The following is a 56,876-nucleotide window of genomic DNA, read 5'->3' on the forward strand; positions in this document are numbered from 1 at the left end:
TTAGCCGAGTCGCTCAATAATCGTGGCGTTCGCCATGCCGCCGCCTTCGCACATGGTGAGCAGGCCGTAGCGGCCGTTGGTGCGCTCGAGCTCGTTGAGCAGCGTCGCCAGGAGCTTGGTGCCGGAGCAGCCGAGCGGGTGACCCAGCGCAATGGCGCCGCCGTTGGGGTTGACCTTGGCCGGGTCGACGGTCGGGAACTCCTTGAACCAGGCGAGGGGCACCGAGGCGAACGCCTCGTTGATCTCGAACAGGTCGATGTCCTCGATCTTGAGGCCGGAGCGGGCGATGACCTTCTCGGTGGCCGGGATCGGGCCGGTGAGCATCGTGATCGGGTCGACGCCGGCGAGGGCGAAGGTGTGGAAGCGGGCGCGCGCCTTGAGACCGAGCGCCGCGGCCTTCTCTTCGCTCATGATCAGCGCGGCCGACGCGCCGTCGGCGATCTGCGAGCTGTTACCGGCCGTGATCTTGCCGTCGGGCTTGAACGCCGGCTTGAGGGCGGCGAGCGACTCGGCGGTGGTGCCGGGGCGGATGCCCTCGTCGCGGGTGTGGAGTTCGCCGAGGTCGTTGACCTTTCCGCTGTCGCGGTCGAGCACCTTGGCCTGTACCGGGATGATCTCGTTGTCGAAGCGGCCCTCGTTGGCGGCGCGCTCGGCGCGCTGCTGGCTTTCGGCACCGAAGGCGTCGAGCTCTTCGCGGGAGATGCCCCACTTGTCGGCGATCATGTCGGCGCCGATGCCCTGGGGCACGAGGCCGCCGGCCGGCGCGTAGCGGGCCATGACGGAGGGGCCGAAGGGGATCGAGCCGGGGGTGATCGACGCGCCCATCGGGGTGGTCGACATGACCTCGACGCCGGCGGCGACGGCGATGTCATAGGCGCCGGAGATGACGCCCTGGGCGGCGAAGTGGGCCGCTTGCTGCGACGAACCGCACTGGCGGTCGACGGAGGTGGCGGGCACCGACTCGGGCCAGCCGGCGCCGAGCACGGCGTTGCGGCCGATGTTGAGGCCCTGGCTGCCGACCTGCATGACGCAACCCATGATCACGTCGTCGACCAGGCCCGGGTCGAGGTTGTTGCGCTCGGCGAGCGCCTTGAGCACTTCGGCGGCGAGGTCGGTGGGGTGCCACCCGGACAGACGTCCATTTCGCTTGCCGCCCGCGGTGCGGACGGCGTCGACGATAACGGCGTTGGGCATTGAAGCCTCCTAGAACGTGTTTCTCAGAACTTGACTGAGCGGTCAAGTCTCGCGGTTTGACCGCCGCGATAGCAACCCGGGCCAGACCCCCGGTAATTCCCATATTGTCCGGCGCCGTGGACGTTCTCGCTATGCACACCGCCGCCGACCCGGACAAGACCGCCGTCATCGACGGCGAGCGGGTCATGAACCGGCGGGAGTTCAACACGCTGGTCAACCAGTACGCCGACGTGCTGCTCGGCGCTGGCGTGCGCGCCGGCGAGAAGGTGCTGTGGGTCGGGCAGAACTCCCTCGAGGTCGTCGCCATCAATCACGCGGCCCGCAAAGTGGGCGCGGTGTGCGTGCCGATGAACTACCGGCTGGCGCCCGACGAGGCGCAGTACGTCATCGACAACTGCGACGCCGTCGTCGTGCTGTTCGACATCGAGCAGACGGACCAGCTGGCCACGATCGTCGAGGACTGCAACCGCGTGCGCGCCTGGTACTGCTTCCGCTCTCAGGGCCAGGCACCGGCGTGGTCGCAGGACTTCGACGCGCTGGCCGCCGCGGCGTCGACGGATGAGCCGGTGCCGGTCGGCGAAGACGAGACGGCGGGCACGACGATGATCTATACGTCGGGCACGACCGGCAAGCCGAAGGGCACGGTGCGGCGCACCGAGGCGAGCAAGCACACCGGCGACCTCATCGGGATGCTCGGCTGGGGTCCTGACGACGTGTACCTCTCGACCGGTCCGCTGTACCACTCGGCACCGCTGGGCTTCATGATGGTGGTGCAGCAACTCGGCGGCTCGGTCGTCGTGCAGCGCCATTTCGACCCTGAGGAATGGCTGGCGCTCGTCGAAAAGCACAAGGTGACGACGACGTTCTCGGCGCCGACGCCGGTGCGCCGCGCCGTGGACCTGCCGCTCGAGACGATCAAGCAGTACGACTGCTCCTCGATGCGGGTGCTGCTGGCCAACGCCGCGCCGTGGGCCTTCGAGCTGAAGAAGAAGTACATCGAGCGCATCGACGACAAGTCGCTGTTCGAGATCTACGGCTCGACGGAACTGGGCGTCAACACGATCCTGCTGCCCGACGAGCAAATGCGAAAGCCCGGTTCGTGCGGCCGGCCGGCGCCGGGTGTCGACATCAAGCTGTTCGACGACGACGGCAACGAGGTGACCGAGCCGATGGTGCCCGGCGAACTCTTCGTGCTCAGCGACGCCACCTTCGCCACCTATTACAAGGACCCGGACAAGTACGAGAAGGGCAAGCGGCCCGACGGCTACATGTCCGTCGGCGACATCGCCTACCGCGACGACGAAGGCTTCTATTACATCTGCGACCGCAAGAACGACATGATCATCTCGGGCGGCGTGAACATCTATCCCGCCGAGATCGAAGCGGTCCTCATCGCCCACCCGGACATCGCGGATGCCGCGGTGTTCGGCATCCCCGACGACGAGTGGGGCGAAGCGGTGCACTGCGTCGTCACTACCTACGACGGCAGCGACGTCGACCAAGCGGAACTCGAGGCGTTCTGCCGCGAGCACCTCGCGGGCTACAAGGTGCCGCGCTCGCACGCGTCGATGAAAGAGATCCCGCGCAGCGCGTCGGGCAAGATCCTCAAGCGCGAACTGCGCGAGCCGTACTGGGAGGGCCGGTCATCGCGCGTGGGGTAGTCGGCGGTCCCGCCGACGACGACCCGGGATGGCCGAGCGGGCGGAGCCTCGTCGCGCTGCTCGTACCGTCAGTCGCGCAACGACGCGCACGCGGCTCGGCGGACGGTCTCGTCGTTATGCGCCAGGTCTTTCTGTCGTTCGTCACCGCGGTCCTGTTGTTTCAGGTCGTCCTGGTTGTGATCGGAACGACGCCCGACGTCGCGCCTCGCCCGGGGCTGGCGGTCGCCTTCTTGGGCCTCGGCGTGCTCATGGTCTTCGTGGTCTCACCGACCGTGCAACGCGGTGCGGCGCTCGACGGCACGAATGCATCCACGCTGGCGGCGTCGTATCGGACGCGGTTCTTCTTGCGTCTGGCCTTCGCCGAGGCCGCAGCGCTGCTCGGCTTCGTGGCGTTCTTCGTTGCCAACGTTTGGTGGGTGTATCCCGCGTCGCTCGTATCGACGTTCATCGGGTTCGCCCGGTTGGCGCCGACGAAGGCGCACCTGGCGGCGGACCAGCGCGAGCTGCAGGCACGCGGCTGCACGCTGACAGTCACGCGCGCCCTGCGGGGTCTCAACCCGTGATTGAGGTCTTCGCCGACGTCTGGTGCCCGTTTGCCTATGTCGGTCTGCAGATCGTGCGGGCGCGGCGCGACGAGTTCGCTCCGGACGTGGCGATTCACGTGCGGGCGTGGCCCCTCGAGTTGGTCAACGGCGCGCCAATGGACGTGGGCAAGACGACGCGCAACGTCGCGGCGTTGCGTCAGCAACTCGACGTCGGTCTGTTCGCAGGCTTCGACCCCGCGCACTTCCCTACGACGACGCTGCCCGCGCTCGCGGCGGCCGCGGCGGCGACGCGAGCCGGACACGGTGAAGCGGCCAGCTTCCGCCTGCGGGAGGCCCTGTGGGAGGAAGGTCGCGACATCGGCGACGAAGCGCAAGCCGCGATGCTCGCCGCCGAGTTCGGCGCCGAGATCACCGCCGCCGATCGCCAGTCAGTGCTCGACGACTGGCACGAGGGTCAACAGCGCGGCGTGCAGGGGTCGCCGCACTTCTTCTGCGGCGGCAACGACGTGTTCTGCCCCAGCCTGGCGCTGGCGCGCGACGACGACGGTGTGCTGCACGTGGCGCCCGACCCGTCGCGGCTCGAAGCGTTCCTCAGTTCCTGTTGGTCCTGAGACGCGACGGTGCGCCGGGCCCGTACTGGCACCCGGCGCACCACGCTTGTGTCGCGTTGGTTAGACGCTACGACTTCGGAAAATGCTGTAGCCGCCGGGACCGACCAGGCAGGCCACGATGAACAGGATGATGCCGAAGAGGATCTGACCCTGGATCACCTGCACGACACCGGCGATTGCGATTGCCACAGCGATGAGCCACAGAAGCATTGCGGTTCTCCTTCGAACTTGGTGTGAGTAAGTGATTGCCCTCGCGCTTCGTGGTTAACCGCGCCTGATGCGCAAGACTCCGCCCATGGGCAAGGACATGGATCGGTGGTTGGGCGACGGCGGCATGCCCGTCATCGCCGCGATCGGCGGCAGCATCGACGAATACGGCGAAGGTTGGTGCGCCGGCACGTGGACCCCGACGAAGATGGCGTGCAACCCCCACGACGGCGTGCAAGCGGGCGTGTACGCGGTGATGCTCGACGCCGCGATGAACTTCGCCATCAACGCGTCGCTCGAGGGCAAGGACCGCACGCGCGCGACGCTCGAGATGAAGACCGACTGCATGAAAGGCGCGGTCCTCGGCGAGAAGCTCACCGTGCGCGGTTCGCTCGACCGGATGACGAAGGTGATCGCGTTCTCTTCGGCCGAGATCCGCAACGAGAAGGACGAACTGATCTGCCGGTCGACGGGCACGTTCATGATCCATCGCGCCGATGGGTGAAGTAACCCCGTTCGCGGTCGACATCGCCGCCGAACAGATCGAGGACCTGCAACAGCGCCTGCGCAACACGCGCTTTCCCGAACCCGAAACGGTCGACGACTGGGAACAGGGCGTGCCGCTGCAGTACGTGCAGGACCTGTGCACCTACTGGGCCGACACATACGACTGGCCCGCACGCCAAGCGCAGCTCAACCGCTTCCCCCAGTTCACGACGCAACTCGACGACCTCGATATTCACTTCATCCACGCGCGCTCGCCGCATGACGGCGCGCTGCCGCTGGTGATGACGCACGGCTGGCCGGGTTCGATCGTCGAGTTCATGAAGGTGATCGAGCCGCTGACGAACCCCGACGACCCGGCCGACGCGTTCCACGTGGTGTGCCCGTCGCTGCCGGGCTACGGCTGGTCGGACAAGCCGTCGACCACCGGTTGGAACACGCAGCACATCTCCAGGGCGTGGACCGAGTTGATGGCGCGCCTGGGCTACGACCGCTACGTCGCCCAGGGCGGCGACTGGGGCTCGGCGGTCACGCTCGGCATCGGCGCGATCGACAAGGAGCACTGCGCCGCGGTGCACACCAACATGATCATCGCCCCGCCGTCCAAGGAGATGCGCGAGGACTTGACCGAGGCCGAGCAGCAGGCGCTGGCCGACTACGCCTACCACCAGCGCTGGGGCATGGGGTACTCGACGCAGCAGTCGACGCGTCCCCAGACGCTCGGGTATTCGTTGGTCGACTCGCCGGCGGGACAGCTGGCGTGGATCGTCGAGAAGTTCTGGCAGTGGACCGACTGCGACGGCCATCCCGAGAACGTGCTGACGCGCGACGAGATGCTCGACAACGTGATGCTGTACTGGCTGCCCGGCACGGGGGCGTCGAGTGGGCGGCTGTACTGGGAAAGCTTCAACAACCGCACGTTCGAGCCGGTCCAGGTGCCGGTGTGCGTGTCGGTGTTCCCCAAGGAGATCTTCCGCGCCTCGCGGCGGTTCGCCGAGCCGCTCTACGACATCCGCTACTGGAACGAGCTCGACAAGGGCGGTCACTTCGCCGCCTTCGAGCAGCCGGATCTGTTCGTCGACGAACTGCGCACCGCGTTCCGCCAGTTCCGCTAGGCGACCCCGTTACACCCCGTCGATAGGGTCGGGGGCATGGAATCTTCTTTGAACGAGAAGATCGTGAGCAGAGTCCAAGCGCTGCTCGCCAAGGCAGAGTCGACTACGTACCCCGAGGAAGCCGAGGCGCTCGTCGCCAAAGCGCAGGAGTTGATGGCGCGTTACGCCATCGGGGACGCGGTGGCCCAGCAGCGTCGCGCGTCCGGTGCGCGCCCCGCGATGCGCACGCTCAAGGTCGAGGCGCCGTATGCCCGCGCCAAGATCTCGCTGCTCACCCAGATCGGCCACGCCAACGTCGTGCAGGTGGTGTTCAACGGCATGTTCGAGGCGACCCTGTTCGGCTTCGACGCCGACCTCGAGGTGGTCGAGCTGTTGTTCGCGTCGCTGCTGGTGCAGGCGACCTCCGCGATGCTGCGCGTGCCGCGCGAGAACACCGGCGGCCAGGTCAAGGCGTTCCGCCACGCCTTCCTGATCGCATACGCGCGGCGCATCGGTGAGCGCCTGCGCGAGGCGCGCGCCGCCGCGCAAGGCGAGGCCGAGTCCGATCTCGGGGTCGCCTTGGTGCCGCTGTTCGAAGCGCGCCGCGCCGCCATCGACGCGCGCGTGCACGAGGAGTTCCCGCACCTGTCGACGCAGCGGACGTCGGTCAGCCATTACGGCGGGTACGGCGCCGGCCGTGCGGCGGCCGATCGCGCCAACATCGGCACCAAGGGATTGCGTGGGACCGGCCGAGCTCTCGCGCGCTGAGGCGCGGCGCATCACGCTCGCCGCGCAGGGCCTAGCCAAGCCGCGCCCGAAGAAGGCCACGGCCAAGCACCTCCTGGGCGTGGTCGACACCCTCGGCGGCGTGCAGGTCGACACCGTCAACGTGATGGCGCGCGCCCACCTCATGACGCTGTTCTCGCGCGTCGGTCCCTTCGACGAGCACGTGCTGCACCAGCTGTGGCAACCGGGCGGTGGGTTGATCGAGTACTGGATGCACGGCACGTCGCTCATGCGGTACGACACCTGGCCGCTGTTCGCCTGGCGCATGCGTTCTGACCGCAAGCGCCACGTCGTCGATCAAGCCGGCGACGCCGAGGCGCTCAAGCATCTGCAGCGCGAGGTCGACCTGCGGGGCGAGGTCACCGCCGGCGAACTCGAGATCCGCACCAAGCCGAAAGAACCGTGGTGGGACTGGACGATCACCAAGTCGCGCCTCGAGTATCTGGTGCAGACGGGCACGATCGCGCCGGGGCGCAAACCGAACTTCGAGCGCACCTACCTGTCGCTGTTCGAGGCGCTGCCCGACGACATCGTGGCCGCCCGCGACGCCATCGACACCGACGAGGCGCGGCGGCGCAGCATCTTGCTGGCGGCACGCGCCCTCGGGGTGGCGCGGCAGAAAGACCTCACCTTCTACGTGTGGATGCAGGCGGCCCAGGCCCGACCCGTCATCGGGCAGCTCGTGGCCGACGGCGAACTGATCGAGGTGCAGGTCGAGGGGTTGAAGGGGCCGTGGTACCTCCATCCCGCCGCGGCCACGCCGCGCAACGTGAGCGCCGCCGCCCTCGTCAACCCGTTCGACCCCGTGATGTGGCGCCGCGACCGCCTCGTCGACCTGTTCGGCTTCGACTACGTGCTCGAGATCTTCGTGCCCGAAGCCAAGCGCGTGTTCGGCTACTACGTCCTGCCGTTCCTGCTCGGCGAGGACTTCGTCGCCCGCGTCGATCTCAAGGCCGATCGCAAGGCCAAAGCGTTGCTGGTGCAGGCGAGCTACGCCGAATTCGGCATCGATCTCGACGAAGTCGTACCGGCGTTGGCGCACGAATTGCGGGAAATCGCCCGCTGGCAGGGCCTGGACGATGTGGTCGTAAAGGAGAAAGGGGACTTGGCAAAACGTTTAGCCGTGGGTATCTGACCTAGCGTGGACTCCGATGGGTGAACTTGCATCGCGCCTGGCGGGTCACGCCACGGCGACGGCGCTGCTCGAGGGCGGCAACCGCGTTACGTACGGCGAACTAAGCGAACGGGTCCTACGGACCGCGGCGGGGTTGCGAGCCCGGGGCCTCGGCGCTGGTGTCCGCATCGCCGTGATCGCGAATTCCTGCAGCGACGGCGTCGTCGCCTACCTCGGCGTGCAGGCCGCCGGCATGGTGCCGGTGATGCTCGGCATGCAGTCGCCCCTGGCCGAACACGAGCGCCGCTTCGGTGAGATCGAGCCGGCGCTGGTCATGGTGGCGTCGGATCGTGAGTGCGAAGTCCCCGCCGGCCACGCCATCGTGCGCCCCGCGCTCTCGCCGGCGAGCGATTACCCGACGGTCGACTCTGATCCGTCCGGCGTCGCCGCCGTCGCCCTCGACGACCCCGCGGTGGTGCTCTATACGAGCGGCGTGTCCGGGCTGCCCAAGCCGGTCGTGCTCACCTATGGCAACCTGGCCGCGACCCGCGACGGCCTCGTGCACGCTCCCGGGGCCGGTCTCGACGCCAGCACCGTCGCCTACGCCGGCTTGCCGATCGCGCACGTGTTCGGTCTCAACAGCATCGTGGGCACCGTCCTCAGCGTCGGCGGCAAACTCGTGCTCAACAACGGCTTCGATCCCCACGAGGTGGCCGAACTGATCGCTCGCCACCGCGTGACCGCCGTCAGCGCGGTGCCGCTCATGTGGAAGGGCCTCGCGGCGGCCGGCGACCGCGAGCTGATGTCGACGGTCACCCGCGCCACCTACTCCGCCGCGCCGATGCCACCCGCGATTCGCGACGCCGTCGAGCACATGCTCGGCCTGCGCATCGCCGGTGGGTTCGGGCTGACGGAGACCGCCGGCACGATCTGCCACGACGACCCGACTGATCCGCACCCCGGCACCGTCGGCCGGCCGCTGGGCGACACGCAGATCCGCGTCGTCGACGACGGCGACGACGCCCTGCTGGGCGACACCGGTGAGATCTGGGTGCGCGGGTCGTCGGTGGCCAAGGAGTACCTCGACGGGACGCGGCTCGACCGCGCCCGCGGCGGCTGGTTCCGCACCGGCGACGTGGGCATGTTCGACGACGAAGGCCGCCTCGACATCGTCGACCGCAAGAAGGACGTCATCAACGTCAACGGGTTCAACGTGTCGCCGGCCGAAGTGGAACTGGCGCTCGACCTGCACCCCGGCGTGAGCACCTCAGTCGTCGTCGGCGAGGTCGAAGACGACCGCGAAGTCGTGGTCGCCCACGTCGTGCCCCAACCCGGGACGACGCCGACCGAGGCCGAACTCGTGGCCCACTGCCGCAAGCAGCTCTCACGGCACAAGGTCCCCAAGCACGTCTTCCTGCACCGCGAGCTCCCCGTCACCGAGTCCGGCAAAGCCGTCCGCCGACTCATTTCAGGGTCGGCCTAGCCGAATCGGTACGCGGATTGCGAGAGGGTTAGGCGATCTGGTCGGGGCGGAGCATGTATTCGTCCACATACGTCTGACCGGAGAGCTGGCTGATCTCGTACATGAGGTCGTCGGTCATCTGACGGGGGGCGAGGGTCTGGTCGGGGCGGGACGAGTAGCGGTCGACGCGGATCGGCTTGCCGATGCGCACGGTGACGTCCTTGAAGAAGCGCATGACGGTGATGGGGTCGTTCGGCTTCTGCATCTCGTCAGTGCCGATCAGCCCGACGGGGATCAGCGGGGCGCCGGTGCGCAGCGCCAAACGCGCCGCACCCGTCTTGCCCTTGTGCAGGAACCCGTCGCGGCTGCGGGTGCCTTCGGGGAAGATCCCGAACAAGTCGCCCTGCTCGAGCACGGCGGTGGCGGCCTCGAGCGCCGCGCTCCCGGAATCGGAGTCCGAGCGGTCGACGGGGATGTTGCCGAGGGCGAGGAACAAGAACCGCGTCGTCCAGTCCTTCACGTACTCGTCTTTGCCGATGAAACGGGTCATCCGCGGCAGCACGCCGAGCAGCACCGTCGAGTCGTGTACGGACAAGTGGTTGGGGCAGATGATCGCCGGGCCGGTCGCCGGGATGTTCTTCAAGCCCTCGACCGTCAGCTTCTGACCGAAGCGCAGCACCGCGTTCGTGGCGGTTTTGACCGCGTTGAACAGCAGCCGGTTCGGACTCGGCGGCGCAGGCGAGCTGGCGATGGCGGTCATCTTGGCACCTAACTCCGCAGCGAGATCAGTGCTTTGCTGGCCAGCTCCAGCAGGTCCGCGCGCCCGGGCGACAACGCCAGCTGGCGCAGGGCGTAGCGCACCGCCGACATGGTGGCGCCGGCGATGACTTCGGGGCGCGGGTCGCTCGCCGGGTCGACGCCCATGCGCTCGGCGACGGCGAGGGTCACGGCTTGTTCGAGCCCGCGCTGCACGACGGCGCGGCTGTAGGCCGACACCGACGGATAGCGCGCCGCCAGCTGCGCCTGCAGCAGCGTGCGCTCGGGGTCGCCGGCGGCGGCGAGCTGGGCGAGTTCGTGCAGCGCGTGGCCGACGGCCGTGAGCGGCGCCTCGCGCTTGGGACGGGCGCGGATGGCGTCGCCGAAGGCGGCGGCGACTTCTTCGCTGTCGCCGTAGAGCACGGCCTCCTTCGAAGCGAAGTGGCGGAAGAAGGTGCGCTGGGAGACGTCGGCCGCCTCGGCGATGTCGGCGGTGGTCGTCTCGTCGAAGCCCCGCTCGGAGAACAGCCGGGTGGCGGCTGCCACCAACTCGTCGCGGGTGTGCTGCTTCTTGCGGGCCCGGCGCCCCACTTCTTCGACCCCGGCGGGGAGAGTCAACGTCACAAACCCATCATATGACAACGACAGACAAATGTCATCCGCAAACTTATGTCAGCGATTGACATTTCGTGGCGGCACCCGTACCGTCGCGTGCTGTGACCGCTGCCGCCATCTTCGACCTCGACCGCACGATTCTCAAGGCGTCTTCGGCGCCGGTGATCCAGCGCCACCTCAAAGACGCCGGTCTCGCCAACCGTGCCTTCCCCGGCGAGCGCCTTTTCCAGTCGGCCTTCGAGCTCTTCGGCGAGAGCGCGTTGTCGATGCGGGTCGCCCGGACCCAGTCGGGCTGCAAGCCGGGCTGGCGAGTGGACGAGGTGGCCGCCGTCGCCGAGAAGATCGCCGACGAGCTGATGGATCACGTGCTGCCCTTCGTGCGCCCGCTGATCAAGTCGCATCGCGACGCCGGCCGCACGGTCGTGCTGGCCACGGCGTCGAACCTGGCCACGATCGAAGCGCTGGCGAACCGGCTCGAGTTCGACCACGTCGTGGCCACCAAGTGGGAGATCGACGGCGACGTCTACACCGGCGCCATCGACGGCGTTCGTCTGCACGCCGGCGAGAAGAAGGCGGCGGTGCTGGCGTGGGCCGAGGCCAACGACGTCGATCTCGCCGAGAGCTACGCCTACTCCGACTCGCGCAGCGACGCCGACCTGCTGGCGCAGTTCGGCCACCCGGTCGCCGTCAACCCCGACCCGGCGCTGCTGGCGTTGGCGACGCTGCGGCGCTGGCCCATCCGGTTCCTCGACAAGCCCGAGGGCGTGATGAAGCTCGCCGGGCGCGAGATGCAGGGCTGGCTGCGGCCCTTCGGCAACGAGCGACTCGACGCGCTCGCCACGATTCGCATCGAGGGCGTCGAGAACATCCCGGCCACCGGCGGCGCCATCCTGGTGTTCAACCACCGCTCGTATTACGACTCGACCGCCGTCGCCTACGTGATCGCCAAGTCGGGCCGCGACGCCCGCTTCCTCGGCAAGAAGGAAGTCTTCGACGTGCCACTGTTCGGCACGATCGCCACCAGCATGGGCGGCATCCGCGTCGACCGCGGCACGGGCTCGAACGAGCCGCTCGAGCGCGCCGCGGCGGCGTTGCGCGGCGGCGACGTCATCGCCATGGCGCCGCAGGGCACGATCCCGCGCGGTCCCGCCTTCTTCGACCCCGAACTCAAGGGCCGGTGGGGCGCGGCGCGCCTGGCCCAGATGACGGGCGTGCCCGTGATTCCCGTCGCCCTGTGGGGCACCGAAAAGGTGTGGCCCCGCAGCTCGCAGATCCCCCGCGTGGTCGCGCCGGGGCGCACCAAGCCCGTCGTCACCGCCACGGTGGGCACACCGTTCCGGGTGACCTCCGACGACCTCGACGTCGCCACCAAGCAGATCATGGACGCCATCGTCGAGCTGCTGCCCGCCGAGGCCCGTCAGCCCTACACGCCCACAGAAGCCGAACTGCGGGCGACCTACCCTTCGGGATACAGGGGAGACCCCTCGAAGGAAGCCGACCGTCGCCCCGGCAGCGACACCTGATCGGAGAGTTCGATGGCAGACCAGAAGCCCATGGACCGCAAGCGCGACTTCGCCTTCGAACGGCGGATGACCGACCAAGAAGCGCTGATGTGGAACATCGAGAAGGACCCGTGGATGAACCCCAACGGGTCCGCGCTCACGATCCTCGACCAGCCCGTCGACTTCGACCTCATGGTGCGCAAGATCCGCTACGGCCTGTCGCGCATCCCGCGCCTGCGTGAGCGTCCCGTGCCCGGCCTCGGCCGCTTGTCGCCGCCGGTGTGGGCGACCGACCCCGACTTCGATCTCGGCTACCACATCCGCCACGTCGCGCTACCGGCGCCGGGCTCGATGCGCCAGCTGCTCGACCTCACGATGCGCCTGCACGAAGAGCCCTTCGATCGCACGCGCCCGCTGTGGATGTTCTATTTGATCGAGGGCCTCGAAGACGGCCGCTCCGCGCTGCTGACCAAGCAGCACCACTCGGTCGCCGACGGCATCGGCGCGCTGCGGATGGCCGAGGTGTACACGGACCTCGAACGCCACGCCCCCGAGCCGCCCGAGGTCGACGTCGAGGCGATCTTCGCCGAGGCCGTCGCCGCCGAGCAGGGGGAGCTGCTCGAAGCCGGCGCCGACATGGGCACCAACATCGTCGACACCGCGGCGCGCTCGGTCGGCCACACGCTGCGGCGCCAGGGCGGCATCGTGTCGCGCGTCGCCGGCAGCGCGGTCAACCTCGTCACCCATCCGGCCGAGTTGGGCAGCGCGGTCGGCAACGTGGTGGGCGAAGTGCGCTCGGCGCTCGAGACGGCCGGTGGCGGTCGCACGGTCGACGCCCACGCCCCGCTGTGGACGCAGCGGTCGCGCCGGCGTCACTTCGAGGTGTTGAGCGTCAACCTGGAGGAGGCCAAGGCGGCGGCCAAGGCGCTCGGCGGGTCGGTCAACGACCTGTTCGTCGCCGGCGCGGCGATGGGCGCGCTGGCGTACCACGCCGAGCGCGACACGCCCGTCGAGGCGATCAACCTGACCTTCGTCGTCAGCACCCGCACCGACAAGTCGATGGGCGGCAACTCGTTCACGCCCGTCCCGCTGCAGGTGCCCGGCGCGGCCCTGCCCGTCGCCGACCGCTTCGCCCAGGTGCGCGACCTGATGGCGCAGCGCAAGGAAGCCGTGAGCGGTCGGGGCGCGATGAGCGCCATCGCCGGGCTCGCCAACCTGCTGCCCACGTCGATGACGACGCGGGTCGCCCGCGATCAGGCAGCCAAGATCGACCTCGCTACGTCGAACCTGCGCGGCGCGCCGATCGAGACGTACATGGCCGGCGCCAAGGTGCTGGCGATGTACCCGCTCGGTCCCGTCGCCGGCACGGCGGCCAACATCACGACGATCTCGTCCAACGGCTGGCTGCACATGGGCCTCGTCGTGGATCCGGCGGCGGTGACCGATCCGGCGGGCCTGCGCCGCAACATCGACGAGGCCTACACCGCGCTACTCGAAGCCGGCGGCGTCGTCCGCGACTAAGGCGTTACGGAGCGCGATCTCGCACCACACACGCTTGCCTGACGGTCGGGACTCGACACCCCACGCCGAGGCGACGGCGTCGACGACGTGAAGGCCGCGGCCCCCGAAGTCGTCGGCCGCGGCGTCGCGCATCTCGGGGTGGGTGTGCGAACCGTCGTCGACTTCGATGCGCACGCCGTCGCCGAGATAACGCACCGTCGCGGTCTGGGGTTCGCGGGAGTGACGCACGGCGTTGGTCGCCAACTCCGACGCCGCCAGCTTCACGTCGTTCTCGTCGACGCGATCGGTCAACCGCCAGCTGGCGATGAGGCGGTCGAGGAGCGAGCGCACGTCGCGCGCGCTGCTGGCGTCGCGCAGCGCCAACCGAGCCAGACGCGGCGGGCGCGGTGGTTCGGCCCACAGCTCCGGCTGGGCGTCGCCGAGGGGGTAGCCGGGCAGGTCGAGATCGTCGACCGCGATGCCGATAGCGTCGGCGACGCGCTGGCGCGGATCGGCACCGAGGTCCTCCGGTATCGCCAGCACGACGGACGGCACGGTGGCGCACGCCGCGCGCAGTCCTTCGACGTCGCCGGCGCGGGCGAGCAAGGCGTCGAGGAAGCCGTCGGTCGTCGTGTCGTCGTCATCGGGGTGCGCCAGCACCAACGCATCGCCCGGCCCGAGCCCGACGCGGTCGTCGCCGAGCGGATGCGCGTCGTCGTACGGGTGCCCGCGCACGTCGACCCAGCCGGCACGGCGCACGACGATCGGCCGCCGCACGTCGGCGTTCGCCAGCGTGACCCACGCGCCGCAGGTGTCGAGTTCGACCTTCGCCAGCGTCAGATCACGCGCGTCGTCGAATCCCGCGATGACTTCGGACGGCATCGTGGTTCCGGACGCGGTCGGCTGGCTGGGCAGCGCGCCGAACGCCAGCCACCACAGGTTCGGCTCGGCCTGCCGAATGTGGAGACACGGTTCGCCGGCGGCGCTGACCGCCAACTGCATCCCGGGTATCGACATCCGAGGCCGAGACTACGGCACGATCAGGTGCGTGTCCCCGAACTCGTGCCACAGGTAGCCCTCGGCGAGCGACGCCGCGTAGGACGCTTCGAGCAGTTCGCGGCCGGCGATCGCTTCGAGCATGAGCAGATGTGACGCCTCGGGCTCGTGCCACCCGGTGAGCAGGCCGTCGACGACGCGCACGCCGCGTTCGGGCGTGATCACGAGATCGGTCCAGCCGTCGAAGGCAGCATCACCGGCGGTCTCGAGGGCGCGCACGACGGTGGTGCCGACGGCGATGACGCGCCCGCCTTGCTCATGCGCCAGTCGCACCAGCGCCGCCGTCGTCGGCGGCACGCGCACGTATTCGGGATACGGCGTCTCGTCGGCTTCGAGCGACGCCACGCCGGTGTGCAGCACGAGTGGCGCCACCATCACGCCCTTGGCGACGAGACGCGTAATCAGTTGCGGCGTGAACGGGCGACCCGCGCTCGGCATCTCCGCGCTGCCGGGCTCCGTGGCGTAGACGTTCTGGTACATCGCGATGGGCCACGGGCGGTCGATGTAGCGGTACCGGATCGGCCGGCCGTGCGCCGCCACCCACTCCAGCGCGGGCACGGGCAGGGCCAGTCGCGCGACGAACAGCCGGTCGCTGCCGTGATAGTTCGCCACGACGTCGAGCGACGCGCCTTCGCCGAGCTCGACGTGCGTCGGCGCCTGCTCGCCCCAGCGCTCGGCGCCCCGGCGGAACTCGACAACCCAGTCGCCCGTCGGCAGCCGCGTCGACAGGTGCACGACGACGCGCTCGCCGAGCGGGCTGAGACCGTCGAGTTCGGCGGCGATCACACCCGAGGTGTTCACCACGACGAGGTCGCCGGGCGACAGGAAGTCGGGGAGTTCACGAAACCGCGTGTGCACGAGTTCGCCCGTACTGCGGTGGGCGACCAGCATCCGCACGCCGTCGCGCGACAGCCGACGCGCTTCGGGCGGTTCGTGGGCTTCGAGCGCGGGCGGCAGGTCGAAGGCCAGCCGCGCCGTAGCGGTCGCCATCACGCCACTTCCACGAGGGCGCCGGCCTGCACGAACCCACTCGCCGGGCGGGTGTGCAGCATCCGCACGAATGCCGGCACCGCAACCGCGTCGGGCAGCGGCCGGTCGGAGATGTCCTCGCCGGGGAACGCGTCCTGGTGCATCTGCGTGCGCATGTCGCCCGGGTCGAAGCTCCACACGCGCACCGTCGGCTCCTCGGCGGCGAGGACGTTTCCGATCTGTTCGAGCGCCGCCTTCGACGCCCCGTACAGGCCCCACGTCTCGTAGGGCCGGCGCGCCGCGTCGGAGGTGATGTTGACGATCGCCGGCGCGGCGGCCCGGCGCAGTAGCGGCAGCGCCACCTGGATCAGGGCGAGCGGCGCGCCGGCGTTGGTGCGGAAGACCTCGCCGATCTGGTCGACGGGGAACTCCGCCAGCGTGGGCATGGGGGACGGGCCGAGGGTGCTGGCGTTGTTGACGAGCAGGTCGAGGCCGCCGGTGCGGGCCGCCGCGGCCACGAGCTGGTCGCGATGCACCGCGTCGGTGACGTCGCCGGGGACCGGCACCACGTTCGGGCCGAGTTGGGCGGCGGTGGCGAGGACTTCGTCGATGTTGCGGCCGTCGATGAGGACGGTCCAGCCGTCGTGGACGAGCTCGGCGGCGAGCGCCCGGCCCAGTCCTCGTGAGCCGCCGGTGATGATCGCAGTAGTCATAGCCGCAAGATAGAAGCTAAAGTGAACTTTAAGTCAAGGAGTTCGGATGGATTTGTCGATTGGGGAAGTCGCCGACCGAGCCGGCATCGCCACCTCGGCGCTGCGCTTCTACGAGCAGGAAGGCCTCATCCACGCCGACCGCAGCGACGGTGGCCAGCGCCGCTACCACCGCGACGTGCTGCGACTGATCGCGTTCATTCGCGCCGCGCAGCGCGTCGGCCTCACCCTCGACGACATCCGCGGCGCGCTCGCCACGCTGCCCGAAGGCAAGGTGCCCACCGCGGCGGACTGGTCGCGCCTGTCCAAGAGTTGGCGGCCGCTGCTCGACCGCCGCATCGAAGAGATGCAGCGCCTGCGCGACCGCCTCGACAGCTGCATCGGCTGCGGGTGCCTCTCGCTCAAGACGTGCGCGCTCTCCAACCCGAACGACGTTGCGGCAGCCGACGGTCCCGGCGCCCGCTGGCTAATCGTCGGCGACGACTGAGTCCAGGAACGCCTGTCCCCTCGGAGAGAGGCGGTAGCCGACCTTCAGGCTCTCGGTGAGTCCCAGTTCCTTGAGGCGACGCACCTTCTGCTTGAACGGCAGCCGTTCCATCCCGAGCTGCGGTGCCAGCTCGCTGCTCACGATGCCCTCGTTGTCGCGGACGAGGGCCAGGATCGGGACGGCCCACGGAAAGCGATCGACTTTGGCGCGCAGCGCGGTGAGGTCGGCGGTTTCTTCACGCAGCGCCACCCGCGGGTCGTCGCCCTCGAGGTGGAAGCGGATCCGGTACAGCGTGCCCTCCGGCCGTAGCGCGGCGATGGCCTCGGCGCGGTCGACGTGGCCAGCGCGGCGGGCGTCAGCGTCGGTGATGGCGTCCTCCGTGATGGGCTCGACGGCGTCGATGAACAGGACGCCCCCGGGCGAGCGCAGCGTGCCACCGGCCTTGACCGTCGCCCGCTTCTGGCGCCGGAACGCCACCGTAATGGAGCCATCCGCCAGGCCGGGCCAGAATCGCGCGGGAAACAACATGCCCGACTACCTCTACCACTTCAGCGAGGATCCGGCGATCGAGGTCTTCGTGCCGCGCCAGCAGTACGTATGGGCCGACGACGAGTGGCACCAGTTCGCCACTGGTTTCCCCGCGAGTGCCCGCGGGCGACGCCGCGCCGTTTCGCGAGAACCCCGAAGGCGGCGGCTGGATCACCGAGGAAACGATCACGCCCGTGGCGGTCGCGTCGGTCGGTCCGCTCGTGTAGAAACACAAAGAGGCCGGCAACGAATTTCGCATCGTTGCCGACCTCACTGCATTGTGGACTCAGGTTGTCGCGTTGCCCGACACCGACTTCAGCGGCATCCGGCTGCGCAACCTCGAGTGACTACTTCGACGCCGGCTGCGGCACGACGCGCAGGTACGGCTTCACCGCGTTCCAACCCTCAGGGAAGAGTTCCTTCGCTTCCTCGTCGGTGACGGCCGAGCCGATGACGACGTCTTCGCCCTGCTGCCAGTTCGCCGGCGTGGCGACCTTGTGCTTGGCCGTGAGCTGCAGGCTGTCGATGACGCGCAGGATCTCGTTGAAGTTGCGGCCCGTCGACGCCGGATAGGTCAGGATCAGCTTGACCTTCTTGTCCGGGCCGATGATGAACACCGAACGCACCGTGAGGGTGTCGTTGGCGTTCGGGTGGATCATGTCGTAGAGGTCGGCGACCTTGCGGTCGGGGTCCGCGATCATCGGGAAGTTGACGGCCGTGCCCTGCGTCTCTTCGATGTCCTTGGCCCAGCCTTCGTGGCTCTCGGCGCTGTCGACCGACAGACCGATCACCTTGACGCCGCGCTTGTCGAACTCCGGCTTGATCTTGGCGACGTATCCCAGCTCGGTGGTGCAGATCGGCGTGTAGTCCTTGGGGTGGCTGAAGAGCACGCCCCACGAATCGCCCAGCCAGTCGTAGAAGTTGATCGTGCCTTCCGTCGTCCCGGCCGTGAAGTCGGGGGCCTCGTCGCCCAGTCGTAATGCCATCGGTGTCTCCTGTAATCGGGGGTCGCCCACAATAACCGACTGATTTGGTCAGGAATTCCGTGGCAGCAATTAAGCGTGAGCTATCCCGCCGGCAGATCCACGTCACCATCATGCTGTACGCGTGGAGAACAAAGCGCGCCTCGGTGCGATTGCCGGCGCGCTGGCGGGACTCGGGTACGCCTTCACCGTCATCTGCGGGCGCAACCTGGCCAAGGCGCACCTCAACGTGGCCACGGTGCTGAGCATCCGCTTCGCCGTGAGCGGTGCCGTGCTCGTCGCCGTGTGTTTGATCCGCCGCATCCCGCCGCGCCCGGTGCGCGGTGAATGGCTCGGCATCTTCCTGTTGGGCGCTGTCGGCTACATGGTCGAGTCGTCGTTCTTCTTCGCGGCGATCGCGCGCGGATCGACGGCGGCGGTGTCGCTGTTGTTCTACGTCTATCCGGCGATGGTGACGGTGATCGAAGCGGTGCGGGGACGGCGCTTCCCGTCGAAGGTCGTGCTGGGCGCGCTGGGCCTGTCGATTACCGGCTCCGCGCTGGTGGCGGGCGCCGGCGGACACGTCGACATCCAGCGCATGGGCGTCGTGTTCGCGCTCTGCAGCGCCACGACGTTCGCGTCCTACGTGACGGTGGGCGCGCGGCTCACCGAAAAGTCCGACCCGATGGCGACGGGCGCGTGGGTGGCGCTGGGCGCGAGCGCGTCGTTCACCGTGCGCGCCGTCGTCGGCCCCGGTTACGCGGCGACGGCGGGCCACTGGCCGATCCTGCTCGGCAACGGCGTGGCGAACGCGCTGGCCTTCGGGATGATGTTCGCCGCGCTGGCGTTGCTGGGCCCGGCGCGGGCGTCGGTCGTGCTGACGCTCGAAGCGGTGTTCACGGTGATCCTGAGCTTCGTGATCCTCCACGAGCCGCTCGCGGGGATACAACTCGTCGGCGCCGTCGCCGTGCTCCTCGCGGCGGTAACCGTCGCCCGCTCCAGCGGCAGCGAGATCGTGGAGGAAGAAGCCGCCGTTCCCTAGTCGCGGGCGAACTGCGCGATCGACGCTGCGGTCTCGCGGCTGATGTCGGGGCACAGCATCGGCAGGATTTCGGTGCCGTGCACGGTGCCCATCACCTGGCGGCAACGGGCGTTGACCCCAGCGCCGAGCAGCAGCCGGTAGAAGTTGATGCCCTCGTCGCGCAGCGGGTCACACTCGTTCACGCTGATGACGGTCGGCGGGAGGCCGCGCACGACCTCCGCCGTGGCGAAGCCGGGCCACGCCAGCGGGTCGCGCGCCTCGAATGCCTCGATGCCATACCCCATCGCACCGTGGTTGTTGTGCAGGTCGAGCAGGATCCCGTTGTTCTCCGTCGACGACGGGTTCTGCGGCAGCGGCCATGCGCCGGCGATATAGGGACACAGGGCGTACAGGCCTTTGACGACGCCGGCGTCGCCGTCGCGCAACAGCCGCAGACCCGTCGCCAGCGTGAGGTTGCCCCCGCCGCTCTCGCCGGCGACGACGATGCGCGCCGGGTCGATGCCGAGATCGGCGGCGTTGGCCACGACCCACCGGAGCCCGGACACGCAGTCGTTCAGGCCAGCGGGGTAGGGCGCCACTTCGTCGACCGACGACGGCGACACCGAGTTGCGGAAGTCGACCATGGCCACGGCCACGCCGTTGGCCGCGATGATCTTGCCCCACGCCCGGTAGTTGCCGTCGTAACACGACAGCGCCGCCATGCCGCCGCCGTGGATGTAATAGACACACGGCTTGGGGTCGGCGCCCTCGGGTCGGATGAACCGCAGGTTGATCTTGTTGCCGTCGGGGTCAGACACGAGCTTGTGCTCGGTGATGGTGAGGCCGGCCGACGGCGCCAGGTCTTCGGTGTCGCACGCGTCCATGAAGGCGCTGAGCATCGCCCGCGTCTGGCGCGCCTGATCGGTGCTGGCGGCGTCGAGCAGTTGCTGGCGGTCGGCCACGTCGGCTTGGGGTTCCATCGTCGGGAACGCGCCCATCACTGCTTTGATGCGGGGATCGATACGCGGATCGTCACTGATGCGGGTCACGAACACGTTCTAGCGCCGTAGGGTTTGTCTATGCCGTACATCGCTTCGGACCGGTTGGTGCACGACGCCGATGCCCATGTGGTCGAGACGCCCGACTTCTTCCGCAACTACGCCGACGCCGACATTCGGGACCGCATTCCCGACGCGTACGCCATGAACGTGGCGCCGGGCGAGGCCGACATGATCGAGCAGTTCCGGCAGCGCCACGCCGACCCCGAGTTCCGGGCGCGCGACGAAGCCGAAATCATGCTGCGCAAGAACTGGAAGGCGACGGGCAGCTTCATTCCCGAAGACCGTCCGGCGGCGCTCGACATGATCGGCGTGGCGTCGCAGCTCGTGTTCAACACCTTCGCCAACGGTCAGCTCGAAAAGGCCGAACGGGCCGACGACCTCGACTACGCCTACGGCCTCGCCCGTGCGCATAACCGCGGCATGCTCGACTTCTGCTCGGTCGACAAGCGGCTGCTGCCGGTCTGTTACGTCCCGCTCGCCGACTTCGACCGCGCCGCCGCCATGGCGGGCGAGGCGATCGACGCCGGCGCCGCCGCGCTGATGATCGCGTCGTCGTGCCCCAACACGCACAGCCCGTCACACATCGCGCTCGACCCCGTGTGGGCGCAGGCGCAGGAGGCGGGCGTGCCGATCGTGTTCCACGTCGGCGGCGGCGGCACGCTGCTCAACCCCGCCTACTTCGAAAACGGCCTGCCGCCGGTGCCCGACTTCCACGGCGGCGACGGCAACTTCCGCAGCGTCAGCTACATGGCGATCCAGTACCCGGTGATGCAGACGATCTCGACGCTCGTGATCGACGGCGTGTTCGACCGCTTCCCGACACTCCAGTGGGGCGTGATCGAACAAGGCGGTTCGTGGCTACCGGGGCTCATGCGCGCCCTCGATTCGAGTGCAACGGCGTTCATCAAGAACGAGGAGCGGTTGCAGAAGCTGTCGCTCAAGCCGAGCGAGTTCCTGCGCCGCCAGTTGAAGGTCACGCCCTACCCGCACGAGGACGCCGGCTGGATTGCCGAACAGTCGGGCCCGGAGATGACGATGTTCTCCTCGGACTACCCGCACGTCGAAGGCGGGCGCAATCCGATCGGCCGCTTCGACACCTCGCTCGAGAACTGCAGCGAAGACCTCAAGCAGCGCTTCTACTGCGACAACTTCCTCGAGATGATGGGTCCGACGCTCAAGCGCCTCGGCGTTCCCTCTGCTGCATAACTACCTGCTGCTGGCCCACCAGGGCGGGTGGGACGAGATGCTCGAGTACCTCGGCGCCGCCCTGGTGTTCTGGTGGTACGTGCGCCACCGCCGCAACCGCCAGCGCCCGAAGGACTAGAGCCGCTAGCGACGCTGGCGTGCCCTGGCGATCTTCTCGGTCGCTTCTCCCAGCGCGAGACCGAGTGCGGCGAGGTCGTCGACGAGTTGGTTGCGCGTCACGTCGATGCGGCCGTCGACCCAGTCGAGGAGCACCTCGCTCATGCCGCCGAGCAGCATCGCTGCCCCGATCTGACTCACGCGCTCGCCTTCGGGCCACGCGCCTGCCGCCTCGACGGCCGCCTGCTCGAGGGCGTTGATGGCGACGATGTCGGTGGCGCGGCGATGGCGGTTGAGCGCGGCGTTGCTGACCGCCTCGACATAGAGGATGCGCGCCCGCCGGCGGTCCTCGTCGACGAAGCGCACGATGGCGTCCACCGCGATGCGCGCCACCACGATGGGGGCCATGTCCGGCGAGGCCGCCACTGCGGCTGTCGCCTCCTGGAGCCCGGTGAGCACGTGGTCGTACACGGCGATCAGCAGCGCGTCGATGTCGGCGAAGCTCTCGTAGAAGTAGCGGGCGTTCAGTTCGGCGCGCTGGCACACGGCGCGCACCGTGGTGGCCGCCGCGCCGTCGCTTCCGAGAATCTCGAAACCCGCCTGGACGAGCAGGGCGCGCCGGCGGGCGCGCCGCTCATCGGGCTCGAGGCCACTCCAGCGGACATCGCGCCGGGCGGGTTTGCTAGAAACGCGGGTTGGCAACGCCTGTTACCATAACCTAGATTTTGGATACAGGCGTTACCAATCTTTGGGAGGGTGTGTAGTGGCGAACGTCATCGTGATCGGGGGAGGCGTCGCGGGGCTGGGTTCCGCGCTGGCGCTCAACCGCGCCGGCCACCACGTCACGGTCCTCGAACGCGACCCGCTGCCGGCCACGGCCGACGCCGAAGAGGCCTTCGAAGCGCCTCGTCGCGGCGCGCCCCAGGTCCACCAAACGCACGGCTTCCTCGCCCGCATCATGGTCATCCTGCGCGACCGCTACCCCGACGTCCTCGGCAAGCTCATGGACGCCGGAGCGTTCGCCATGCCGGGCGTCGCCAACTTCGACGACGAACCGCAGCCGGGTGACGAAGACCTCAAGGTCCTGATCGTGCGGCGCACCACTTTCGAGTGGGTGCTGCGTATGGCGGTGGTGGACGAGCCGAACGTCGAAGTGCGCACGGGCGTCGCCGTCTCCGGTCTCATCGCCGGCCCCGTGGGCGTGGACGGCGTGCCCACCGTCGTCGGTGTGACGCTCGAAGACGGCACCGAGGTGCGCGGCGACCTCGTGGTGTGCGCCGGCGGGCGTCGCTCTGACGTGCCCGGTCTCCTCAAGCCGCTCGGCGTCGAGGTCCCGGAGAAGATCGTCGAGAGCGGCCTTATGTACGTGTCGCGCTGGTACTCGTGGCCGGGCGGACTCGACTTGAAGGAAGCGAAGCTCGGCGGCGACCTCGGGTTCGTGAAGTTCCTCGGCATCCCGGGCGACGCCGGCACGATGTCGGTCACCCTGGCGGTGCGCACCGACGATCACGAGCTGCGCCACGCGCTGTCGAACGAGGACAACTTCGACCGCGCCTGCGAGCTCTTGCCCGGGCCGAACCTGTTCTTCGAAAACGGCCGTCCCGAACCGCGCACCGAGGTGAAGGTGATGGGCGGCTTGCTCAACCGGCTGCGCACCTTCACCGACGATGTGGGCGAGCCGACGGTCCTCGGCTTCCACGCGGTCGGCGACGCCCACACGTGCACCAACCCGCTGTACGGCCGCGGCTGCTCGCTGGCGATGGTGCAAGCGACGTTGCTCGCCGACAGTCTCACCGAGCACGAGGGCGACGCCCGTGCCGTCGCCGCCGCCTACGAGGCAGCCTGCCGGCGTGAGGTCGAGCCTTGGTACGAGCTGTCGGTCCAGATGGACATCGCCGGCGCCGACCCGAAAGGTTGGGCGCTCGGCGGCAAGAGCGATCCCAACGAGATGAATCCGATGCGGGCGCTGTTTCTGGCGGCGCAAACCGACCCGGTCATCGGACGGGCCTTCGCCCGCTTCTTCAACCTGCTGGCGCTGCCGCAGGAGTTCATGGCCGACCCCGAGATCATGCGCCGCGTCGGCGACGTGATGATGCACCCCGAGAACTATCCCGCCCCGCCGGCGATCGAAGGCCCGTCGCGCCGCGAACTGCTGGCCGAACTACAACGCAACGAGGAGTCTGTCAATGCCTGAAGTGCCCGTCACCGAGCACATCATCGACACCAACGGCGTGCACCTGCGCGTGCTCGACGCCGGCGAGGGCCCCGCCGTCCTGCTGGCCCACGGCTTTCCCGAGTTGGCCTACTCGTGGCGTCATCAGATCGAGCCGCTGGCGCAGGCGGGCTACCGCGTGATCGTGCCCGACCAGCGCGGCTACGGCGGCTCGTCGATCCCGAGCGAGATCACCGATTACGACATCGTGCATCTCACCGACGATCTCGCCGGCGTCCTCGACGCGTTGGGCGAGAAGGACGCGGTCATCGTCGGTCATGACTGGGGTTCGTTCGTCGCCTCGCACTTCGCCCAGCTGCGCCCCGAGCACACGCGGGCGCTGGTCAACATGTCGGTGCCGCACATGCCGCGCGGTCCGCTGTCGGTGGTCGCCGGTTTGAAGATGGCGATTCCGGAGGACCAGTTCTTCTACATCCTGTACTTCCAGGATGTCGGTCCCGCCGACGAAGAGCTGGCGCGCGACCCGCGCCGCACGATGACGCGACTCCTGCTCGGCACGAAGATGACGGCCGAGTCGTCGGGCGCACTGCTCGACCCCGAGTTCAACAAAAAGGACGGGCGCGGCTTCGTCGACCGCATGCCCGAGCCGCCGGCCGAGTTGCCCGACTGGATCACGCAGGCCGAGATCGACGTCTACGTCGACACGTTCGCCAAGACCGGCTTCACCGGCGGCATCAACTGGTACCGCAACTTCCACCGCAACTGGGAGCTCACGCCCCAACTCGACGGCGTGAAGGTCGAGGTGCCGTCGTTCTTCATTGCCGGCGCGCAGGATCCCGTCATCGCCATGGGCGGTCCCACTATCGGCCACCACGCCCTCAGCGATCACCGCGGTGACGTCCTCATCGACGACGCCGGTCACTGGGTCCAGCAGGAGAAGCCCGCCGAGACCAACGCCGCTCTTATCTCGTTCCTCAACGACGTCCACGGAAAGTAGAGACACCCACTCATGCCTCAGGATCGACCCCTTCGCTTCGGTGCCTTCTTCGCACCGTTTCATCCCGTCGGCCAGAGCCCGACGCTCGCCTACGAGTACGACCTCGATCGCGCCGAGTGGCTCGACAAGTTCGGCTACGACGAGGTGTGGTTCGGTGAACATCACTCGGGTGGCTACGAGCTCATCGGCTCGCCCGAGATCTTCATCGCCGCCGCGGCGCAGCGCACCAAGAACATCAAGCTCGGCACCGGCGTGACGTCGCTGCCGTACCACCACCCGTGGCTCGTCGCCGACCGCTGGGTGCAGCTCGACCACATGACGCGCGGTCGGTGCATCTTCGGTACCGGCCCCGGCGCCCTGCCGACCGACGCCTACCAAATGGGCATCGACCCCGTCGACCAGCGCCGCATGATGGAGGAGTCGCTCGAGGCGATCTACGCGCTGTTCAACAGTGAAGAACCGGTGACGCGCGAGACCGACTGGTTCGTCATGAAGGACTGCCGCCTCCAGGTGCGGCCCTACACGTATCCGCACCCCGAGATCGCGGTGGCGGCCATGGTGACGCCGTCGGGTCCGCGACTGGCCGGTCACCACAACGCGTCGCTGCTGTCGTTGTCGATGCAGGTGGCCGACGGCTTCGCCGCGGTGGGCAAGGCGTGGGAAGTCGTGACGGAGCAGGCCGACAAGATGGGCCACACGCCCGACCGGTCGTCGTGGCGCATCCTCGGCACGATGCACATCGCGGAGACGCGGGAGCAGGCCATCGACGACTGCCTCTACGGCCTGCGGCAGTTCGCCAACTACTTCGGCGGGGGCGCCGGCTTCGTGCCCCTCGCCGAGAAGGTCGACGGCGACACGTCCGAGCGCGACTTCGTCGAGGCGTATGCCGCCTCGCCGAGTTGCGTGATCGGCACGCCCGACGACGCCATCGAGTACATCGAGGGTCTCATCGAGCAGTCGGGCGGCTTCGGCACGTTCCTCATGCTCGGCCACGACTGGGCGTCGCCCGAACGCACCCAGAACTGCTACCGCCTCTTCGCCGAGAAGGTCATGCCCCACTTCCAGGGCCAGCTCGGCGCGCCGCGCACGTCGCACGACTGGGCCACCAACAAGCGCAACGAACTGTTCGGCCGCGCCGGCCAGGCGATGATGAACGCCATCCAGAGCCACGTGCAGGAGAAGGAAGAAGAGAAGGCGGCGCCGCCGCAGGCGAGCAACGGCAAGGCGACGAACGGCAAAGCCAAGAAGGCGCCGGCGAAGAAGAAGGTCGCCAAGTAATGCGCGCCGCGGCACTGAAGTCCGGGACGATCTACGTCAACGACCACGCGCCCGATCCCGTTCCCCAGACCGGCGACGTGCTCGTCGAGGTCTGCGCCTGTGGCATCTGCGGCTCAGACCTGCACTTCGCCAAGCACGGCGCGTCGATGATGGCGCTGGGCAAGGAGATGAAGGGCATGGGCCCGATGGCCGAGCTCGGCAGCCCGACGGTCGACCTCGACCAGGACGTGTGGATGGGCCACGAGTTCTCGGCACGCGTGCTCGAGGCGGGCCCCGACACGCAGACGTTCAAGGAAGGCACCATCGTCACGTCGATTCCGATCCTCTTGGGCGGCCCGACGATGATCCGTCCGATCGTCTACTCGAACGAAGTCATGGGCGGGTACGCCGAGCGCATGATCCTGTCCGCCCCGATGCTGATCGAGGTGCCCAACGGCCTCGACCCGAAGCTCGCGGCGCTGACCGAGCCGATGGCCGTCGGCATGCACGGCGTCAATCGATCCGGCATCAAGCCGGGCGAAGGCGCGCTGGTGTTGGGCTGCGGTCCCGTCGGCCTGGCGATCATCGCCGGTCTCAAGGTGAAGGGGATCGAGACGATCATCGCGGCTGACTTCTCGCCGAAGCGCCGCGAGATGGCGGTGACCATGGGGGCGACCGAAGCCGTCGACCCGAACGTCGAGACGTCGTGGGACGCGTGGAATCGCGCCGGCGGCGGCAAGCAGCTGCACGTGTTCGAGGCGATCGGTGTGCCCGGCATCCTCAACAACATCCTGCAGTGGGCGCCGCCGCGCACGAAGGTGACCGTCGTCGGGGTGTGCATGGAGCCCGACACGGTGATGCCGTTCTTCGCCATCACCAAGGAAATCGACATGCAGTTCTGCCTCGGCTACGACCCGATGGAGTTCGCCGGTTCACTCCGCTCGATCGCCGAGGGCGAGATCGACGTGAAGCCGATGATCACCCGCGAGGTCGGCCTCGACGGCGTCGCTGGCGCCTTCGCGTCGCTCGGCGACCCCGAGCAGGACTGCAAGATCCTGGTGGTGCCCAACCCGTAGTCAGTGACGGTGGTGATGCTGGTCCCACCACCACGTCGTCGACGTGGTGGTGGTCGCATCGTCGTAGATCGTCGTCGAGGTGGTCGGGCGGCGGTGCCACGTGGTGCTCGACGTCGTCGACGACGACGGACCGGGGTGACGTTGCCACGTCGTTGTCGTGGTCTCCGGCACGAGGACTTCGCCGGACCAGAAACTCGTCTCGGCGCGGGCGCCGGCCCACGACATTGAGATGTGCACGTGGTTGGTGTGCGGGTTGTCGCCGTCGTAGGGACGCCAGCCCTGATTGGCGTCGTACGCGCCCCAGATCTGGTGGTTCCAGATCACGTACATGATCCCCATCCGGCGGGCGAGGGCGAACGGATGGCCCTGCGCGTCAGTGGCGAAGAGCGCGTTGAGGAAGTCGTTCACCGCGGCGACGTCCGCCGCGTTGCCGACCTCCGCGCCCCAGTCAAAGGCGCGTCCTTCCTTGTGCTCGCTCTGGCCTCCGACATCGCAGCTGCGGCTGATGCCAAGGCTGCTAGTGGACGGGTATCGCGCCAGCAGCAGGTCGCGCAGCGCCACCGTCCCCGGCTTCGGCGTGGGGTCGCACGTCGACTGCGCTTCGTACCGGGCGAAACCTTCGATCTCAGTGCCGGTGTACTTCCCGACGAACGGCGTGCCGAGGGGCAATCCCGACGGCGGCGGCTTCGGTCGGGTGTCGGTCCGGTTGGTGTCGTCCTTGCCGTCGCCCTTCGGCCGCGGCTTGACCGCGACGCGCGTCGTCGTGGGTGCAGCGGTGACGGTCGTCGTCGGAGCAGGAACCACGATGGCGGCTGCGGCGTCGGTCAGCGGGATCGTCGCGACCGGCCCGGTAGCGGCGACGGCAGGCGCCCCCAGCGTCGGTCGCTCCGAGCGCGCGGTCAATCCAACAGTGATTGAGCCTGCCGCGGCCACGACAGCGAGGAATGCACGGGCACGCGACATCGCCGCGCTCCCATCGACCGGCGTTGATCCGGGGTTGAGCCCTGTTGGGTTTTAGGCGGGCGACAGGCTCACTCCGTCGCGCGCAGCAGCACCGACTGCGATCTCGTGGACGTGGGGGTCGACCGTGGGTTCATGATCCCCTCCGGGTCGAATGCGGCTTTGATGCGGGCGCGCAGCGCTTGCTCTTCGGGTGACTGGGCGAGGTCGAGCCAGCGCAGCTTCGCGCGGCCGATGCCGTGCTCGGCGCTGATGCTGCCGCCGAACTGGACGACGAGTCGCAGGACGGTGTCGTCGACGGTGTCGTCGTCGGGCGCGGGCCCGAGCACGTTCACGTGGATCGCCGCTTCGCCGGCATGGCCGAAGGCGATGACGGTCGCGTCGCCGACGACGGCGGGCAGGGCGTCGAGGAAGTCGGCGACGGTGCCGGGCGGTACCGCGATGTCGAGCTTGTGCGGGATCCCGGCGCGGCTGATCGCGTCCGTGTGCAACTCGCGGTAGCGCCACAGCGCGGCGCGGCGCGCTGCGTCCGTAGCGACGGCCACGTCGGCGACGCCGCCGAGGGTGTCGGCCGCCGCGGCCAGCGCGGGCGTGGGGTCGCTGGTGTCCGCGGCTTCGACGAGCACGTAGCCGCCGTCGACGTCAGCGAACGGCGGTGCCAGGCCGAAGGCGTCACAGACCAGCCGCACGCCGTCGTCGAAGAACAGCTCGATCGACTCGGCGGCCGGCAACGAGCGGCGCAGCGACTCGGCGGCAACGCACGCGTCACGATGGCTATCGAAGCGCAGGAGCGCAGTCGCGCGTTCGGGCTGCGGTGCGACCAAACGCAGCCGGGCGCGGGTGACGACGCCGAGCGTGCCTTCGCTGCCGCACAGCAGCGACGGCAGGTGGTAGCCGGTGTTGTCGCGCAGCGTGCCGGACAGATCGGTGACGACTTCGCCGGCGCCGGTCACGAACTCCACACCGACGAGTTGGCGGCGCGTGTCGCCGTAGCGCAACACCCGCAGCCCACCGGCGTTGGTGGCGATGTTGCCGCCGATCGTCGCCGAGTCGCGCGCCGCGATGTCGACGCCGTAGCCCCATCCAGCGGCGCGCGCCGCGGCCTGCACCGCCGACAGCGTCGCGCCGGCGCCAACGGTCACTTGGCCGGCGAGCGCGTCGACAGGATCGATCGTCGTCAGCCGTTCGAGGCTCAGCACGATGCTGCCGCCGTCGGGCACCGCTCCACCGACGAGGCCGGTGTTGCCGCCCTGGGGCACGATGGCGACGCCGTTGTCGCGACACAGCGCCACGATCGCCGCCACCTCGTTCGTGGTCGCAGGCCGCACCACGGCGAGGGCGGTTCCGCGGAATCGCCCCGTCCAGTCGACGACGTAGCGCTCCATGGCCTCCGGATCGTCGAGGGCGTTGGCCGCGCCGACGACGTCGCGCAGCGCGTCGATCACGGCAGGTGCGAACCGACGACGCGGCGCACGTCGCGCAGCGCCGCGTCCGGGTCGGTGGCGCTGAAGACGACGCGGTCGTAGCGGCCGCCGGAACACTCGATGACGACGACGGGCCGGCCGGTTCCGACGACGAGGAACGCCCGCGTGTCCTTGGAATGAAACCGCCCGAGTTTGGGCTTGCCCCGCAGTTCGTCGTCTGGGTCAGCGAACAGGTCGACGGACTTGATCCGCAGCGCGGGAATTCGCACCGACGACCGCAGCGCCCACAGCTTGGCCATTCCGACGGGTACGACGCGCACGGCGTCGTCGCCGACCTCGACGCGTGCCACGGCGCGACCGCCGACCGGCACGGGTTACTCCTCGGAGTAGAGCTGCGAACCCGACGCCACGAACTCCTCGGCCTTCTGCTTGAGACCGAGTTGCACCTGTTCCGCTGTGCCCACTCCGTGGGAGGAGGCGTACTCGCGCACGTCCTGGCTGATGCGCATCGAGCAGAACTTCGGACCGCACATCGAGCAGAAGTGCGCCGTCTTGGCCGCCTCGGCGGGCAGCGTCTCGTCGTGCATCGAGCGCGCCGTGTCGGGGTCGAGCGACAGGTTGAACTGGTCCTGCCACCGGAACTCGAAGCGCGCCTTTGACAGTGCGTTGTCGCGCTCTTGCGCCCGCGGATGCCCCTTGGCGAGATCCGCGGCGTGCGCTGCGATCTTGTAGGCGATCACGCCGTCCTTCACGTCGTCGCGATCGGGCAGCCCGAGGTGCTCCTTGGGCGTGACGTAACACAGCATCGCGGTGCCGTACCAGCCGATCATCGCCGCGCCGATTGCGGAGGTGATGTGGTCATAGCCGGGAGCGATATCGGTGGTGAGAGGGCCGAGTGTGTAGAAGGGCGCCTCGTGGCACAGCTCCAGCTGAAGGTCCATGTTCTCCTTGATCTTGTGCATCGGCACGTGACCGGGACCCTCGATCATCACCTGCACGTCGCGCCGCCACGCGACTTCGGTGAGCTCGCCGAGCGTCGACAATTCGGCGAGTTGCGCTTCGTCGTTGGCATCGGCGATCGAGCCCGGACGCAGGCCGTCGCCCAGCGAGAAGGCGATGTCGTAGGCGGCGAAGATCTCGCACAGCTCGTCGAAATGCGTGTAGAGAAAGTTCTCTTCGTGATGCGCCAGGCACCACGCGGCGAGGATCGAACCGCCGCGCGACACGATGCCGGTCACGCGCTTCGCCGTCATCGGCACGTAGCGCAGCAGCACGCCGGCGTGGATCGTCATGTAGTCGACGCCCTGTTCGGCCTGCTCGACGATCGTGTCGCGGAACACCTCCCACGTGAGATCCTCGGCGACGCCGTTGACCTTCTCGAGCGCCTGGTAGATCGGCACCGTGCCGATGGGGACGGGCGAGTTGCGCAGGATCCATTCACGCGTGGTGTGGATGCCCTGGCCCGTCGACAGGTCCATCACCGTGTCGGCGCCCCACGTGGTGGCCCACGTCAGTTTGTCGACTTCCTCTTCGACCGACGACGCGACCGCGCTGTTGCCGATGTTGGCGTTGATCTTGACGAGGAAGTTGCGCCCGATCGCCATCGGCTCGGACTCGGGGTGGTTGATGTTCGACGGGATGATGGCGCGCCCGCTCGCCACCTCGTCGCGCACGAACTCGCCGCTGACGCCTTCGCGCACGGCGACGAATTCCATCTCGGGCGTGATCTCGCCGCGTCGGGCGTAGTGCATTTGCGTCACCGTGTGGCCGGGCGCGGCGCGCCGGATTACGGGCGCGGGCCCGTGCCACGGGGTGACAGGTTTGCTGCCGCGGCCGTCGTCACGCGACTGGATGGCGCGGCCGTCGACAATCTCGGTGTCGCCGCGGCCTTCGATCCACGCGGCGCGCAGCGCCGGCAGCCCGACGGTCGGCTCGCTCCCGGGACCCGACGTGTCGTAGATGGCGAACGTGGTCCCGTCGGTCAGGTCGACCTCGCGCACCGGTACGCGCACCGACGCATCCTTCGGCGAAACGATGTAGCTGCGGCGCCGTCCGTCGGTGGCTGTCATGCGGCCAACCTACCCGCCCAAACGCTCACGTAATTCCGCCATTTCGGTCTCGAGGGCGGCGACGCGTGCTTCCAACTCGTCCAACCGGGTGTCGGATTGCGCCCCAGAGGGGCGCAATCCGCGTACGGGTTCGGGTACTCGCTCGGGAACGGGGCCGAGAAGGTGGATCCAGCGGTCCTGCGACTGTCCCGGACCGCGGCCGACATTGCGGACCAGCGGTTCGTCCTTGCCCGCCAGCCGGTCGAGAATCGATCCCACGGTGTCGGGCGGCTCCCAGTCCGCCAGCCGTTCGGTGCGGCTCTTCAACTCGTTCTCGGTCTGGGCGCCACGCAACATGAGCACCGCCAGCAGCGCCAGCTCCTCCTTGATCAGCGTGATCTGTTCGTCGAGACGGTGGCCGTAGCGGTCCACCGAGCGCCCGTGCGAAGGCAGCACCGTGCGCAGGAGTTGGCGGTCCTTCAAGCGCAGCAGCGTCTCTTTCACCTCGGACTCGGCGTAGCTCGTGACCGGCTCGCGCGACGTCGTCTGGTTGCACCCAGCCACGAGGGCCGAGAGGGTGAGGGGGTAGTACTGCGGCGTCGCCAACTGCTTTTCGATCAGCGTGCCGAGAACCCGCTGCTCTTCCGCGTCGAGGTCGAACATGACCTCACGGTTTAGTACCCCGAAACCGCGGCGGTGGTCGTCGTCGACGCCGACTTCATCACCGGGCTGCTGTCAGCGCCGGCGATGTGCCAGATACCGCCGATGCCCTGTCCGTTCGTGTCGCCCGCCGCGGTGTCGCCGCTGAACCGGTACAGGGGCCAGCCGCCGTAGGTGTACTGGTTCGCGGCGTTGTGCCCCAGCAAAGACGCGTCGAGCCCGTCGCCCGCGCCCGCGCCGTCCGAGGTCGTGAGTGCCGGCCAGTTGGCGGCGCAGCCGCCGGTGCACGCGGAGGCGGGCTTGGTCGACGCGTCCTTGTCGAAGACGTACAGCGTGTGGCCGTCGCCGTCGGTGAGGATCTTGCCGTACTGGTCCGTCGGCTGAAGCGCCACCGCGAGTTTTGCGGCGGTCTTGGTGTTCGTGGACCCCTTCACCGCGGTGTCGTTGGTCTTCCCGTTCGAACCACAGGCCGCCAAAGCGAGGGCGAGCGCCGCAGCACCGATGAACATGCGCGTTGTCATGTCTTGTTCTACGAAGGAATTCGCCGCGCGGTTTGCCAGACTGGGCGCAATGGGCGGCGGCGACGAAGAGATTGTTTGGCGTGGACCGCTCGCAGGCTTCCTGCGACCGATGTCCGTGGCGTATTTCCGCCAGGCGGCATTCATCACCGCGATCCTCTACGCCCTCGGTGGGTTGGCCAGCGTCCCGATCGCCTTCAACCTGTTGTCAGTGGACGGCGCGCGGCCGGTGGCGATGCGCTTCACCGTGGCGGCCGCACTCGGCGCCGGTCTCCTGCTCAAGCCGGTGCTCGACCGGGTACCCGACCAACGTCTGCCCTCGCTCGGGCCACCGATCATCTTCTTCTCCGTCTTCATGGCGGTCATCGTCGTCACCAACGCGCTAATCGCGTCTGGACCGCACCTGGGAGTCGTGGCGGTGTACTTCGTCGAGACACCGCTGTTGTGCTTCGTGTTTGTCCAGCGACGGTGGGCAATCGCTGCGACCGTGGGCGCCATGGTGGGATACGGCGTGGGTCTGTTCTTCGTCGACGCCGTGGCGCCGGTGCAGCAGTTGTTCACGGTGCTGTCGTCGGCGGTGGCGAGTTCGGTACTCGTCGGCACGATGGCCACGCGGGTCGACGACTCGCGCCGCGAGGAGGTGCGCGCCAAGGCCGAACTCGCCGACCTCAACTCCCACCTCGAACAGCGCGTCGCCGACCAGGTCGACGAACTGGAGCGCGCCGGCCGGCTGCGGCGGTTCCTGTCGCCCCAGATCGCCGACGTGGTCACGTCCGAAGGTGCCGACGCCATGCTGGCGCCGCACCGCCGGTCGATCGCGGCGTTCTTCGTGGACCTCCGTGGTTTCACCGGCTTCACCAACAGCGTGACGGCGGAGCGCGTGATGCGCGTGCTCGACGAGTACTACGACGCCGTCGGCTCGGTGCTCGACGAGCACGGCGCGACCATCGGTGGCTTCGACGGCGACGGCGTGTTCGCCTACCTCGGTGATCCGGTCCCCCATCCCGACGCGGCGCGGGCGGCCGTCTCGATGGCCCAACAGGTCGCGCAGTCCCTCGACCGGCTCACCGCCGAGTGGTCGGGTGACGGCGGCACCGTCGGATACGGCATCGGTCTCGCGTACGGAGAGGCGACGCTCGGCCTCGTCGGGTTCGCCGGGCGCGCCGACTACACGCCCGTCGGTGCCGTCGTGAACATGGCGGCGCGCTTGTGCTCGGAAGCCACGCACGGCGAGATCGTGATCGACGAGGCGTTGCGTGCGGCTGCCCACCTCGAAGGTGAACTACAGCGTCGCGACGACGTCGACCTCAAAGGCTTTGGTCTCACCGCCACCTATACGGTGCACCACTGATGGCCGTGGTCTGGACGTGCCCGAACTGCAAGCGCACGTTCGGCAAGACGAATCAGGGTCACCTGTGCGCGCCCGCGATGACCGAGGACGAGTACTTCGCAACGGGTCCGGCGTTCGAGCGGCCGATCTACGAAGAAGTGAAGGCGTTGCTCGTCGCCGCCGATCGTGACGTGCGCATCGAGTACGTCTCGGTTGGCGTGTTCTTCAAGAAGAAGACGAACTTCGCCGAACTCCGGCCGCTGACCAAGTGGTCGAAGCTCATCTTCAAACTGCCGCGTGACTTCGATCACCCGTCGATCACCAAGAAATGGCCGAGCCCGTCGCGCACCTACTACGAGATGCGGCTCCACTCGCCCGCGGATGTCACCGACGAAGTCCGCGGCTGGCTCGCCGAAGCGGCCGCCGAAGACGTCTAACGAACGAGCTGCACGAGCGACTTGGGGGCGACGGTGCAGTACGCGTCTTCGATGATGACAGCGATCTCGTCCCAGTCGACCTTGCCCTCGAGACGCACGCCGACCCATCCGCGGTGGCCGACGTAGGCCGGTCGGTAGTAGCGCTTCGGGTCGGCGGCGATCATCGCCTCCTGCGCACCGGGAGGCGCGGCGCACCACATGCCGAAGATGCCGTCGCCATGGTGATTGTGGTGCACCGTGACGAACGTCTTCTTGTCGCGGATGAAGTACGTCGGCGCGCCGTGCGACAGCCGCTCGTTGACCTCGGGCAGTTCGAGGCACAGCGCCCGCACCTTGTCGTAAATCTTCTTCGTCTGAGCGTCGGTCGCCATACGGCGACTGTTTACTTCGAGGCGGCGGCGGTGCGCTTGCGCGCCGGGGCCTTCTTGGCCGGCGCCTTCTTCTTGGCGCCCGCGGCACCCGAGCGGTTGATCGCCGTCTCGTCGGTGCCGAGGTAGGACTCGATGACCTTCGGGTGCTCGAGCACTTCGGTCGGCGTGCCTTCGGCGATCACGGCTCCGAGTTCGAGCGCCACCATGCGGTCGCAGATCGTGCGCAGCAGCGGCATGTCGTGCTCGATGACGAGGATGGAACAGCCCGTGTGCTCGCGCACGCGCAGCAGCAGCGGCGCCAACGCTTCGGTTTCCTTCTGGGCCACGCCGCCCGACGGCTCGTCGAGCATGAGCACGGTCGGCTCCTGGGCGAGGATGCACGCCAGGTCGACGATGCGCCGCGACCCCGTCGACAGCTCACCCGTCAGCTTCTCGCGGAAGGCGCCGAGGCCCATGAGGTGGATCAGTTCTTCGACCTTCTCGGCGACTTCGATCTCGGACTCATACGACGCCGGCAGCTGGAAGGCGGCGGCCACCATGTCCTTGGACTCGAGGTGACGCTCGAGGGCGACCGAGATCGTCTCGGCCACGGTGAGCGACGGGAACAGCAGCGCGTCCTGGAACGACCGGCCGAGGCCGGCGAGCGCGCGTTCGTGGGGCTGCGCCTCGGTGACGTCGCGACCGTTGAGGAAGATGCGGCCACCGTCGATCTGGTTGAACCCGGAGATGCAGTCCATCAGCGTGGTCTTGCCGGCGCCGTTGTGACCGATGAGGCCGAGGATCTCGCCCTCGCGCAACTGGAGGTCGACATCGTCCACCGCGGTGATGCCGCCGAAGCGCTTGACCAACGCCAGCGTCTCGAGCAGCACCGGTGCGTCGGGGCCCGGCGCGGTGCGCTTCTTCGCCGTGGCCGGCGACTTCTTGCCGTTGCCTTCGCTCTGGCCACCGGCGACCGCGCCGGCGCCGGCGATGAACACCGACCGCAACACGTCGGGCCGTTCCAGCAGCTCGGCGGTCGGGCCCTCGAAGCGGACCTCGCCCTTTTCCATGAACACCGCGCGCTCGGCGAGGTTCAGCGCCACGTTGACCGACTGCTCGACGAGCACGATCGTGGTGCCGCGCCGGTGAATCTCGCGCACGACTTCGAGCAGCTGGCCGACGATCGTCGGCGCCAGGCCGAGGGACAACTCGTCGATCATGAGCAAGCGCGGCTGGGTCATGAGCGCAGCACCGAGCGCCAGCATCTGCTGCTCGCCACCCGATAGGTCGCCCGCCATCTGCGTCTGGCGCCGCTCGAGGATCGGGAACAGCTCGTGGACTTCCTTCGTCGCCTGGGCGATCCGCTCCTGGTCGTCACGGATCAGCCACGTGGCCAAGCGAAGGTTCTCGTTGACCGACAGCGTCGGGAAGACACCCTTGCCGCCGGGCATGAGCGAGATGCCGCGGTGGGTAGTGACGTCGGCCGGCAGGTTGGTGACGTCTTCGCCGGCGAACATGACCGACCCCGCGCTCGGCTTCACCAGGCCGCAGATGCCCTTGAGCAACGTCGACTTGCCGGCGCCGTTGGTGCCGAGCAACGCCACGATTTCGTGCTCGGCGACGGTGAAGTCGACCTCGAAAAGGATCTGCACCGGGCCGTAGGCGATGTCGATGCCGGTGCACGACAGCAGCGACCCGTCGTCGTTGCGCGGGCCGTCGATCTCGGTGGAGGCGATCTTCGTCTTAGCCATGGTGCGACTCCACCAGTTCCACGAGTTCTTCGCCGCCGATCACTTCCAAACCCGCTTCGTCGGACACCTCGTCGGTCAGGGCGCCTTGCAGCATGCCCACACTGTTCTCCTGTCCGCGTTTATCGGCGACGAGCGACGGCACGATGATGTCGCGCCGGTTCGCCACCCACCGCAGGTAGCGGTCGCGCACACTCACGAACAGCTGGCCGAAACCGCCGGGCAGCGCGTAGAGCACGACGAGCAGGCCGGTTCCCGTGAGCAGCAGGCGGAGGTCGCCGAGCGCGGTGATCGTCTCGAGGTAACGGAACAGCAGCACGCCGCTGATCGCGCCGGTGATTGATCCGAGACCACCGATGACCGCCGTCGAGAACACCGTGATCGAGTCGGCGGGTTGGTAGGTGTGCTGGGCGAGCGCGTGCTGGATCTGCACGTGCAGGGCGCCCGCCATGCCGGCGATGAACCCGGCGAGGATGAACGCCGACAGCTTCACCGCCGTCGTGTTCACCGCGGCCGCGTCAGCGGCGCGTTCGTTGTCGCGCGTCGCGATCACGACGCGCCCGCTGCGCGCTTTGCGCACGCCGAGGGCCGCGAGGATCGACACCACGAGGAAAGCGAGCGTCGTCAGGTACATGTCGTAGTTGAACTCGAGGTTGAAGCGCTGGAACAGCATCACGCGGCTGACGCTGCTGGGCAGCAGCCAGCTGAAGCGGTCGGTGTTGAAGAAGTACTCGTCGAGGGCGATGGCGAAGGCCAACGTCGTGACGGCAAGGAACAGGCCTTTGATGCGGAGCGCCGGCAGCCCGACGAGCAGGGCGCACGCCGCGCCCGCCGCGCCGGCGAGCAGCAACGCGAACAAGAAGTCGCCGTGCCACTTCGACACGACGTTGCCCGCGGTGATGGCACCGACGCCGACGAAGCCGAACTGGCCGAGCGAGATGTGGCCGCCCCAACCCGTCAGCACGACGAGCGAGACCGCCACCATCGCCCACACCATGGCGAAGGCCGCCAACAGTTGATGCGACGACGACCAACCGCTCGGGAGCCAGATGGCGAGAATGCCGACGACGCTGAGCAGCGCGATCTTGACGTAGCGCACCTCGGGCAGGCGCCGCAGTTCGACGGGGATCGGCTTGACGATGCCGGTCGCGCTCCACGACGACGACACGTTGTCGAGGGCCCGGCTCAGCTTGCCGCTCTGGAGCAGCAGGGCGGCAAGGATGACCACGAGGTAGGCGACGTTGACGAACGACGGCGAACCGGTGCTGTTCCAGCGCACCGTCTCCTCCGCGATGCCGAGACCGAGGCCGGCGCCGAAGGCGACGGGCAACGACTCCATGCGGGCCACGACGGCGGCGGCGAGGCCGGGCAGCAGCACCGTCGGGCCGTTGGCGATGCCGGGCACGACGCCGGAGAACGGCGCCTTGAGGATGAAGGTGAGCGCCGACAGTGCACCGGCGAGTGCCCACACGATCGTCGCGAGCCGCCGCACCGGGATCCCGAGCAGGAGAGCGCGGTCGGCGTTTTCGGCGGCGGCGCGCACGGCGACGCCCGAGTCCGTCTTGAGCAAGAAGAAGGCGAGGCCGAGGATGACGAAGGGCACGATCATCATGATCAGGATCTCGTCGCCCTTCAGCGTCTTGACCCCGATGTGCATCGTCAGGTGAATGGGGATGTCGAAGCCGCCGGTCAGCGAGATGAAGCCCAACTTCTTGGCGGTGAGGAACTCGAGGCCACCGAGGAACTGCGCCAGGCCGATCGACGCCACGGTCAGCACTAGGCGCGTGGCGTTGGCGAAGCGGCGGATGACGATGAGTTCGATCAACGCGCCGTTGATGAGACCGCCGACGACCACCAGTGGCAGCACCACGAAGTACGACCAGTGGTGGACCTTGTACAGCGCCACGCCCATGACGCCGACGAAGGAACCCATCGAGCCGTAGGCGAAGTTGATGAACCGGTTGGCGCGGTAGATGAGGATGAGGCCGATCGCGAGCAGGGCCGTGACCGATCCCGAGATCAAGCCGATGACGACGACCTCATACGGCATCTTCTGGTGCAGCCAGTGACCGATGCCGGGCAGCTGGAGTCCGATGACGTAGAGCACCGCGATCGCGCCGACGAACGCCGCGGCGCGGTACTTCTCCGGGATCCGTTCGTACAGGTCGACGAAGGGCTGCGTGACCCGACTCATCGGACCGGCACCGAAGGCGAGCCGGTCGGGATCTGACCGGGCAGCCAACGCGTGCCGGGCTGCGGGTCGATGTAGGCGCCCTTCTTGCCGTTGTAGTTCGACGTCGCGTTCGGATCCCAGTAGATCTCGCGGACGTCGTCGGTGCCCGTGTAGTCATGCGGCTTGAAGCTCCAGAACCCGACGGGTCCGAGACGTCCGGGGTAGGCGAACATGCCCTTCTGGAAGTTGGCGGGCGTGAGGTCGGGGCCGGCCATCTGGATGCCGATCGCCATCATCTGCATCTGGAAGTAGATGAGGTCGACGGAGAAGGCGGGCTCGTCGTTCGGGCGCACCGACTTGTACGCCTCGTAGGCGATCGTCTGGGTGGGCGGGACCGGCTCTTCGAGCGGGCTGACGCCCAAGATGTGCTTGGCCGCTTCCTGGTTGAACAGCTGGCCGACGATGTCGGTGTCGGTCAGAGCGGTACCGGTGACGATGACCTCGGGGTAGTAGTTCTCGCGGTTCATCTCGCCGGTCATGAACACGGGGAACACCGGGTCGCAACCGCACAGGATCGTGGTGATGCCCTCGCTCTTGAGCTTGGGGATCAGGTTGTTGGCCTGGTTCGACATCGTGCCGAGGTCGAGCTGGTACTCGATGTTGTCGGACACCGCGAGGCCCGCCTTGGTGATGTCACTCTTGGCGATCTGCACCGACTCCTGGTACCAGGAGTTCTCGGGCGCCATCGTGGCCAGCTTGCGTGGCGTGTTGGCCAGCGAACCACCGGCGTACTTGGCCGGGCCCCACTTGCCGCCCGACGCCAGCCGCTTCACCGCGTACTCGGCCGCCAGCTTGGCGACGGTCGTGCCGTCGACCGCGAGGCTCCAGTCGTAGGGGGCGTGCTGGTCGTGCCACGGCGTCGACATGTACGGGTCGCCGAAGCCGAGGATGCCGCGGCGCTGGAGCGCGTCGGCGTAGGGCTCCGATGTCGCCGACATGTCGGCGAACACGTGCAGCGACTTGGCGGTCTCGGCGTCGGCCTCGGCCTTGTCACGGCCACCACCGAGCAGCTCGGTCGTGTTCGAGCCGACGCCGTTGTAGTAGTCGATGACGAGCTTGCGTCCGTAGAACTGGTAGCGCTTCGAGAAGTACTCCGCGAGCGCGGTCACCGTGTTCTTGATTGTCTCGGGCGTGTCGGTGAGCGACGCGCCGGCGAGCTCGGCCAGGGTCTGCTGGAAGCCCTTTTCGTTGAGCGAGCGATAGGAGATGTGGATCTCCTTGTCGTTCACGCCCGTTGACGTGGCGCCGCCGTTGTTGCCGGAGAAAGCGATGCACGGCGGCGAGTACGGGTCGCCTGGCACCTGGTCCTTCTGGGTTGCCGGGCACGCGGTGGGCGCCGCGATCGCTTTGCCGTTCGACGCCGTGCCGCCGCCGCTGGCGGTCTGACCCGGTGCGACGGTGCCGGTGGTGTTGTTGTCGGTGTCGGATCCCGACACCGACGCGCCGTTGCCGCCGTTCCCGCTGTCCGACGCGTTGACCGACTTGACGGTCTGCGGCTTCGACGGGACGAGCACCGCCATCAGCACGACCATGGCGGCGAGCACCGCCAACGGCCCGTACCCGCGCAGCAGGCGTTGGTTGATCTGGAACGACCCGCGCGGGGTGCGCGATTCGGTTACCGCCATCGGTTGTAGGCCTCCGTTATTAGGAAATGCGTTGCGCGTGCCGCATCATGCGGCGGTCGCGTTCGGCGAAGAGGAGCAGCCCCACCAGGCCCAGCAAGCCAACCAGGGCCATCTTCCCGCCGCGGGATCCCTTCTCGGTGGCTGCGAGCGACGGGCCGCGACCGCGGCTGTCGTTGAGCACCTGCGAAGGCGGTGTCGTGGGCAGCGCGCTGAGGGTGTTGTTCGAGTCGAACGTGGTGAAGCCCCCGAGGCTGCCGCTGTCAAAGGTGTCGTTGCTGCCGAGCGAGGGCACGCCGCCGAGGAAGTTGGTGGTCTTCAGCGGCTGGGCCGTGGTGTTGACGCCGCCTAGTTCGATCGAGAACGAACCGGCGCCGGTGATCGAACCGATGGCGATGTCGCTCACGGTGATGTACGTGGCGTTGCCGCAGTCCTCCTTGAGCAGCGCGTCGTACAGCGACTCACGGGCCGGCTGGATCGCCGAGAGGATCCCACCGGTGATCGAGTCACGGGTGGTCGACGGCACGATGCGCACCATCAGCGGGTCGACGAAGAGGATGCCGGCGCTGACGTGCGAGGTCGGGATGATGAACTGCACGCCGAGGGGCGCCAGCAGGCCGTTGGCGTTTTCGAGCGCCTTGATCGGGTCGCCGACCGGCAGCGCCTTGCCCAGCACCTTGAGCGCGCCGATGCCGAACGTGCCGGTGTTGCTGTCGACGGCGCCCGACTTCGACTCGGCCGACCAGTGCAGGCCGGAGAGTTCGAGCACGCCGGGAATGCCGAAGCTGCCGAGGTCGACGGTGGCGAGGGCGTCGCGCGAGCCGTCCTTGAGGCCGCTCACGGCCCGGCTGTGGGCACCGGTGATCGTCACGAGCCCACCGGTGCCGGCGACGGGCGCCGTGCTGGTGTTCGACTCGGCGTAGGGCGACCCGTTCGCCTCGGTTTGCTTGGTGATGACCGGAATGGTCTGGCCGTCGATCGTCTCGGGCTGGCTCTGCACGCCCGGCTTGCTGTCGCGCGAATCGGAATGCAGCGGCTGGGGCTGCTTGCTGGCCGCGAGCGTGGGGTCGCCGCCGTCGCAACCCTGCGCCGAGAGGGTGGTGCCGATGATGCCGAGGTCGATGCCGCGGGACTCGGCTTGGGCGACCTGGTTGGTGTAGCCGGCGAGCGAAATGCCGAACGAGACGCCGATCGACAGCGAGGCGGTCGTGGGGTTGACCTTGTAGGAGGTCGCGGTGGCCGACGCCGTGCCTGCGGTCTGGTTCGTCGCCGGTTCACCCGCGGTGGCGGGCGCGGCAGACGTCAGCGCGCCGACGAGCGTCGCGACGCCGATACCGCAGGCCGCAACGGCCGTTCGCTTGAAGGGCAACGTGCCCATTCGTCTGCACCCCCGTGAGTCAGCCGTCTTTTTACTTGGTTCCACGCGCCCACGTGACATCTGTCACACCCAGCGCACCCAAATTGGTACCACGACCACGCTCAAGGTCAGCCGCGGGCGTCCGATTCGTCCGAAGCACCCTCTGCGGGAACGAGGCGGATCGACACCGAGTTCATGCAGTAGCGGTCGCCGGTTTCGGTCGGCCCGTCGTCGAACACGTGGCCGAGGTGGCCGCCGCAGTTCGCACAGCGCACTTCGGTGCGCACCATGCCGTATGAGCGATCTTCGATCAGCGTCACGGCGTCGGGGGAGGCAGTGGCGTCGAAACTCGGCCAGCCGCAGCCGGCGTCGAACTTGGTCACGGAGTCGAACAGCTTGGCGCCGCAGCCGGCGCAGACGTATTCGCCGTCGCGCCATTCGTCCCAGTACTTGCCCGTGAAAGCGCGCTCGGTGCCGGCTTCGCGCAGGACGTGAAACGCCTCGGGGCTGAGCTCGCGCTTCCAGTCTTCCTCAGTGCGTGTGTCCATGATCACAGCGTAAACACCGTCTGACTTCTGTAAGTTCCCGGCAATGGTTGGTGAAGCAAACGCGCACGATCGAGCGCGCGTCGTCCGTCGTTACCTGTCCGCCCTCGACGCCGTGCGCGCCGGCCGCAGCGCCGCCAAGACCGCCGAGTCGCTGCACTTCCGCATGCATCAGATCGACACCGAGTTGCTGTCGGCCGACCCGGTCCGGCGGCTCCACCTGACCCAGGAGCGGATCGACCTGCACGCCGAGTACCTCCGCCTGACGACGGGCGGTACCGAAATGGCCGAGCTGGAGAAGTCGTTCGTGCGCGTCGCGCGCGGCTACGGCGATCGTCACGGCATCAGCTACTCGGCGTGGCGCCAGATCGGGGTGGACGCCGACGTGCTGGCGTCGGCCGGCATCAAGCCGACGAACAAGGTGCGTCCGGCCACGAACGGCAACGCTGCCGCGCCGGAGGAAGCGGAGCCGGCACCGGGTGCTCCGAAGAAGAAGGCCGCCGCCAAGAAGGCGCCGGCCACGAAGGCGCCGGCCACGAAGGCGCCGGTGGCGGCCAAGAAGGCATCGCCCGCCAAGAAGACCGTCAAGAAGGCGGCTGCACCCACGGCCGAACCCGAGCAAACCAACCTTCTCGCTTAGCCTGCGCCAGCAATGGCCCGGCGATTGACCCCGCGACAGCGGCGCGCTCGCGTGCTCGTCATTGCGACGGCGTTGAGCCTGCTCGCGCTGGCGATCCACGCCGTCGCCGGCGGCACGCGCGACCAGAAGCTGCGCCAGCTCGCCTACCTCGACGACGTACGGCCCCTGATCGCCGATTCGACCGCCCAGGGCAACGACCTGGCGTCGCTGCGCGACAGCGCGGCTGACCTCGGTCGCCCCGGCATCCGCCGCCGCCTCAGTCAGATCGTGACGGGTGCCCGCCGGACATTGGCGTCGGCGCAGCAGCTCAAGCCGCCGTCGGGGGTCGGCGAGGCGCACAGCCTTTTGGTGGCGACGCTCGAACTGCGGGCGCTCGGCGCGTCGGCGGCGTCGAAGGCGATGGTCGACGCGTTGAGCAACCAGCCGCCGCCGTCGGTCGTCGACCGGCTCGTCGCCGCGGGGAAGAACCTCGTCGCCGCCGACCAGGCGTACCGCGCCTTCACCGACGTGGTGGCCACGTCGATGCAGAAGGGGACGGCGTCGGCCGTCGCTCCGTCGGCGTGGGTGCCCGAGGGCACGCAATGGGAGGAGCCGGAGTTGACGGCGTTCGTCAACATCTTGAAGGCCAACTCGTCGGTCAACCCGGTCGTCGACGTCTCGACGATCCTCGTGGAGACCACGCCCGAAGCGGTTGGCCAGGACGGCGACAAGCTGCTGCTGCCCAAGACGAGCACCGTCAAGCTGCAAGTCGTCGTGGCCAACATCGGCAACCAGCCCGAGAAGCACGTGAAGCTGGTGGCGTCGCTGTCGGTGAACGGCGGGCCGCCGGATGTGGCGACCAACTACGTCGACCTGAGCCCGGGCAAGCGGCAGGCGATCGGCGTGCGCGGCCTGCGGGCGTCGCCGGGCGATGCGGTATTGACCGTGACGATCGGCCCACTCGCGGGCGAAACTTCCACCGTGGACAACACCAAGACGCTCCAGTTGTCGATCCACCCATGACGACCGAACTGCGCCGCATCGGTTTTCTCGGCCCGCGCGCCACCTTTACCGAGGAGGCCCTGCAGGGCGAAGCGGATCTCGCCGAAGCCGAGCACGTGGCTTTCGGGTCGATGGTCGACACGCTCGCCGCCGTCGAGGACGGCCGGGTCGACGCCGCCATCGTCCCGATCGAGAACGCCATCGAAGGCACGGTCAACGAGACGCTCGACGCCCTCATCTTCAATCACGACCTGCTGATCCAGCGCGAGATCGTCAAGCGCATCGTCATGAACCTGCTGACGCCGCCGGGCCTCGCCGTCGCCGACGTGGAACGCGTGCTCACGCTGCCCGTCGCCCACGCCCAGTGTCGCGAGTGGCTCAGCGCCCACCTGCCCAACGCCGAGTTCGTGGCCACGTCGTCGACCGCCGACGGAGCGCGCATCGTGGGCGAGCGCTACGCGGCGGACCCATCGGTGCGCGACGCGGCGGTCGGCCCCGCGCTGTCGGCCGCGCTCTACGGCTTGACCGTCGCCGCTAGCGACATCGAGGACCATCCCGACAACTCGACGCGCTTCGTGCTCGTGCGCCCGAAGGCGATCCCTGCCGCGACGGGCCACGACAAGACGTCGATCGTATGCTTCCAGCGCGCCGACACACCGGGGTCGCTGCATTCGATCCTGTCGCAGTTCTCGGCCCGCAACATCAACCTGACGAAGCTCGAGAGCCGCCCGACGAAGGCGGGTCTGGGCAACTACTGCTTCATCATCGATTTCGAGGGTCACCTCGACGACGAGGTCGTCTTCGACTGCCTCCGCGACCTGCGGGCGTCGCTCGCCGACCTCAAGTTCCTCGGCTCGTATCCGGCGGCGGGGGAGCACGGCCCGGCGATGCGTCTCGACGCCGAGGCGTCCTGGCGCGCCGCCGACGCCTGGGTCACGGGCCTGCGCGGCCAGATCGAGCGGTAACTTTCACGCGTCGTCACTTCTGTGAAGGCTTCTCCGTGTAGTGCACGGGCGATCCTTCACAGAAGTGCGTTGGAGGGGTGGCAGAGCGGACGAATGCGACGGTCTTGAAAACCGTTGAGGTGCAAGCCTCCGCGGGTTCGAATCCCGCCCCCTCCGCTCAAGCAGTCACGCGGCGGCGGCGCGGGATCGCCGGAGTCTGCGGCCGTAGACGAGGGCCAGGAGTCCGACGAAGAGCGCGACGAACACGAGCACGCTCAAGATGTCGGACTTCGCCTGACCTTCGGGATGCACGACCGGCCCGCTGCCCGACTTCGGGAACGTGATCGTCGCCGCCGCGTGTTCCTTCACGAGACCCGACTCGAGATCGAGGCGCGCGTGCCATGGGCCGGCGGGCAGCGCCTTGTTCAGCGTCACGAGCACAGGTTCGGTTTCGCCGACGCCGAGGGTCGTGCCCAGCTTCACGTCGAACGGACCCGCCGACAGCCCGCCCGGCCCGTTCGTCAGGCGCAATGAGCCCGACAGGTCGAGGGCGCGCCCGCCGGTGTTCTCGACGCGGGCGACGACCTGGGGCTGGCCCTTGTCGGTCCGGCGCGCCTGGATCCCGGTGACCCGGAAGCTCGACGGTGGTTCGCCACCCGGGCCCACCGAGAGATAGATGCGCACGCCGACGCGGTTGACGCTGGTGATGCTCTGCCCGGCGGTTGGCGTCGACGACACCGACGCCCACACCACGCCGTAGCGCTCGCCCTCGCTGGCGTCCTTCGGCACCGCGATAGTGACGGTGACGAGCTTCGTCTCACCGGGCGCGTACGAGTCGGTCGAGGGCTCGACGGTCGTCCACGTGGTGAGTTCGTTGCGGGCGTGCCCGTCGCCGAAGCGGAACTCGCCGTCCTTGATCGACGCCGAGGCTGCGTAGGTGTCGATCGACTCGGTCTCGTTGGTGTTGTTCGACACGCGGACCTTGCGGCTGATCGTCGTTCCGGGCGCGACGTGGTCGACGATGTACACGCGGGCGCGCGGGTCGTTGGCGCGATTCGTTGGCGCCTCGGCGAGTGCGATGCCGATGCTGCCTTGCGCTTGTTGCGCCTCGGCGCGAGGCATGCACGTCGCCGCCATTAACAACGTGAGGAGCGCGAACACGACGCGGCGCATCGACACTGTCTACGCGATCGAGTGGGTGATGGTGCCCGAGTATGTGCCGGCGACGGCGTTGGCCGGGATGTGCACCACGATGGTCGGGTTCCAACTGACGCTGAACGCCACCGCGCCGCTGGCGGTGAAGGCGACCGCGCCCGCAGTGAGCGGGACGGCGAGACCGGCGTTGAGTTGGCCGGGGACGTTGGTGAGCAGCACGCCGCTCGTGCTCGTCGCCGAACCCGACCAGTAGTAGATCTGCGACTTGCCGATCGTCTCGTTGGCGGTGCCGCCACCGGTGGTGAACACCGACGTGGTCACCGTCGCGGTGAACGCCAGCGTGAGCAGGTTGCCGCTGCCGGTGACGGTGCCTAACTGCGCGGACTGCGTCGAGCTACCGACCGAGGTCGAGCCGAGGTTGGCGCTCGCCGGCACGCTGATCGACAAGGTGGCGCGGGCCGGTGGCGCGAAACCGACGATGCTGAGCGCGGCCAGCGCGCTCAGCATCGTCAGGTGAAGAGCATGACAGCGGCGGATCACCGTCGCCCATGTTCGTCCGGTCAGGCGACCGAGTGCGTGACGGTTCCCGTGTAATCGCCGGCGACGGCCGCGGCCGGCACGTTCACGATGAGTGTCGGGTTCCACGTGACTGAGTTGTTACCGACGACCACAGTGGCGGAGAACGCGGTGCGGGACGCGCTGAGCGCCACCTTGTTGGCCGACAGCAGCTGGCCCGGGGTGAAGGTGCCGACACCCGACGACGCCGTCGCCGCGCCCGACCAGTAGTCGATCACGGACTTGCTGATCGTCTCGTTCGCGGTCGCGCCGCCGGTCGTGAAGTCGGTGCTGCTCACGCTGCCGGTCCAGGAACCGAGGAGCGCCCCGCGCCCGTCGGAGATGGTGATGGCGCCGAGCTGGGCGGACGTGGAGGCTGAACCCGTCGCTACAGAGCCGAGGTTCGCACTGGCCGGGGCAGTAATCGCGAGGCTGCCGGCGGTGAGAGTGAACGTCGTCGTCGTGTCGCCGCTCGTCGCCGCGTAGGCGGGGGAAGCGAGGGCTGCAGCGCACGCCAGGGCCAGTGCCCCAATTGCCGCGGTCGCGGCGCGCATGCGGTTTGACATGTTCATGGATGGCCCATCGTCCTTTGGGACTAGGGCCATTAGTCCATTACGAAAAATTGGGATTTCGTTGATATTTGGTATGGCGCGGTGTCGGTCGTAACCGCCCCTCCCGGCGATGACCAACGGCTCTACCGGTCACTCGGGGTGTGGCCCACCCTGAGAAACGGTTGCACGGTGTGAGGAGGAACGTTGTCCCGTTCGACGCGCGAGGCGGTGGTTGTCGAAACGACGGGCGCCGACGCGGCCGACGCCGACACACCGTCCCCGCCGATCGTCGTGGTGGCGAACCTCACGAAGCAATTCGACGGCTTCGAGGCGGTGAAGGACGTGAGCTTCGAGGTCCAACCCGGCCAGGTGTTCGCGTTCCTCGGGCCAAACGGCGCCGGGAAGTCGACCACCATCAACATGCTGTGCACGCTGGCGCGACCGACGAGTGGGACCGCCACGGTCGCCGGTTTCGACGTGGCCACGCAAGCGAAGCAGGTGCGGCGACGCATCGGTCTGGTATTCCAAGAGCAGACACTCGACGATCAGCTGACGGCCGAGGAGAACCTGCGCTTCCACGCCGTCCTCTACGACGTGCCCCGCAGCGAGGTCAGTTCACGAATCCGCGGCGTGCTGGAACTGGTCGACCTGGCCGATCGCCGCCGCGACCTTGTGTCGACGTTCTCGGGTGGCATGGCGCGGCGCCTCGAGATCGCTCGCGCCCTGCTGCACACGCCGCGGGTGCTGTTCTTGGACGAGCCGACGCTTGGTCTCGACCCGCAAACCCGGGCGCTCATGTGGGCCGACGTGCTGCGCCTGCGCGACGAAGAGGGCGTCACGGTGTTTCTCACGACCCACTACATGGACGAGGCCGAGTACGCCGACCGCATCGCCATCATCGACCACGGGCAGATCGTCGCCCTCGACACGCCCGACAACCTGAAGGCTCTCGTGGGTGCCGACACCGTCACGATCGTCACGGGCGACGACAACGTGGCGCAACGCGCCCTCGCCGCCGCCGGTTACCGCGTGCGACAGACGCCGGACGGCATCGTCGCCTTCGTCGACGACGGCGAGTCCGCCGTCGTCGGTCTCCTCGCCGCGGCCTCGGTGCCAGTACGCCAGGTGCACGTCCACCGGCCCACCCTCGACGACGTGTTCCTCCACTTCACCGGTCGGGCCATCCGCGAGCAGTCCGGCGACAACCATGCGATGGGCCGCATGGCGCGGGCGCGGTTCGGGCACCACCGGTAGGAGCGGCCATGACGACCGTCCCCTCCCGCCCCTCGGAGCGACTGGCGTCGCGCGAGCCCGGCCTGCCCCACGAACTTCGGACCGCCGCCATGGTCTGGCAACGTGAGTTGCTCCGCTTCGCCCGCACCCGGATCCGCATCCTCACCGGGTTCACCCAGCCGATCCTGTTCCTGTTCGTTCTCGGCTACGGGATCAGCCCACTCGTCGGTACCACCGGCGGCTTCGACTTCAAGAAGTTCGTGTTCCCCGGCGTCGTCGCGATGAGCGTCGTCAGTACCGCCATCTTCGGTGCCATGTCCATCGTGTGGGACAGGGAGTTCGGGTTCATGCGCGAGATGCTCGTCGCCCCCGCAAGCCGCGCCGCCCTCGTCGTCGGCAAGGCTGCTGGCGGCGCGACCGTCGCCACGCTCCAGGGCACCGTCATGCTCGCCCTCGCTCCCGCCATCGGCGTCCACCTCACCGTCCTGCTCGTGCTGAAAGTGGTCGCGCTCTGCCTACTGATGGCGGTCGCCCTCACTTCCTTCGGCGTGTTCCTCGCCAGCCGCATCGATCACATGGAGAGCTTCGGCGTCGTCGTGCAACTGGTGCTGTTCCCCATGCTGTTCCTCTCAGGCGCCATGTTCCCGCTCAGCGGCCTGCCGGCCTGGCTCAGCGTGCTCACCCGGGTCAATCCCCTCACCTACGCCGTCGATCCCCTCCGCCGCACCGTGTTCGCCGCCCAGAACCTGCCGCCCGCCGCGCGCGCCCGATTCCCCACTGGGGTCGAGTTGTTCGGGCACACGCTCGGGACTGCGTCAGAACTCGCCATCGTCGCGGGCATCGCCGCGGTCTTCCTCACTCTGTCGGTGCGCGCGTTCGGCCGGCCATCGTGACCGCCAACGAGAAAACAGCGATCGTCGTCGGAGTCGACGGCTCTGACAACGGTCGCCGGGCCATGGCGTGGGCCCTCGACGAAGCCAAAGCGCGCGGGCTGTCGTGTCTATTGGTCCACGCGGTGGACTTCGGATTCGCGGCTGCGAGCCCCTACGCAGGCGTCACGTTCGACCAGTTGCGCGACGCAGGCCAGGCGGTACTCGACACCGAGCTGGCGATCGCTCGCGACGCCGGCGTGCCCGTCGAGGGCCGTCTCGTGATCAGCTCGGCGGCGCAGGCGCTCATCGATGCATCCCGAGACGCGGCGCTGCTCGTTGTCGGCAGCCGCGGCCGGGGCGGCTTCACCGGCATGCTGCTCGGATCCGTGTCGACCGCGTGTGTGCACCACGCGCACTGCCCGGTTGTCGTGATGCGTCCACCAGAACCCGAAACCACGAAGAACTGAAACGGCGCCATTACACCACCGCCCTGAGGGTCGTCGTTCTCGGCCTCGGTGTGTATCTGCTGTTGCCGCGCGTCGCCGGTCTGCGTGACGCGCTCGACAGCCTTGTCCGTCTTCAGTGGTGGCTCGTTCCCGTTCTCGTCGGGCTCGAGGCCGCCAGCCTCGCCCTGTACGCCGAACTGGCACGCGCGGTGTTCGGTATGGAGGGAGTCGCACCCACACGGCGACTGCTCGTGCTCGCAGTTCTGGCGGGCACGGCGCTCGGCAAGGTATTGCCGGGCGGCACCGTCGCGGCGCTGCCGCCGACGGTCGGGATCTTGCGCCGTGAGCACCTCGATCCGGCGCTCTCGGCGACGGCGCTGTTGGCTAGCGGGGTCCTGTCGTCGCTGGTCCTCGTCGTCGCGCTCCCGGTCGTTTCGGCGGCGTCGGTTCTCGCCGGCGGAGGCGGCGCGGCTGCGCTCGGCCTCGGTGGCGTCGTCCTGGCGATCGGCGTCCTTGCCGGTCTCGGCTGGCTAGGCGTCCGCGACCCCGACCTTGGCCACTACCTGTCGGCGCGGCTGAACGGGTTGGTGCGCGGGCAACGGTTACGCGCGTGGTTGCACGTCGAGGACGCCGCCGCCGGACTCGAACGCGCGGCCGTCGCGCTCCAAGCCGTCGCCAGCAACGGGCGGGGTATGGCGCGTGCGGCCGGACTCGCGCTCGCCAGTTGGGCGTGCGACCTCGGAGTCATCGCCGCGCTCGCCCTTGCCGTGACGCGAGGCGCGCCCCTCGCGGGCGTCGCCCTCGCCTACGTCGTCGGCCAACTCGCCGCCGCGCTTCCTTTGACGCCCGGTGGCATCGGTGTGGTCGAAACCGCCATGATCGGCGCCCTTGCGACACAAGGCATGCCCGCTGGCGAGGCGGCGGCCGTCGTGCTCACCTGGCGGCTCGTAAGCCACTGGCTCCCGATGCTGGTCGGCCTCGTCGTTTACGCGTCCGTCCGCCCTGTCTCGAACGCCGCGCGACCGTGATCACCGGACAAGGGTCCTTTGCCCCTACCCCGACGGCGTTCGCGCGCACGACGATGGCGTCACAAGCGATTGGAGAAAGACCATGCAAGCAAGCGTCGGCGATCGCATCGTGATCCAAGGGCACCGTGTCGGAGAGCCCGAACGCGATTGCGAAGTCCTCGAAGTCCATGGACCCGATGGTCACGCGCCCTTCCTCGTCCGTTGGGGCGACACGGGTCACGAGTCGTTGTTCTTCCCCGGCTCGGACGCCACGGTCCAACACTTCGAACACGCCCGAGCCTGAAGGAAACCTGCCAATGCAAACCATCGACGCACTGCGCCGCTCGAGTGTCGGCATCCGACCGGAGCAAACCATCCGTGAAGCGGCGGTTCTCATGGACAAAGCCGGAGTCGGTTCCATCGCCGTCATCGACGGCGCGAACTTGGTTGGGATCGTTACTGACCGCGATCTCGTTCGCCGCGCCTTGGCGCGCGGCCTGCCCGACGACGCGCGCGTCGACGCGGTGATGTCGTCGCCGGTCGTCACCGTGCCGGCGGACTCCGAGCTGCACGACGTCTTCGCCGTGTTCCGCACCCATGCCGTACGTCGCCTCGCAGTGGTCCGCGGCGCGGCGTTCCAAGGGATGATCTCGATCGACGACCTGCTGCTCGACCTGTCCGCGGATCTTGCCGACCTGGCCCGACCCGTCACGGCCGAAGTGTTGTTCAGCCACCACGACAACCCGGTGCCCGCCACCACCTGACCGGCGCATCCCCGTTTTCGGCCGCTCGGGAATCACGACCGAACCGCTACTGACGACCGCAGTTCGGGAGTGTGGCGACTAACCTCGGCGTCTTCGGGAGAGGTGCGAGAGCGGCCGAATCGGACTCACTGCTAATGAGTTGACCTGGGAAACTGGGTCCGAGGGTTCAAATCCCTCCCTCTCCGCCAAACCAACTCGCTCGGTCGAGGTTTGATGCCGAGTTCTGGCCGCCATTTCGCGTCTACGACGCGGTTTGGCGACCAAGACGTGGCACAGAAGTCCGATTCGTCGGTAACCCGCCATACTCAGCCAGAGTCGTTGCTGAGAATCTTCTCAGGCTTAGCCACCGTAGGAATTCAGCAAACCGCCGTTCCTTGAGTCTGACGAGCAGAGTCGTTGCTCGCGAAAGGGGAAACGGTGGGGCAATTTCGCAGGCGCGCGCTTCGGTCGCGCGTTCTTCTCGTACTAACCGCGGTGTGCACGCTGGCGACCTTCGTCGCCAGCCCGGAAAGCGCCCGCGCGGCGCTGCCGAGTCTGCCGCCCGCGCCGACGGTGACGCCGTTGAAGGACTCCAAGGGTGTGCCCGGCGTCCTCAATCTCTCCGGCGGTTTGCAGCAGACGACGAGCGCGGTCGGTCAGGTCGTTTCGGCAGTGCAGGCGCTGGGCGTCGCACTCCAGGGGACGACCGCTCCTGACGTGCAGTCACAGGTGGCAGCGCTCCAGGCGTCCGTCGCTCAGGTGCAAGCCGACATCGCCGCGCTCGACACCGGCGCGGCGCAGGCTGACCTGATGGCGGCGGTCTCGTCGATCGAGGGCCAGGTTCTGGCGCTTGGCTTGACGACGGGTCTCACCTCAGGCCTGTCGATCGCGCAGGACGTGCTGTCGCCGGTGTGCGCGCTCACGGCTGTTCCCACCTCGTTCGTGCCGGGCCTCGGCGCCGACCTGTCGCGCACCTACAAGCTGGCGTCGCCGACGATCCAGCAAACCGACGCCAAGACCGACGCGTTGATCAAGCAGGTCTATGACACCGTCTACAACGAGGTGCTGGCGCTCTTGGGTGCCAACGCCACGACGGCGGCTGTGCCGGCCCTGCTGCAGTTGCTCCAGTTCAACTGGACGACGACGTATCAGGCGCCCGACGGCACCCGCATCACCAAGACGGCCCCGGGCCTCATCAACCTGCCGACGCCGATCGACGTCGACAACAGCGGCACGTTCGACGTGTGCGCCATGGCGAGCTACGCCCTCGATCCGAGTGGCGCCGTCGTGATGAAGGAAACGATCACCAAGATGCCGCTGGCCAAGGCGACGCTGCCGCTGAGCATCGACGCCGGCCTGCTCGCCAACGTGCTGCACGTCGGTTACGACACCACGACCCAGCCCGCCTTCGACACCGACGCGTCCGCGGCTGACAACTCCGCTTCGACCGCGCCCGTGTCGTACACGGCGACCACCACGTACGCCTCGAGCGGTACCAAGTTCGACACGGCGGTCGCGGTGCACCGCGGTACGACGCTCACCTTGCCGCCGGTGGACTTCAACCCGCTGCCGGCGTTGCCGACGATCCCGCCGCTCACCGAACCGGCGCCCACGCCAAAGCTCACGCAGAACTTCTGCCTGCTGGCGTGCACGACACTGGATCTGACCAACCGCTACGACAACGAGCCGAACACCATGCACGTCACGACCGTGACGCCGTCGGCGAGCGCGGAGAACCTGCGCTACACCGGCGACGCCAAGGGCGATCTCTACAGCCTCAACTATGCGGTGCTGGGCGGCTTGTCGACCGTCGTGAGCAAGGCCGCTCCCGCTCCCGGCACCTTGTCGTACTGCGCCAGCGCCACGACGGGCGCCTGCGCTTCGTCGCCGCACAGCTCGACGGACAAGGGTTCGCTGCTCCTCAGCAGCAACCTCCCGATCCACTTCGACAACTACGCCAAGTCCGGCGGGACACCGAACACCACGTGTACGGCCCGCGCCGCGGACGTCCACGTCGACGGCACTCGCCTGGCGCTGAGCAACGCGCCCATCGCGGGCAGCAATCCCGGCAAGGTGTTCGTCGACACCGCCGGAAAGCCGCTGTCGGGCTGCGTCGGTTACGCCGCGTCGGTAACCGGCATCCCCGCCGGTTCGTTCCCCGGTGGTTTCGCGGCCAGCGGACGAGACTCGACGTATCACGCGTCCGGTTCCACCCAGATCCCCGACGCCAAAGCCGGCGCGGTCACGTGTCCCGACACCACTGCGTTCACGCTCGGCGCGGCCACCGCGTTGACGCCCGTCGTCTGTCCGGTGCTCCCGACGCTGACGGGGGGCCCGACGATCTCGGGTGACCCCATCGCGGAGTCGCCGCTGGCGGCGACGAGCACGTGGTCGCCGGTGGCGGATTCGCCGACGGTGGCCAACTCGCCCACCCTCAACTACCAGTGGCTGCGCTGCGACGAGACCGGCGCCATCTGCGGGCCCGTTAGCGGCGCCACCAACGCCGTGTACCTACCGGTGTACGGCGACGGCCCCGGCGGCACGACCACCGACATCGGTCACGCGTTCCGCGTGGTCGTGACGGGCACCAACCTCGACGGATCGTTCACCTCGCTGGCTTCGCCGGCGACGGCGCCGGTCGTCGATCAGAGTGCGGCGCCGACGAACACCGTCCTGCCCACGATCACGGGCGTGGCCGGTACGGGCCACACCCTGACCGCACACAGCTCGAAGAGCACGGACTGGACCGGCGGCATCAGCAGCGCGCTGGCCTACCAGTGGCAGAAGTGTGACGCGAGCGGAACGCCGGCGTCGTGCGCCGACATCGCCGGGGCCACTGACTCCACCTACAACGTGGCGTATCCGACCGACCTCGACTCGACCATCCAGGTCGTGGTCACCGCGACGAACCACATCGGTTCGACGCCGGCCACGAGTGCGCAGCAGCGCATCCAGCCGGCGCCGATCAACACCGTCGTGGGCGTCATCCAGCGCTGCATCAACAGCGCGTGCTCTGTCTCGTCGGACATTCCGGCGGGCTCGGCACCCTTCACCGGTGACAAGTTGAAGGTCACCGACGGGACGTGGCAGGCCGGTACCGAAACGGCGCTGGCGTATCAGTGGATGCGCTGCGACGCCGACGGCACCAACTGCGCCAACATCGACGGTGCCACCACCAACCGGTACACCGTCAGCAAGGCCAACGACCTCGGCAAGACGCTCAAGGTCGACATCACCGGTACCAACGACAACCGGGACGACACGAACGCCCCGGTGAAGACGACCGTCACAACGGCGCTCACCGCGGTGGTCACGCCGGCCAAGCCCGCCGTCCAGATCGCATCGGCGGTCGACGGCGCCGTCAACTCGGTCGCCACGAGCGGCCACGACACCACTTACCTCGGCGGTAGCTTCGACACCGCCGGTCCCGCGGCAGGCGGTGCCGGTGCCGAGGTTCTCACCGCCGGCTCGACGCAGGGTTCGGTCGTGAACGGCGCCGGAATCACCGGCGGCGTGGTCAAGGCCATCACGTCGGACCTCACCGGTGGCTACTTCATCGGTGGCACCTTCGACAAGGTGCAGGGCCAGTCGTGTGTTGCCTTCGCTCACATCACCTCGGCGGGCGCGCTCGACAACACATATTGCAACCTCGGCGGCATCACCGGTGAGGTGCGGGCCGTGGCGGTCGCGAGCACTTCGTACGCCGTCACCACTGCCGACACGGTGTACCGCGTCGCGGTCGGCGGTCTCTTCAACGCCGGCGGCCATCACAACTTCATGTACGTCAACACCACGACGAAGGACCTGACCTTCGAATCGGCGGGCGACCCGAACGGTGCGGTCAACGTGATCACGCCGCACGGTGCGATCTTCGCCGTCAACCTGGCCTCCGTGACCCAGCAGGGCAAGGTGTACTTCGGTGGCGACTTCACCAAGCTCGGCAACACGGTGGTCGCCAACCACATCGCCCGCGACAACTGGGGCGGTAGCACGGCGGCGCCCACGATCACCTATGACGCCGCCTTCGTGCCGCAGGTCTGCACCGGTGCTCCGGTGTCGGGCGAGTGCGCCACGGCCTCGGTGAAGACCATCGCCCTGGCGGCGCAAAGCACGCTGCTCACCCTCCCCGTCTCGGCGCCGGCGTTCATCATGGTCGGCGGTTCCTTCGACGGTGCCTACAAGGCGACCGACGCTCCGTCGGCCCGCGGTAACGCCGCAGCGTTCAGCACCACGGCACCCGGTGCGCCGACGACGTGGAACCCGAACACCAACGGGCCCGTCAACGCCATCGGTCTCGGCTACGGCGGATCGGCGAGCATTCCCTACGCCGTGTTCCTCGGCGGCTCGTTCACCCATGCAGGTGCGGCGTCGCCGGGCGGAGTGGACGTCACCAACGCCGTCGCCTACGGCATCACCAGCACGGGTGCGACCTCGACCGCCCCGGCGACTCAGATGAACGGCGCGCCGTCCACGTCGTGGAAGCCGTCGCTCGACGGGCCCGTCTACGCCATCAGCGCCGGCCCGGCCGCGAGCTCGTACATCGCTCTCGGTGGGTCGTTCAAGAACGCCGAAGGCGCAGCCCGCAACCGCATCGCCCTGTACCTCAACCAGACGAGCGCGGCCACCGCAGGTCCAACGCTGCAACCGCTGACGGCGCACGCCGGCAACGACGTGTACGCCCTCGGCCGCGACGCTTCGAGTCGGCTGCTCGCCGGCGGCGCGTTCAAGGTCCTCGGCGGCGCCGTCCGCAAGAACGTCGCCGAGATCAGCCAGGCCAGCGGCGTCACCAGCTGGACGGCGAACACCGACGGCCCGGTTACGGCTGTCGGCGCCAACAGCGACACCGTGTACCTGGCCGGCTCGTTCAGCGCCGTCAACAACACGGCCCGCAACGGACTCGCCGGGGTGAAGCAGGCTGACAGCACCGTCACCGGATTCACGCCGAGCCTCAGCCCGGGAGGGGTTGTCAACGTCCTCACAGCCAGCGACGACGCCGTCTACGCCGGTGGCAACTTCACCGGCATCGGTGGCTCGGCGCGCAACAGCCTCGCCCAGCTCGATCCGGCAACCGGCAACGCCACCTCGTGGAACAGCGGCGGCGTAACCGGCAACGCGGGAACGGTAACGGCGATCGTGCTCGACGGCAGCAACGTCCTCGTCGGTGGATCGTTCACCAACACTGGCGGCGCGACCCGCAACAACGCTGCTGCCATCAACACCGCCGGTGCCGCCACGGGATGGGACCCGAGTCCTGACGGTGCGGTGAACGCCATCGCCGTCGACCCGGACAACACCCACAGCATCTTCCTCGGGGGTGCCTTCGCCAACGTGGGTGGCGCAGCACGCACCAACGTCGCCAACGTGGAC

Annotated in this window: 54 protein-coding genes and 2 tRNA genes (1 of these 56 running past the window's edge); 30 read left to right on the forward strand and 26 right to left on the reverse strand. The window is 68.4% G+C overall.

The window, feature by feature from the left end:
* A complete protein-coding gene (locus VHC63_13955) occupies positions 1-1,194 on the reverse strand; it encodes a thiolase family protein (protein ID HVV37710.1) in 1,194 nt (397 codons plus the stop codon).
* A 116-nt stretch (positions 1,195-1,310) separates the two neighbouring features.
* Here VHC63_13955 and VHC63_13960 point away from each other — a divergent pair, with 116 nt between their 5' ends.
* The 3 genes from VHC63_13960 to VHC63_13970 all read left to right on the forward strand — a co-directional run bounded on the left by VHC63_13960 (position 1,311) and on the right by VHC63_13970 (position 4,011).
* Positions 1,311-2,855 carry an AMP-binding protein gene (locus tag VHC63_13960; GenBank protein ID HVV37711.1) on the forward strand — a complete coding sequence of 515 codons (1,545 nt, stop codon included), beginning with the start codon at positions 1,311-1,313 and terminating at the stop codon, positions 2,853-2,855.
* 116 nt (positions 2,856-2,971) lie between these two features.
* A complete protein-coding gene (locus VHC63_13965; GenBank protein ID HVV37712.1) occupies positions 2,972-3,418 on the forward strand; it encodes a hypothetical protein in 447 nt (148 codons plus the stop codon).
* Positions 3,415-4,011 (forward strand): DsbA family protein, encoded by a 597-nt coding sequence (locus tag VHC63_13970; protein HVV37713.1) that lies wholly within the window; start codon positions 3,415-3,417, stop codon positions 4,009-4,011. Before VHC63_13965 ends, VHC63_13970 begins: the two co-directional genes overlap by 4 nt.
* Positions 4,012-4,071: 60 nt before the next feature.
* On the opposite strand, the gene VHC63_13975 is transcribed toward VHC63_13970, so the two are convergent.
* Entirely contained in the window at positions 4,072-4,221 is a 150-nt protein-coding gene (locus VHC63_13975; protein HVV37714.1) for a GPGG-motif small membrane protein, read from the reverse strand.
* Positions 4,222-4,288: 67 nt separating this feature from the next.
* Here VHC63_13975 and VHC63_13980 point away from each other — a divergent pair, with 67 nt between their 5' ends.
* The 5 genes from VHC63_13980 to VHC63_14000 are packed head-to-tail and all read left to right on the forward strand — an operon-like array spanning position 4,289 to position 9,199.
* The gene (locus VHC63_13980; protein ID HVV37715.1) at positions 4,289-4,723 is read left to right on the forward strand and encodes a PaaI family thioesterase; all 435 of its coding nucleotides are present in this window, start codon (positions 4,289-4,291) and stop codon (positions 4,721-4,723) included.
* Positions 4,716-5,837, forward strand: coding sequence for an epoxide hydrolase (locus VHC63_13985; protein ID HVV37716.1), 1,122 nt, complete (start codon positions 4,716-4,718; stop codon positions 5,835-5,837). Before VHC63_13980 ends, VHC63_13985 begins: the two co-directional genes overlap by 8 nt.
* Before the next feature lie 36 nt (positions 5,838-5,873).
* Positions 5,874-6,584, forward strand: coding sequence for a DUF2786 domain-containing protein (locus VHC63_13990; protein ID HVV37717.1), 711 nt, complete (start codon positions 5,874-5,876; stop codon positions 6,582-6,584).
* Complete coding sequence (locus tag VHC63_13995; protein HVV37718.1) at positions 6,556-7,737, forward strand: crosslink repair DNA glycosylase YcaQ family protein; 1,182 nt, start codon at positions 6,556-6,558, stop codon at positions 7,735-7,737. The genes VHC63_13990 and VHC63_13995 overlap by 29 nt, the downstream gene beginning before the upstream one ends.
* Before the next feature lie 16 nt (positions 7,738-7,753).
* Positions 7,754-9,199, forward strand: coding sequence for a class I adenylate-forming enzyme family protein (locus VHC63_14000; protein ID HVV37719.1), 1,446 nt, complete (start codon positions 7,754-7,756; stop codon positions 9,197-9,199).
* A 28-nt stretch (positions 9,200-9,227) separates the two neighbouring features.
* Here the strand turns inward: VHC63_14000 and VHC63_14005 are convergent, their stop codons facing one another.
* Together VHC63_14005 and VHC63_14010 are read right to left on the reverse strand one after the other, a co-directional pair.
* Positions 9,228-9,938, reverse strand: a complete 711-nt coding sequence (locus VHC63_14005) for a lysophospholipid acyltransferase family protein (GenBank protein ID HVV37720.1) — start codon at positions 9,936-9,938, stop codon at positions 9,228-9,230.
* Positions 9,939-9,946: 8 nt separating this feature from the next.
* A complete protein-coding gene (locus tag VHC63_14010) occupies positions 9,947-10,558 on the reverse strand; it encodes a TetR family transcriptional regulator (GenBank protein ID HVV37721.1) in 612 nt (203 codons plus the stop codon).
* Between the two features lie 92 nt (positions 10,559-10,650).
* Here VHC63_14010 and VHC63_14015 point away from each other — a divergent pair, with 92 nt between their 5' ends.
* Together VHC63_14015 and VHC63_14020 are read left to right on the forward strand one after the other, a co-directional pair.
* On the forward strand, positions 10,651-12,072 hold the full coding sequence (locus VHC63_14015) for an HAD-IB family hydrolase (GenBank protein HVV37722.1): 1,422 nt from the start codon (positions 10,651-10,653) through the stop codon (positions 12,070-12,072).
* Between the two features lie 12 nt (positions 12,073-12,084).
* On the forward strand, positions 12,085-13,572 hold the full coding sequence (locus VHC63_14020; GenBank protein ID HVV37723.1) for a wax ester/triacylglycerol synthase domain-containing protein: 1,488 nt from the start codon (positions 12,085-12,087) through the stop codon (positions 13,570-13,572).
* On the opposite strand, the gene VHC63_14025 is transcribed toward VHC63_14020, so the two are convergent.
* From VHC63_14025 to VHC63_14035, 3 genes are read right to left on the reverse strand one after another with little or no spacing between them, the layout of a single operon-like run.
* Positions 13,540-14,568, reverse strand: coding sequence for an ATP-binding protein (locus VHC63_14025; GenBank protein ID HVV37724.1), 1,029 nt, complete (start codon positions 14,566-14,568; stop codon positions 13,540-13,542). The genes VHC63_14020 and VHC63_14025 overlap by 33 nt on opposite strands.
* Positions 14,569-14,580: 12 nt before the next feature.
* On the reverse strand, positions 14,581-15,597 hold the full coding sequence (locus VHC63_14030) for an S-adenosylmethionine:tRNA ribosyltransferase-isomerase (GenBank protein HVV37725.1): 1,017 nt from the start codon (positions 15,595-15,597) through the stop codon (positions 14,581-14,583).
* Positions 15,597-16,289, reverse strand: a complete 693-nt coding sequence (locus VHC63_14035; GenBank protein HVV37726.1) for an SDR family NAD(P)-dependent oxidoreductase — start codon at positions 16,287-16,289, stop codon at positions 15,597-15,599. Before VHC63_14035 ends, VHC63_14030 begins: the two co-directional genes overlap by 1 nt.
* 46 nt (positions 16,290-16,335) lie before the next feature.
* Between VHC63_14035 and soxR the strand changes: the two genes are divergently transcribed.
* The gene (gene soxR / locus VHC63_14040) at positions 16,336-16,773 is read left to right on the forward strand and encodes a redox-sensitive transcriptional activator SoxR (protein HVV37727.1); all 438 of its coding nucleotides are present in this window, start codon (positions 16,336-16,338) and stop codon (positions 16,771-16,773) included.
* Here the strand turns inward: soxR and VHC63_14045 are convergent.
* Positions 16,753-17,301, reverse strand: coding sequence for a hypothetical protein (locus VHC63_14045; protein HVV37728.1), 549 nt, complete (start codon positions 17,299-17,301; stop codon positions 16,753-16,755). The genes soxR and VHC63_14045 overlap by 21 nt on opposite strands.
* A 347-nt stretch (positions 17,302-17,648) precedes the next feature.
* Positions 17,649-18,287, reverse strand: coding sequence for a peroxiredoxin (locus tag VHC63_14050; GenBank protein ID HVV37729.1), 639 nt, complete (start codon positions 18,285-18,287; stop codon positions 17,649-17,651).
* A gap of 121 nt (positions 18,288-18,408) precedes the next feature.
* Between VHC63_14050 and VHC63_14055 the strand changes: the two genes are divergently transcribed.
* A complete protein-coding gene (locus VHC63_14055) occupies positions 18,409-19,305 on the forward strand; it encodes a DMT family transporter (protein ID HVV37730.1) in 897 nt (298 codons plus the stop codon).
* Here VHC63_14055 and VHC63_14060 read toward each other — a convergent pair.
* Positions 19,302-20,333, reverse strand: coding sequence for an alpha/beta hydrolase (locus VHC63_14060; GenBank protein ID HVV37731.1), 1,032 nt, complete (start codon positions 20,331-20,333; stop codon positions 19,302-19,304). The two genes, VHC63_14055 and VHC63_14060, sit on opposite strands and share 4 nt — an antisense overlap.
* A gap of 30 nt (positions 20,334-20,363) precedes the next feature.
* Here VHC63_14060 and VHC63_14065 point away from each other — a divergent pair, with 30 nt between their 5' ends.
* Entirely contained in the window at positions 20,364-21,551 is a 1,188-nt protein-coding gene (locus VHC63_14065; protein ID HVV37732.1) for an amidohydrolase family protein, read from the forward strand.
* A gap of 123 nt (positions 21,552-21,674) precedes the next feature.
* Here VHC63_14065 and VHC63_14070 read toward each other — a convergent pair whose 3' ends face one another.
* Positions 21,675-22,349, reverse strand: coding sequence for a TetR family transcriptional regulator (locus tag VHC63_14070; GenBank protein ID HVV37733.1), 675 nt, complete (start codon positions 22,347-22,349; stop codon positions 21,675-21,677).
* A 61-nt stretch (positions 22,350-22,410) separates the two neighbouring features.
* On the opposite strand from VHC63_14070, the gene VHC63_14075 reads away from it, so the two are divergent.
* From VHC63_14075 to VHC63_14090, 4 genes are read left to right on the forward strand one after another with little or no spacing between them, the layout of a single operon-like run.
* Positions 22,411-23,841: an FAD-dependent oxidoreductase gene (locus tag VHC63_14075; protein HVV37734.1), complete on the forward strand. Its 1,431-nt coding sequence runs from the start codon at positions 22,411-22,413 to the stop codon at positions 23,839-23,841.
* Positions 23,834-24,817 carry an alpha/beta hydrolase gene (locus VHC63_14080; GenBank protein ID HVV37735.1) on the forward strand — a complete coding sequence of 328 codons (984 nt, stop codon included), beginning with the start codon at positions 23,834-23,836 and terminating at the stop codon, positions 24,815-24,817. The genes VHC63_14075 and VHC63_14080 overlap by 8 nt, the downstream gene beginning before the upstream one ends.
* A 12-nt stretch (positions 24,818-24,829) precedes the next feature.
* Positions 24,830-26,095, forward strand: coding sequence for an LLM class flavin-dependent oxidoreductase (locus VHC63_14085; GenBank protein HVV37736.1), 1,266 nt, complete (start codon positions 24,830-24,832; stop codon positions 26,093-26,095).
* Positions 26,095-27,150, forward strand: a complete 1,056-nt coding sequence (locus tag VHC63_14090; GenBank protein HVV37737.1) for a zinc-binding dehydrogenase — start codon at positions 26,095-26,097, stop codon at positions 27,148-27,150. The genes VHC63_14085 and VHC63_14090 overlap by 1 nt, the downstream gene beginning before the upstream one ends.
* On the opposite strand, the gene VHC63_14095 is transcribed toward VHC63_14090, so the two are convergent.
* The 6 genes from VHC63_14095 to VHC63_14120 form a co-directional block, all read right to left on the reverse strand.
* Complete coding sequence (locus VHC63_14095; GenBank protein HVV37738.1) at positions 27,151-28,053, reverse strand: hypothetical protein; 903 nt, start codon at positions 28,051-28,053, stop codon at positions 27,151-27,153.
* 128 nt (positions 28,054-28,181) lie between these two features.
* A complete protein-coding gene (locus VHC63_14100) occupies positions 28,182-29,555 on the reverse strand; it encodes an FAD-binding oxidoreductase (protein HVV37739.1) in 1,374 nt (457 codons plus the stop codon).
* On the reverse strand, positions 29,552-29,905 hold the full coding sequence (locus tag VHC63_14105; protein ID HVV37740.1) for a hypothetical protein: 354 nt from the start codon (positions 29,903-29,905) through the stop codon (positions 29,552-29,554). The genes VHC63_14100 and VHC63_14105 overlap by 4 nt, the downstream gene beginning before the upstream one ends.
* Positions 29,906-29,908: 3 nt before the next feature.
* Positions 29,909-31,603: a phosphomethylpyrimidine synthase ThiC gene (gene thiC, locus VHC63_14110; GenBank protein HVV37741.1), complete on the reverse strand. Its 1,695-nt coding sequence runs from the start codon at positions 31,601-31,603 to the stop codon at positions 29,909-29,911.
* Positions 31,604-31,612: 9 nt separating this feature from the next.
* Complete coding sequence (locus tag VHC63_14115) at positions 31,613-32,245, reverse strand: DUF480 domain-containing protein (GenBank protein ID HVV37742.1); 633 nt, start codon at positions 32,243-32,245, stop codon at positions 31,613-31,615.
* An 11-nt stretch (positions 32,246-32,256) separates the two neighbouring features.
* Positions 32,257-32,763, reverse strand: coding sequence for a hypothetical protein (locus tag VHC63_14120; protein ID HVV37743.1), 507 nt, complete (start codon positions 32,761-32,763; stop codon positions 32,257-32,259).
* A gap of 109 nt (positions 32,764-32,872) precedes the next feature.
* Between VHC63_14120 and VHC63_14125 the strand changes: the two genes are divergently transcribed.
* Together VHC63_14125 and VHC63_14130 are read left to right on the forward strand one after the other, a co-directional pair.
* Positions 32,873-34,111 (forward strand): adenylate/guanylate cyclase domain-containing protein, encoded by a 1,239-nt coding sequence (locus tag VHC63_14125; protein HVV37744.1) that lies wholly within the window; start codon positions 32,873-32,875, stop codon positions 34,109-34,111.
* On the forward strand, positions 34,111-34,527 hold the full coding sequence (locus VHC63_14130) for a DUF5655 domain-containing protein (protein ID HVV37745.1): 417 nt from the start codon (positions 34,111-34,113) through the stop codon (positions 34,525-34,527). The genes VHC63_14125 and VHC63_14130 overlap by 1 nt, the downstream gene beginning before the upstream one ends.
* On the opposite strand, the gene VHC63_14135 is transcribed toward VHC63_14130, so the two are convergent.
* The 6 genes from VHC63_14135 to msrB all read right to left on the reverse strand — a co-directional run bounded on the left by VHC63_14135 (position 34,524) and on the right by msrB (position 42,385).
* The gene (locus VHC63_14135; GenBank protein ID HVV37746.1) at positions 34,524-34,898 is read right to left on the reverse strand and encodes an MmcQ/YjbR family DNA-binding protein; all 375 of its coding nucleotides are present in this window, start codon (positions 34,896-34,898) and stop codon (positions 34,524-34,526) included. The two genes, VHC63_14130 and VHC63_14135, sit on opposite strands and share 4 nt — an antisense overlap.
* 11 nt (positions 34,899-34,909) lie before the next feature.
* Entirely contained in the window at positions 34,910-36,628 is a 1,719-nt protein-coding gene (locus VHC63_14140) for an ATP-binding cassette domain-containing protein (GenBank protein ID HVV37747.1), read from the reverse strand.
* Positions 36,621-38,819 carry an ABC transporter permease gene (locus tag VHC63_14145; GenBank protein HVV37748.1) on the reverse strand — a complete coding sequence of 733 codons (2,199 nt, stop codon included), beginning with the start codon at positions 38,817-38,819 and terminating at the stop codon, positions 36,621-36,623. The genes VHC63_14140 and VHC63_14145 overlap by 8 nt, the downstream gene beginning before the upstream one ends.
* A complete protein-coding gene (locus tag VHC63_14150; GenBank protein ID HVV37749.1) occupies positions 38,816-40,483 on the reverse strand; it encodes an ABC transporter substrate-binding protein in 1,668 nt (555 codons plus the stop codon). The genes VHC63_14145 and VHC63_14150 overlap by 4 nt, the downstream gene beginning before the upstream one ends.
* A 19-nt stretch (positions 40,484-40,502) precedes the next feature.
* Positions 40,503-41,849 (reverse strand): hypothetical protein, encoded by a 1,347-nt coding sequence (locus VHC63_14155; GenBank protein ID HVV37750.1) that lies wholly within the window; start codon positions 41,847-41,849, stop codon positions 40,503-40,505.
* Positions 41,850-41,965: 116 nt separating this feature from the next.
* Positions 41,966-42,385 (reverse strand): peptide-methionine (R)-S-oxide reductase MsrB, encoded by a 420-nt coding sequence (gene msrB, locus VHC63_14160; protein ID HVV37751.1) that lies wholly within the window; start codon positions 42,383-42,385, stop codon positions 41,966-41,968.
* 43 nt (positions 42,386-42,428) lie between these two features.
* On the opposite strand from msrB, the gene VHC63_14165 reads away from it, so the two are divergent.
* The 4 genes from VHC63_14165 to VHC63_14180 all read left to right on the forward strand — a co-directional run bounded on the left by VHC63_14165 (position 42,429) and on the right by VHC63_14180 (position 45,124).
* Entirely contained in the window at positions 42,429-43,022 is a 594-nt protein-coding gene (locus VHC63_14165) for a hypothetical protein (GenBank protein HVV37752.1), read from the forward strand.
* A 12-nt stretch (positions 43,023-43,034) separates the two neighbouring features.
* Complete coding sequence (locus VHC63_14170) at positions 43,035-44,024, forward strand: hypothetical protein (protein HVV37753.1); 990 nt, start codon at positions 43,035-43,037, stop codon at positions 44,022-44,024.
* Positions 44,021-44,968 (forward strand): prephenate dehydratase, encoded by a 948-nt coding sequence (pheA, locus tag VHC63_14175; protein ID HVV37754.1) that lies wholly within the window; start codon positions 44,021-44,023, stop codon positions 44,966-44,968. The genes VHC63_14170 and pheA overlap by 4 nt, the downstream gene beginning before the upstream one ends.
* 71 nt (positions 44,969-45,039) lie before the next feature.
* Positions 45,040-45,124: transfer RNA gene (locus VHC63_14180), tRNA-Ser, on the forward strand.
* A gap of 9 nt (positions 45,125-45,133) precedes the next feature.
* On the opposite strand, the gene VHC63_14185 is transcribed toward VHC63_14180, so the two are convergent.
* Genes VHC63_14185 through VHC63_14195 form a run of 3 tightly spaced genes read right to left on the reverse strand, consistent with a single transcriptional unit; the run spans position 45,134 to position 47,229 of the window.
* Positions 45,134-46,120, reverse strand: a complete 987-nt coding sequence (locus VHC63_14185; protein ID HVV37755.1) for a hypothetical protein — start codon at positions 46,118-46,120, stop codon at positions 45,134-45,136.
* Between the two features lie 9 nt (positions 46,121-46,129).
* A complete protein-coding gene (locus VHC63_14190) occupies positions 46,130-46,609 on the reverse strand; it encodes a hypothetical protein (GenBank protein ID HVV37756.1) in 480 nt (159 codons plus the stop codon).
* Positions 46,610-46,662: 53 nt separating this feature from the next.
* A complete protein-coding gene (locus tag VHC63_14195) occupies positions 46,663-47,229 on the reverse strand; it encodes a hypothetical protein (GenBank protein HVV37757.1) in 567 nt (188 codons plus the stop codon).
* Between the two features lie 207 nt (positions 47,230-47,436).
* Here VHC63_14195 and VHC63_14200 point away from each other — a divergent pair, with 207 nt between their 5' ends.
* The 7 genes from VHC63_14200 to VHC63_14230 form a co-directional block, all read left to right on the forward strand.
* Positions 47,437-48,462 carry an ATP-binding cassette domain-containing protein gene (locus tag VHC63_14200; GenBank protein ID HVV37758.1) on the forward strand — a complete coding sequence of 342 codons (1,026 nt, stop codon included), beginning with the start codon at positions 47,437-47,439 and terminating at the stop codon, positions 48,460-48,462.
* 8 nt (positions 48,463-48,470) lie between these two features.
* Positions 48,471-49,334 (forward strand): ABC transporter permease, encoded by an 864-nt coding sequence (locus VHC63_14205; GenBank protein ID HVV37759.1) that lies wholly within the window; start codon positions 48,471-48,473, stop codon positions 49,332-49,334.
* Positions 49,331-49,780 (forward strand): universal stress protein, encoded by a 450-nt coding sequence (locus VHC63_14210; protein ID HVV37760.1) that lies wholly within the window; start codon positions 49,331-49,333, stop codon positions 49,778-49,780. The genes VHC63_14205 and VHC63_14210 overlap by 4 nt, the downstream gene beginning before the upstream one ends.
* On the forward strand, positions 49,711-50,787 hold the full coding sequence (locus VHC63_14215) for a lysylphosphatidylglycerol synthase transmembrane domain-containing protein (protein ID HVV37761.1): 1,077 nt from the start codon (positions 49,711-49,713) through the stop codon (positions 50,785-50,787). The genes VHC63_14210 and VHC63_14215 overlap by 70 nt, the downstream gene beginning before the upstream one ends.
* A gap of 296 nt (positions 50,788-51,083) precedes the next feature.
* Entirely contained in the window at positions 51,084-51,530 is a 447-nt protein-coding gene (locus VHC63_14220) for a CBS domain-containing protein (GenBank protein HVV37762.1), read from the forward strand.
* Between the two features lie 96 nt (positions 51,531-51,626).
* A tRNA-Ser gene (locus VHC63_14225) sits at positions 51,627-51,718 on the forward strand.
* Positions 51,719-52,004: 286 nt separating this feature from the next.
* Positions 52,005-56,876: the 5' portion of a hypothetical protein gene (locus VHC63_14230; GenBank protein ID HVV37763.1), read on the forward strand. It continues 327 nt past the right edge of the window; 4,872 of the gene's 5,199 nt are visible here — the first part of the coding sequence; it begins with the start codon at positions 52,005-52,007; its stop codon lies off the right edge, out of view.

The sequence above is a fragment of the Acidimicrobiales bacterium genome, from assembly GCA_035546775.1.
GTDB lineage: Bacteria > Actinomycetota > Acidimicrobiia > Acidimicrobiales > JACCXE01 > JACCXE01.

Coding starts and splice junctions, on each gene's coding strand:
- VHC63_13955 (HVV37710.1), bottom strand. CDS start 1,194: ATGCCCAACGCCGTTATCGTCGACGCCGTCCGCACCGCGGGCGGCAAG.
- VHC63_13965 (HVV37712.1), top strand. CDS start 2,972: ATGCGCCAGGTCTTTCTGTCGTTCGTCACCGCGGTCCTGTTGTTTCAG.
- VHC63_13975 (HVV37714.1), bottom strand. CDS start 4,221: ATGCTTCTGTGGCTCATCGCTGTGGCAATCGCAATCGCCGGTGTCGTG.
- VHC63_13980 (HVV37715.1), top strand. CDS start 4,289: ATGCGCAAGACTCCGCCCATGGGCAAGGACATGGATCGGTGGTTGGGC.
- VHC63_13985 (HVV37716.1), top strand. CDS start 4,716: ATGGGTGAAGTAACCCCGTTCGCGGTCGACATCGCCGCCGAACAGATC.
- VHC63_13990 (HVV37717.1), top strand. CDS start 5,874: ATGGAATCTTCTTTGAACGAGAAGATCGTGAGCAGAGTCCAAGCGCTG.
- VHC63_14000 (HVV37719.1), top strand. CDS start 7,754: ATGGGTGAACTTGCATCGCGCCTGGCGGGTCACGCCACGGCGACGGCG.
- VHC63_14005 (HVV37720.1), bottom strand. CDS start 9,938: ATGACCGCCATCGCCAGCTCGCCTGCGCCGCCGAGTCCGAACCGGCTG.
- VHC63_14020 (HVV37723.1), top strand. CDS start 12,085: ATGGCAGACCAGAAGCCCATGGACCGCAAGCGCGACTTCGCCTTCGAA.
- VHC63_14025 (HVV37724.1), bottom strand. CDS start 14,568: ATGTCGATACCCGGGATGCAGTTGGCGGTCAGCGCCGCCGGCGAACCG.
- VHC63_14030 (HVV37725.1), bottom strand. CDS start 15,597: ATGGCGACCGCTACGGCGCGGCTGGCCTTCGACCTGCCGCCCGCGCTC.
- VHC63_14035 (HVV37726.1), bottom strand. CDS start 16,289: ATGACTACTGCGATCATCACCGGCGGCTCACGAGGACTGGGCCGGGCG.
- soxR (HVV37727.1), top strand. CDS start 16,336: ATGGATTTGTCGATTGGGGAAGTCGCCGACCGAGCCGGCATCGCCACC.
- VHC63_14045 (HVV37728.1), bottom strand. CDS start 17,301: ATGTTGTTTCCCGCGCGATTCTGGCCCGGCCTGGCGGATGGCTCCATT.
- VHC63_14050 (HVV37729.1), bottom strand. CDS start 18,287: ATGGCATTACGACTGGGCGACGAGGCCCCCGACTTCACGGCCGGGACG.
- VHC63_14065 (HVV37732.1), top strand. CDS start 20,364: ATGCCGTACATCGCTTCGGACCGGTTGGTGCACGACGCCGATGCCCAT.
- VHC63_14080 (HVV37735.1), top strand. CDS start 23,834: ATGCCTGAAGTGCCCGTCACCGAGCACATCATCGACACCAACGGCGTG.
- VHC63_14085 (HVV37736.1), top strand. CDS start 24,830: ATGCCTCAGGATCGACCCCTTCGCTTCGGTGCCTTCTTCGCACCGTTT.
- VHC63_14090 (HVV37737.1), top strand. CDS start 26,095: ATGCGCGCCGCGGCACTGAAGTCCGGGACGATCTACGTCAACGACCAC.
- thiC (HVV37741.1), bottom strand. CDS start 31,603: ATGACAGCCACCGACGGACGGCGCCGCAGCTACATCGTTTCGCCGAAG.
- VHC63_14115 (HVV37742.1), bottom strand. CDS start 32,245: ATGTTCGACCTCGACGCGGAAGAGCAGCGGGTTCTCGGCACGCTGATC.
- VHC63_14120 (HVV37743.1), bottom strand. CDS start 32,763: ATGACAACGCGCATGTTCATCGGTGCTGCGGCGCTCGCCCTCGCTTTG.
- VHC63_14125 (HVV37744.1), top strand. CDS start 32,873: ATGTCCGTGGCGTATTTCCGCCAGGCGGCATTCATCACCGCGATCCTC.
- VHC63_14130 (HVV37745.1), top strand. CDS start 34,111: ATGGCCGTGGTCTGGACGTGCCCGAACTGCAAGCGCACGTTCGGCAAG.
- VHC63_14135 (HVV37746.1), bottom strand. CDS start 34,898: ATGGCGACCGACGCTCAGACGAAGAAGATTTACGACAAGGTGCGGGCG.
- VHC63_14140 (HVV37747.1), bottom strand. CDS start 36,628: ATGGCTAAGACGAAGATCGCCTCCACCGAGATCGACGGCCCGCGCAAC.
- VHC63_14145 (HVV37748.1), bottom strand. CDS start 38,819: ATGAGTCGGGTCACGCAGCCCTTCGTCGACCTGTACGAACGGATCCCG.
- VHC63_14150 (HVV37749.1), bottom strand. CDS start 40,483: ATGGCGGTAACCGAATCGCGCACCCCGCGCGGGTCGTTCCAGATCAAC.
- msrB (HVV37751.1), bottom strand. CDS start 42,385: ATGGACACACGCACTGAGGAAGACTGGAAGCGCGAGCTCAGCCCCGAG.
- VHC63_14165 (HVV37752.1), top strand. CDS start 42,429: ATGGTTGGTGAAGCAAACGCGCACGATCGAGCGCGCGTCGTCCGTCGT.
- VHC63_14170 (HVV37753.1), top strand. CDS start 43,035: ATGGCCCGGCGATTGACCCCGCGACAGCGGCGCGCTCGCGTGCTCGTC.
- pheA (HVV37754.1), top strand. CDS start 44,021: ATGACGACCGAACTGCGCCGCATCGGTTTTCTCGGCCCGCGCGCCACC.
- VHC63_14185 (HVV37755.1), bottom strand. CDS start 46,120: ATGCGCCGCGTCGTGTTCGCGCTCCTCACGTTGTTAATGGCGGCGACG.
- VHC63_14190 (HVV37756.1), bottom strand. CDS start 46,609: ATGCTGAGCGCGCTGGCCGCGCTCAGCATCGTCGGTTTCGCGCCACCG.
- VHC63_14195 (HVV37757.1), bottom strand. CDS start 47,229: ATGAACATGTCAAACCGCATGCGCGCCGCGACCGCGGCAATTGGGGCA.
- VHC63_14205 (HVV37759.1), top strand. CDS start 48,471: ATGACGACCGTCCCCTCCCGCCCCTCGGAGCGACTGGCGTCGCGCGAG.
- VHC63_14220 (HVV37762.1), top strand. CDS start 51,084: ATGCAAACCATCGACGCACTGCGCCGCTCGAGTGTCGGCATCCGACCG.